The organism is Agrobacterium rosae, assembly GCF_002915175.1.
GTDB lineage: Bacteria > Pseudomonadota > Alphaproteobacteria > Rhizobiales > Rhizobiaceae > Agrobacterium > Agrobacterium rosae.
This window is the reverse complement of record NZ_NXEJ01000004.1, coordinates 115,344-173,014: the sequence shown is the minus strand read 5'-3', so window position 1 is coordinate 173,014 and position 57,671 is coordinate 115,344. Positions and strand designations below refer to the sequence as shown.

Below are 57,671 nucleotides of genomic sequence, written 5' to 3'. Positions count from 1 at the left end.
GGCACCAGCGTCACCTGCTCCGGCTGCGTTTCCTCGCACAGCAGCAGAAAGTCTTCGGTCGGGTAACCCTCCATATTGAACTCGGCCTGCGGGAACTCGTCATCGATGAGGGCGCGCAACACCGGCAAGTCGGAAAAGCGGATATGGCGCTGATCCGGACGCGGATGCACGGTCAATCCGCTGGCTCCCGCGCGCAGCGCAATGCGGCCAAATTGCTCGACGTCAGGCCACGGCAGATCGCGGCGGTTACGCAACATGGCAATGGCATTGAGATTAACGGAGAGCTTGGTTGGCATGGGGGATCATCGCTTGTTTTCAACATTGGAAGGCTTTGTTTCCCCCACTCTAGCCTATCTCGCAAGCACCACTCGAAAAATAATGAAAAAGTTTTGGAACCAAAACCCGGCATTCGAATTCTACAACCCATTAGGGTTAGGGGACTCATTATGGCTAGTGATTATTTTTACGCGGAAACAAACTTGAAGCTAAACCCGAATTTCGATCTGGCTATCGATGGGGGAACTGACGACCTCTTGAAAGATGAACTCCCTGTGCGACGGTCCATACCCGGAAGAGCGCGCAATGAAGCCCGGTGGAGGGCCAAACCGATGCGCGATACGGAAGAACCGAAGACATCGCTGCATCAGGATGCCTCGACTGCAAAACGCAAAGGTTTTCTTCCAGATATCCCCCAACCATCTCATATGCCACCAGAGCCGGTCGGCATTGCCGACATGGCCAACATGTTTGGCGTAACGCACCGCACTCTGCACTTCTATGAAGAGAAAGAAATCATATCCTCACGTCGTGCCGGATTGATGCGCATATATTCGCATCAGGACGTGCGGCGCATGGCAGTGGTGAATTTCTGTCGCGAGATCGGCATACCCGTCGCGACCATTCAGGACATCATGCAGAAACTGGCCGACGCGCCGACGCAGGCTGAGGCGGACGCCATATTCCAGAACGTTCTGAACGCACGCAAAAGCGAACTGGCTGGAGAGATCTCCACCGTCCGCCGACAGATTCAGCAGATCAGTGACGTTCTCCTAACCGAGGATGTTGCCTCGGATGCAGACGATGATGTTATCGATGCATCACACGTCGAGTTGGACACGCAAGAGCGCAAATGCCTGGAGTTGATGGCAGAAGGCTATGCGCCTATTCGGCTTGCACGAACACTCGGCATTTCTGGCGACGAACTCCAGAAGCTGGAAGCCAGCGTGATGGAAAAAGTCAGCGCCAATAACCGCTTTCAGGCTGTGGCCAAGGCGTTCATGCTGGGCGTCATCAGCCCTGACCGGGAAGCCGCATCACAAGACTGAAGCCTTTTCGCGATAAGAAACAAAAACGCCCGGTGCAGATGAAAAACTGCACCGGGCGTTTTTATTTCAACGCACGATCGTCAGTGTTTCGGCCGCACGGGTAATCGCGGTATAGAGCCACCGCTCGCGCGAATCGCGAAATGCAAAGCTCTCATCAAACAAGACGACATTGTTCCACTGCGAACCTTGGGCCTTATGCACGGTCAGCGCATAACCGTAATCGAACTCGTCATAACGCTTGCGCGTCGTCCACGGTATCTCGGTTTCCGTCTCCTCGAACGCCGCCTTCAACAATTTTATCTTCGCCGCACCGCGATCCATATCGTCGTCTTCGGGGCGGATCATCAGGTTGATGCCCGGCTTGACGGTTTCGCGTGACGAACTCATCACCTGCCAAAGCGAGCCGTTCAGCAATCCCTTGGCGGGGTCGTTGCGCAGGCACACCAGCTTATCACCAGATTGCGGATAGTCGGCCACAAAACCCTTCAACTCGCGAAGGCGCTGATTGTAGCGGCGGCGGGTTCTGTTGGTACCGACCAGCACCTGGTCCGCGTCCAGCACAAGCCCCTGGGTCACTTCGTTTTTGGAAATCACCTGCGCGGCACCGTAATCTCCGCGCATGATTTCCTTGCCCTCCCGCACATCCATGGCCAGCTGGATGATCGGGTTGTCTTTGGCCTGACGGTGAATTTCCGACAGCAGAAAATCCGGCTCCTGATCCGTGAAAAAGCCACCACCGGATACGGGCGGCAGCTGCCCCGGATCGCCCAGAACGAGGATCGGCGTGCTGAAACTCATCAAGTCCCTGCCCAGCGCTTCATCCACCATCGAGCACTCGTCGATGATGATGAGTGCCGCCTTGGCAAGCGGGCTCTGCCGGTTGATGGAAAACATCGGCGCGATGGATGTCTTGCCGGTTTCTTCGTTTTCCACCGCCTCTTCGCCGCGCGGGCGATAGATCAGCGAATGAATCGTGCGAGCATTGGTGGCCCCACGCGAGCGCAGAACCTGGGCAGCCTTGCCGGTAAAGGCCGCAAACAGCACCTCGCCATCGACATTTTCGGCAAAATGCTTGGCAAGCGTCGTCTTGCCCGTGCCGGCATAGCCGAACAGTCGGAAAACCTGCGTACGGCCTTCCTTCAGCCATCGCGAAACAGCCTTCAGGGCTTCGTCCTGTTGCGGTGAAAATTGCATGCGTTCTCTTCGCAGGATTCGAGCGTAAAGTGCAACTGAAAAAGAACGAAAGAAGAATAAAGGCGCAAGCCGAAGAGACGTTAAGACATCCGCCAAAACTTGAAAAACCTCGTTGCAGCGAAGCTGAGGCGCACAAACCCGTAAGTTTTGATGGATCGACCTGACCGCTCACTGGTTTAAGATGCACACAGCATGAGAAACCGGAGCAATGACATGTTCGATGATATCCCAACCGTTACCCTGCCCTCTGGTGTCAGCATTCCCGCATTGGGGATAGGAACTTGGAACATGGGCGAGGAACGCGCCGCCGAAATCAGCGAGATTTCCAGTATCCGCAAATCCGTCGAGCTGGGGATGACGGTTGTCGATACTGCGGAAATGTACGCGGATGGAAAATCGGAAGAGGTCGTTGGCAGGGCGATCGTTGATATACGCGAACAAGTTTTCCTCGTCAGCAAGGTCTACCCGTTCAATGCCAGCGCGCAAGGCACAATCGATGCCTGCGAACGCAGCCTCAAGCGCCTTGGAACGGACCACCTCGACCTTTACCTGCTGCACTGGCGCGGCTCGCATCCGTTGGAAGACACCGTCGGCGCGTTTGAAAAGCTGAAAGCGGACGGAAAGATCACCGATTGGGGCGTCTCCAACTTCGACACAGACGACATGGAAGAGCTGTTCTCCTTCACCGAAGGCAAGAACTGCGCGGTCAATCAGGTGCTTTACAATCTGTCCAGACGCGGCCCTGAATATGATCTTCTGCCGTGGTGCCAGAATCACGGCGTGCCTTTGATGGCCTACTCACCGATCCAACAGGGTCAACTGCTCAAAAACCACGAACTCATCCGCATCGCCAAAGCCTATCAGGCAACGCCCGCGCAGATCGCACTCGCCTTTCTGCTGGATCGTGACGGCGTGATGGCCATACCGAAAAGTGCAAACCCGGAGCGCGTCACAGAAAATCGCGGCGCGACCGGTCTGGATATCAGCGACGATGACTGGGCCGCACTCGACGCAGAATTCCCACCGCCAACGCAGAAGGTACCGTTGGATATGCTGTAAGGATTTTAACGGCTTGCCGTGTTTTCTGGATTCAAAAGAACAACAACCTGAATCAGTTTGGAGCAGACTTACCGAGTTTGGTAAAACGGCTTCAAGACGCAATAGACCGGAAACGAGATCACTATCAAAATCAAACTGGCCTCATGGGTGGACGCCGCGTCCGCCCATCTATCCACACGCGAAGGGCTGCCGAAAAGACCAATACCTGTGAGCGCCGCACCACTGAAAACCATCGCAACGACCATGCCAAGAACCCACCACCGCAAGACAACCAGATTGCCGTAAGCGAGATAGAGTGTGAATGCCGATCCGGCAAACATCAAAAGATCAACGGTAACGAGGTAGCTACGGCAATAGAGCGCCCACGTCTGTTGCGATTTTCGTTTCAAAGCATTCCCCTCTATATGCGAAAATGCCCGCAGCAAGAACTGCGGGCATTGTTCTTTAGGCAGAACAGCGCAGTTACATTCCCTGCGGACCACGGTTCATCGCCGCGATACCGGTGCGGCAAATCTCGATCAGGCCCAGCGGCTTGATGATCGAGATGAACTGGTCGATCTTTGAAGACTTGCCGGTGATTTCGAAGATGAAATGCTCAACCGTCGCGTCAACCACCTTGGCCTGAAAGGCATCGGCGAGGCGCAAGGCTTCGGCGCGGTCTTCGCCCGAACCGGCGACCTTGATCAGTGCGACCTCACGTTCGATCGGACGCTCCTGCCCCATGTCGCGGGCGCGGACTGTCAAATCGACAACCGTGTGAACCGGCACGATGCGTTCCAACTGCGCCTTGATCTGTTCCAAAACGCCGGGCGTACCGCGCGTGACGATGGTGATGCGCGACAGGTGCGCCTCGTGTTCCGTTTCCGAAACGGTCAAGCTTTCGATGTTGTAACCGCGACCAGAAAACAGGCCGATGACGCGGGCGAGAACGCCCGGCTCATTGGCAACGAGGACCGATAGCGTGTGGTTTTCAACGGTTTCCGTTTCCTTCTGAATGAAGTAGGCCGAACCGGTAGGCTGTAGATGTGCGTTCATATCCGTATTCCCTTCCAGATCAGACGAGCTGACGGCCCTTGGCGTCGATTGCATTGGCAACGGCTTCGTCGGTTGCTTCATCCGGCAACAGCATCTCGTTATGCGCCTTGCCCGACGGGATCATCGGGAAGCAGTTGGCGAGATTGGCGACGCGGCAATCGAAGATAACGGGCTTGTCGACCGCAATCATCTCAGCAATTTTGTCGTCCAATTCCTTCGGGTTGTCGCAATACATGCCGACACCGCCATAGGCTTCCGCCAGCTTGACGAAATCAGGCATGGCTTCCGTGTAGGAGTTGGACAGGCGGTTGCCATGCAGCAACTGCTGCCACTGGCGTACCATGCCCATATATTGGTTGTTCAGGATGAAGATCTTGACCGGCAGGCTGTACTGAATGGCGCAGGACATTTCCTGAATGCACATCTGGATCGAGGCATCGCCAGCGATATCGATGACCAGCGCTTCCGGATGCGCAACCTGAACGCCGATAGCTGCTGGCAGACCGTAACCCATGGTGCCCAGACCGCCTGAGGTCATCCAGTGGTTCGGCTCTTCGAAGCCGAAGAACTGCGCGGCCCACATCTGGTGCTGACCGACTTCCGTGGTGATGTAGGTGTCGCGGCCCTTCGACGCCTCATACAGACGCTGAATAGCGTATTGCGGCATGATGACATCTTTGGAATTCTTGTAGGCGAAGGAATTGCGTGCGCGCCAGCGGGTGATATCCGCATTCCAATCTTCCGTCTGCGCCTTCGCAGGCTTGGCTGGCAAGGCCCGCCACAAACGAACCATATCTTCCAGAACACGCCCGACATCGCCAACGATGGGAACATCAACGCGAACGTTCTTGTTGATCGAGGACGGATCGATATCGATGTGGATTTTCTTGGAGTTCGGCGCGAACGCATTCAGACGCCCGGTGATACGGTCATCGAAACGCGCGCCGACACAGACCATGACGTCGCAATCATGCATCGCCATGTTGGCCTCATAGGAACCGTGCATGCCCAGCATGCCCAGCCATCTTTCGCCCGAGGCCGGATAGCAACCCAGACCCATCAACGTCGAGGTGATCGGGAAGCCGGTCAATTCAACCAGTTCACGCAGCAAACGCGTTGCTTCCGGGCCGGAATTGATGACGCCACCGCCCGTATAGAGGATTGGACGCTTGGCCTTGGACATCAGTTCGATGGCCGCATGAATAGCGTTCAGATCGCCCTGAACCTTCGGCTTATAGCTTTTCTGCTGGATGGCAGCCGATGGCGGCGTGTAGGTGCCGGTGGCGAACTGAATGTCCTTGGGAACATCAACGACAACTGGGCCAGGACGACCGGTCTGGGCAATGCGGAAAGCCTCATGGATGATGCCAGCCAACTCGTTGACGTCCTTCACCAGCCAGTTGTGCTTGGTGCAGGGACGCGTGATACCGACGGTATCGCACTCCTGAAACGCATCGGAGCCGATCAGCGATGTCGGAACCTGGCCGGAAATGCACACCAGCGGGATCGAGTCCATCAACGCATCCTGCAACGGCGTAACGGCATTGGTGGCACCGGGACCGGAGGTGACCAGCATGACGCCGACCTTGCCGGTGGAACGGGCATAACCTTCAGCGGCGTGGCCTGCACCCTGCTCGTGGCGCACCAGAATGTGCTGGATATCGTCCTGCTGGAAAATCTCGTCGTAAATCGGAAGAACCGCACCGCCGGGATAGCCGAAAATATGCTCGACGCCATTATCCTTCAGCGCGCGCAGAACGATTTCCGCGCCCGTCATGGTGTTGCTGTTGTCCGTAGTGTCCTTATCCGTCATTGCCTGTTCCATCCCGATTTGGCTTTGGATATCGTCGGGCCATTTGGCCCGTGTGAAGACATAAAAAAAGGCCCCTTGAGGAGCCTCGTTTAGCGCATGGGTGCTTTCGCCGGATGGTTACACCATCCTGCCCATGCGCCGTCCCACCACGATAAGTACGTTAAGATTTTTCATGGGCCGGAGTGTTAGACACAAAACCGATATCCGTCAACGCATTCTGCGGAAAAAAATCCACATTTATTCCATTTATTGCGAACGGACGGCATTTGACGAAATAAAAATACGCTCCGATTACACCAGTTGTTAAAAGCAATCTTATAGACTTCGCTGAATGACCGGGACCAACCCGCACAGGGCCGACTTCAAACAAGGCCGACAGACCTATGACAGGGGCGAGACGTGTTTAACGACGACCTTCGCAAATCGGCAAAAGCAGGCGAGCAGGACCGCCGCGACGAAGTGACGGCAGCAAACCGGCTGCTCGGCCACGTCATTTCCTGCAACGGCTCCCGTGCGACGATTTCCGCCACGACCGAACCCGGCAAGACTGACCTTGCCGAACTATGGTCGGTTGGTCGCCTGATCTCCATCGACCTTGGCGAAACCCGCGTCGCGGCCTTGAGTTACGCCATGAAAACCGGCCAGATCGAGTGGTCGGCCAGTCGCAGCAACACGCTGTTGATAGACGTCGAACTGCTGGGCGAGATTTATCGCGCGCCTGACGGTAGCGAGCGTTTTTCCACCGGCATTTCCCGCTACCCCTATCTGGGAGCCATTGCGCACCGCATTCGCTCGAGCGACCTGATGCGCATCTACGAAAATACAGGCGGCGGCACCTGTGTCGTCGGTCGCCTGACGCAGGATGACAGCATCGACGCGACGATCAGCATTCCGCAAATGCTATCCAAGCACTTCGCCGTTCTCGGCTCGACCGGCGTCGGCAAGTCGACCGCAGTCTCTCTGCTGCTGAACAAGGCAATCGAGAAGGACCCGAAGCTACGTGTGCTGATTCTCGATCCGCACAATGAATATGCCGCAGCCTTCCCGATGTCATCGGTGGTTATCGATACCGATACACTCGACCTGCCCTTCTGGCTGATGAAGCTGGAAGAGTTTACAGAGGTGCTCTACCGCGGACGCAAGGCCGTTTCCGAAGAGCTTGATATTCTGCGTGACCTGATACCGGAGGCGAAACGCGCCTTTCGCGGTTCGGACAACTCCGTCATGCGTCGCGCCTCGGAAAAGTCGTCCCTGACATCGGATACGCCTGTCCCTTACCGCATTGCCGACCTTCTGGCCCTGATCGATGAGCGCATTGGCCGGCTTGAGGGGCGTGATGAGAAACCAGTGCTGCGAAACCTCAAAATGCGCATCATGTCCGCCATCAATGATCCGCGTTATCACTTCATGTTCTCCAACAGCACGATCAGCGATACGATCATGGAAACGGTGGCGCATATCTTCCGTGTCCCCGGCGATGGAAAACCGATTTCAGTCTTCCAGCTCGCCGGCATTCCGTCGGAAGTGGTGAATTCCGTAGCCTCCGTTCTTTGCCGTATGGCGTTCGAACTGGCGCTGTGGAGCCAGGGTGCAATCCATACGCTGGTCGTCTGCGAAGAAGCGCACCGTTACGTTCCCGCCGATCCCGAACTCGGCTTTTTCCCGACGCGCCAGGCCATTGCCCGCATCGCCAAGGAAGGCCGCAAATACGGCGTATCACTCGGCATCATCACCCAGCGGCCGGGAGAACTGGACCAGACCATCCTGTCGCAATGCTCCACCGTGTTCGCCATGCGGCTATCCAACGAAAACGATCAGGAAATTATCCGGTCGGCCATTCCGAACTCATCCGTCTCCACCACCAGCTTCCTCTCCTCCATCGGCAATGGCGAAGCCATCGCCTTCGGTGAGGCCATCAACGTTCCCATGCGCATCCGCTTCGACCGCGTAGCCGACCATAACCTTCCCAAGGCCAATGGCGTCATGCCCCACATTGCCGAAGATACGCCGGATACGGTCGATCTTCGCTCCATCGTCAAACGCATGCGCGCCGTCACCGGCCCCGATATTTCCGGCTTCCGCCAGAGCTACGACGCCAAAATCGCCCAGGATGCGAATGATGAGGAATTCGATAGCTGGAAGCGCGAGTTCAACGAAGAAAGCAACAGCAGCGAACCTTACCGGCCGGAAATGCTGCCGAGGAGTTCGGTGTTTTCCGCAAAGGCGCAGATGTCCGCAAGTGTTGCACCAGTTCGCGAAAATGTTCCGGACTTAGCGCCGCGGTCTTTTATCGCCGAAGAGCCAAGATCATCCCTGCGAGATAGCCTGATGAAGAAGCCACTTGGTAGTCTTTACCGGAAAGATTGAGTTGGCTCGGGCCGTCCCTATACCTCCCTCATTCCTGTGCTTGTCACAGGAATCCAGCCAGCCCAAGTCCTTGGGCTGAAAGAGCCTCTACCGCCGCGCAGACGCGCGTCGATTGGATTCCTGTCACAAGGACAGGAATGAGGGAAGAGAGGTCGCTCAAGGCACCACCCTCTCCCAATCCTCCCCCATCTGATTGCGAAACCACGTCATTTGCCGCTTGGAATATTGACGCGTGGCCGCAGCGGCCTTCTCGATGACCTCGGACTCGCTCATGCCCCCCGCCAGCATCTCCGCAATCTGCGAAACGCCAATTGCCTTCATGGCTGTTGCATCCGGGGGAAGATCGAGCGCCAGAAGCGCCTGCACTTCCTCCACCGCGCCACTTTTCATCATGCCCGCAAAACGGCGGTTGATGCGGTCGTGCAGCACCGCACGCTCCGGCAGCACGACGATTTTTTGTGCCCGCGCCGGATCGATAATCATCGGGCCGCTGGCCTCCTGAAAGGTGCGGATGGATTTGCCGGTGGCTTCCAGCACTTCCAGTGCCCGCACGATGCGCTGGCCATCGGTGGCGCGAAGGCTGGACGCGATCTGCGGATCGCGGTTCGACAATTCTTCATGCAGCCCAGCCGGTCCGTCTTCGAGCAGCCGCGTTCTGTAGCTTCCGCGAATCTGCGACGGAATGGATGGCATATCCGAAAGGCCGCCCGTCAGCGCCTTGAAGTAGAGACCCGTGCCACCAACGATAACCGGGAAACGCCCCTCGCCGCGCAGTTTTTCCAGAAGCGTCGTTATCTCCCGCAGCCACTCCCCTGTGGAGTAAAGCGTCGAAGCAGGGACATGCCCATAAAGATGGTGCGGCACGTCCTCTATTTCTTCTGACGAAGGCCGCGCTGTCAAAACCCGCAGCGTGTCGTAAACCTGCATGCTATCGGCGTTGATAACGACACCATTTTTCTCCCGCGCCAGCCGAAGCGCAAGCGCGGACTTGCCGCTTGCCGTCGGGCCGGTTATCAGGATCGCATCAAATTCGTCAGCAAGGTTTTTCATCATGGCTCTGGTTGCCACGCTTATCGCCAATCCGTCAAATCCTGTTCTGAATTCCACGATCGCCGAAAGTGCCGCCAAGGCACTGGACGCTTCAGGCCTCTACTGGCTGGCAGATGGAGTTGCCTGCGATATGGTGCTGCGCGATGGTACCGATATTGCGGCGGCAGAACGTGTGCTGCGGATGGCTATCGTTGACCGACCCATCGATATCGCCATTCAGGACCAGGACAAGCGCCGCAAGAAAATCCTCATCGCTGACATGGATTCGACCATGATCGGCCAGGAATGCATCGATGAGCTGGCTGCCGAAGTCGGGCTAAAAGAGCAGGTCTCCACCATCACCGCCCGCGCCATGAATGGCGAAATCGCCTTCGAACCTGCCCTGCGAGAGCGCGTCGCACTGTTGAAAGGCCTGCCTATTTCCGTGGTGGACGAGGTCATTGAAAAGCGCATCACACTGACCCCAGGCGGTATGGAGCTGATCGCCACCATGAAAGCCAAGGGCCACTACACGGCGCTGGTTTCCGGTGGCTTCACAGTCTTTACCAGCCGAATCGCGGCAACCCTTGGCTTCGATGAAAATCGCGCCAATATTCTGGGCGAAAAAGACGGCCTTCTCGATGGCACCGTGGCTGAACCGATTCTGGGTAAACAGGCCAAAGTCGACGCGTTGAACGATATCGCTGCAAAACTTGGCATTACCCCTGAAGACGCGATTGCAGTCGGCGATGGTGCCAACGACCTCGGCATGCTGCATCTGGCCGGGTCAGGCGTTGCGATCCACGCCAAGCCTGCCGTAGCGGCGGAAGCGAAAATCCGCATCGACCACGGTGACTTGACGGCACTTCTTTATCTTCAGGGTTATCGCAAGGCTGATTTCGTTACCCCATGATCTTACGAGGAACACCAAGGCTGATCCTGCGGGAATGGCGAAAAACAGACCGCGACCTTTTCCGGGAGATCAACGCCGACCCGAAAGTGATGGAGTTTTTTCCCACCGCACGCAGTCACGCCGAATCCGATGCCGCACTGGAGCGCATCAACGACATGATCCGCGCTACTGGTTTTGGCTTCTACGCGCTGGAGCTGCGTGAAACTGCTGAACCGATAGGGTTCTGCGGCATAGCCCCCGCCAATCTCGAAGGCATATTCCCGCTCGGCACGATGGAAATCGGCTGGCGGCTGGCAACCCGTTTCTGGGGCCACGGCTATGTGACGGAAGCCGCAAAATCGATGTTAGCAATGGCATTCGATGAAAAGAAGAAGCCGGAGATCGTCTCCTTCGCAGTCCGCGATAACCAGCGCTCGGTCTCCGTTATGAAACGGATCGGCCTCATCCGCGATCCGTCCCGCGATTTCGACCATCCGCGTGTGCCGGAAAGCCACCCTCAATTGAAGCCGCATGTGACCTATGCGCTGACGTTAGAACGGTGGTTGGGAAAATGAGCGGCCTATGGTGCCCACCTCCGTCACCCCGGACTTGATCCGGGGTCCAGCAGACGCGCGTCTGCGCGGCGGAAGAGTCTACCAGCCCAAGGACTTGGGCTAACTGGATTCCGGCTCAAGGCCTGATTGACGGAAGATGGGTAGGGCTTTAAAAATAGTCAATGCAAACCGAACACCTGCAACAATTCCTCGCGCTGACGCACGAAGGCCGGTGAACTGCGGTCGCGCGGGCGTGGCAGGTCGATATCGATGATTCTCGGCTGTGCACCCTTTTCACGCGGAAGGATGAGGATGCGGTCGGCGAGATAGATCGCTTCTTCCAGATCATGGGTCACGAGAACGGTGGTCACATCCTCCTCACGCCAGATACGCGCCAGTTCCTGCTGCATGCTGATTTTCGTCATGGCATCGAGTGCGCCAAGCGGTTCATCGAGGAGCAGGATTTCAGGCTGTACGGCCAGTGCGCGGGCAATGCCGACGCGCTGCGCCATGCCGCCGGAAAGCTGCCGCGGATAGGCGGTTTCGAACTGCTGGAGACCGACGAGATTGATATAGCGCTGCGCTCTCGTTTTTGCCTCTGCTTTCGCAACACCCTGGGTTTCCAGCCCGAAGGACACGTTTTCAAGAACGGTTAGCCAAGGCAGCAAACGAGGCTCCTGGAAGATGACCGCCCGTTCCGATCCGACGCCATGTACGGCGTGTCCGTCGATCAGCACGTCGCCGCTATCGGCCTGTTCCAATCCTGCCAGAACGCGCAGCAGCGTTGTCTTGCCCGATCCGCTGGCACCGACGATAGCAAGGCTTTCGCCTGGCACGATCTTGAGATTGATGTCTTTCAGAACCTGAAGCGGCTTGCCGTTCAGGTGGTAGGACTTGGAGAGATGGCGGATCGCCACCTCTCCGCGAACGGCTTGCGTTTGCGTCATGCTGCGTCCTCAGTTGCTGGCCGTTTCAGGCGCGTAGAGAATGCTCTTGGCCGTGATCTGGCCTTCCTTGATCTTGCCTTCACGCGTCAGGATGTCGATCCAGAACTGCAAGTCACGATCCACGGCCTTGCCACCCGGGCGCACGCCGTAACCCCGGAAGTATTGCGCGATGTCAGGGTTTTCCCCACGCTCTTCGAGCGCCTTTGCGAAAATCTTCTTGGTTTCTTCCGGGTGCTCACGCGCGTAATCGAGAGCGCGCTGCGACTGCTCAACGAAGATTTTCGAGGCTTCAGGATGCTTTTTGGTAAAATCGCGGCGCAAAACGATGAAGCCACCAGCGATGTCACCAAGCACATCGGTATCGTCAAAGATCGGACGAATGCCGCCAGCGGCCTTGGCCTTGCCTTCAAACGTCGTCTGCCAGTAACCGAAAGCGGAAATGTCCACCTGCTTGGAGCGTAGGACCTGCTCGAGCTGCGGACCCGGCACGACGACGGGTTTTGCCGCATCCGTCGGCAGGTTCACCGAGTGCAGAGCTTCGCGGATGGTGTAGTCCAGATGTGCGCCAAGCGTATTGACCGCAATCGTCTTACCGGCGATGTCCTTGATACCCTTGATCGGGCTATCGTCCAGAACATAGAAAACCGACTGAACCTCATCATTGATACCGTTTGACGGGAAAGCGGCCACGAAATCATTGCCGCCGATGATGGAGTTCAACACGGCAGCAGTTGCGGCACTGCCGATTTCGACATCACCGGATGCCAGCGCAAACAGGGAAGCCGGACCACCTGTGGCATAGCCGACATTTTCCAAAGTGACACCGGTGCCTTTGAAATAGCCGAGCTCCTGAGCCAGTTCCTGGGCAGCAAGGCCGCCCTGGGTTGCGAGATAGCGGAATTTGACCTCTTCGGCGGCAGAGGCGGCGGTGGCGAAACCGAAAATCACGGCAGCCGAAAGCAGTAGCTTACGAGAATGAAAGCTCATGGATTTTTCCTTTGAGAAAGAGAATGTGTTTAGCTGATAGGCATCACTGAGACGGCTGCGACCAGCGACAAAGCTTGCGTTGCAGAAGAACCAGCACCGCATTGGCCGCCAGCCCCAAAAGCGCCAGAAGAAGAATGGCCGCAAACATCAGCGGGATCTGGAAATTGTACTGCGCATTCATGACCTGAAAGCCGATACCCTTGTTGGCACCGATCATTTCAGCAGCGATCAGAAGCAGCAGGGCAGTGGTCGCGGACAGTCGCAGGCCGACAAAAATCGCAGGGACGGAGGCAGGAAGAACGACGCGGCGAAAAATCGTCAGCGGACCGGCACCGTAGGTTCGCGCCATCTCGATCAGCTTGCCATCCACTTCCTTGACGCCACCAATGGTGGACAGAAGGATGGGAAACAGCGTTGCCCAGAAGATCACAAAAACCTTCGACGCCTCGCCAAGCCCCAGCAGCAGAATGAAAACCGGATACAGCGCAAGCGCCGATGTCTGCCGGAAAAACTGCAACAGCGGATCGAGCGCCCGCTCCACAGCCGCCACCTGCCCCATGAACAGACCCAGTGGAATGCCGATGATGACAGCCGCAGCGAAGGCGATACCTGCACGTTGCAGACTGATGCCGATATCATCGATCAAAGCACCGCTGGAAATGCCCTTCCAAAGCGCACCGATGATAGCATCAAGCGGAGGGAAAACCGCCGGGTTGATCCAGCCGAAGACGCTGGATATCTGCCATGCCGCCAGAAAGCTGATCACCAGGCCATAACGGGAGAGGAACGGGCCAATCACGCCACGCACGATCTGCCCCATCGCCGGCGCACGGTTTTCCGTCTGCCGGTATTCGGGTGATCTTGGGAGAATGGCTTTCGCATCTTCAAATGACATCGTCGCGTCTCACTCGGCTGCCTGAACGACCGAGCGTGCGGCAGTCCAGCGGTTGACGGGAAATGGCAGGCCCAGATTTTCGCGAAGCGTGGTGCCTTCATATTCGGTTCTGAACAGGCCGCGTCTCTGAAGCTCCGGGATGACGAGATCGACGAAATCATCGAGCGCCGTCGGAAGCCATGGCGGCAGAATGTTGAAGCCATCCGCGGCCTCGTTCTCGAACCATTCCTGCAACGTATCCACGATCGTCTCTGGCGTACCGACGATGGTGAAGTGACCACGCGCAGACGCAACCCACTGATACAGCTGACGGATGGTGAAATTGTTCTCGTCGGCGATCTTGCGAATGAGAGCCTGACGGCTCTTCATGCCTTCGGTCGGTGGTGCTATCGGAAGCGGCCCGTCGAGATCATATCCGGTCAGATCAAGCGTTCCGCCCGTCAAACCGTTGAGCAGGCCAACCCCATCTTCTTCCAGAATAAGCGATGTCAGTTGCTCGTATTTTTCCTGCGCTTCCGCAAGGGTGCGGCCAACGAAGGGCGAAACGCCGGGCATGACGAGAATGTGGTTGGGATCACGGCCAAAGCCCCGCGCCCGTGCCTTGATGTCGCGGTAAAACTCCTGAGCGGTATCGATGTGCTGATGCGCGGTGAAAATAACCTCGGCAGTCTGTGCCGCGAGCCCACGCCCATCATCCGATTGCCCCGCCTGCACGATGACGGGATGCCCCTGCGGGGAGCGCGACACGTTAAGCGGCCCACGAACCTGAAAATGCTCACCGCGATAATTCGCTTCATGCAGTTTGGAAGGCTCGTAAAAAACGCCGCTCTCCACGTCGCGCGTAAATGCATCATCCTCGAAACTGTCCCAGAGCGCTTTGACGACATCCACGTGCTCGGCTGCACGGCGATAGCGGTCGGCATGCGGCAGCTGAGTCTGCCGATTGAAATTCTGTGCCGTCGGATCACCCGTGGTGGTCACCACATTCCAGCCTGCCCGGCCACCGGAGATCAGATCGAGCGACGCGAATTTGCGAGCGGTCGTATAGGGCTCTTCATATGTCGTGGATGATGTGGCGATAAAGCCGAGGTTTTTGGTAAAAGGGGCAAGCGCCGAGAATAAGGTCGTTGGCTCAAAACCCGCCACACGGGCATTGCCACCCTCTCGCGCGCCGCCATAACCAATTGCCAGATTGTCAGCGAGAAAATAGGCATCGAAAAGGCCACGTTCGGCAGTCAGCGCCAATTGCTTGTGAAACTCGAGGCTGAGCGCGCCATCGGTGGGTTGATCCGGATGTCGCCACGCCGCGATGTGCTGTCCGCCACCCGGCAAAAAAGCCCCCAGCCTGATTTTTCGCGCCATGTGCTTCTCCCATATGGTCTTGCAAGCAATTGAAAGGAAACCGTTTTCCAGCGGATTGCCGAGACGCGCTCAGCAGAAACGGAGCCTGCTTGGTATGAGAGAATCCTACATTGTCTATTATTTTAGTATAGAAAATAGATTGCGTTCTAGCGCCGTCAGCGGAATGATATTTGCGCATTTCGCTGTAAACGGAAAATAATTGCAGGGAGGTGTAGTTTGGAGGTGAAGGTCCTTCCAGCGAAAATGATATTAGCGCGCACCTACAAGACAGCGCTCACCTGTAGCAGCAGCGATTTCAGTGTTTGAGCTGTACAGAAGGCGACCACGTATTCCGTCATGCTCGGGCTTGTCCCGAGTATCTAACGAACCCCGACAATCAACGTGGTTAAATCCTCGGGGCAAGCCCGAGGATGACGTAGAGGTCCTGATTGGGAAACGTCAAGCGTCGTCCCCCTCGCCCTTATCCAGCTTGCCCTGGTCCAACTCGCGAGCAGCCTTGTCGTTCAAAGCGGAGGTGAGGTTCTTTTCGGCCTTGGTTCGCCCGAAGGTCAGGCGGTTTTGCTCCGCCTGCTTTTCCTTCTCATCGCGGGCCTTCTGCTTGCGAAACTGACGCAGATTTACGACATCGCCGGTCATGGCCATCTCCCGTCTGCGCCAATGCGTTTGGCAATCACTTGTTCTTGCGGAAAGCGTCCAGAGAAACGACCGAACCGGCCTTCTTCTCTTCATCAGGCTTGTCGTCGGTCGAAGCGACCTTGTTTTCGGCAGGTGCTGGATATGCGGTGATTTCCGCTTCCACGACTTCCTCTTCTTCCGCCAGTGGAACATCGAATTCGAGCTCGAAGTTCACCGAAGGGTCGTAGAAGCCTCTGATAGCATTGAAAGGAACAACCAGCTTTTCAGGCGTGTCGGAAAATGACAGGCCGATTTCGAACTGCGTTTCCGTGACCTTCATGTCCCAGAACTGGTGCTGAATGACGATCGTCATCTGCTCTGCATATTTGGCCTTGAGGTGCTGCGAGATGCGCACGCCCGGAGCGCCGGTCAAAAAGGTGATGAAGAAGTGGTGGTCGCCGGGCAGCCGCGCGGTGGCTGCGACTTCGCTCAATACCTTGCGAATAACGCCGCGAAGGGCATCCTGTGCGAGAATGTCGTAACGGATATGATCCTGCCCCATGCGGTCCTGTCTTTCCTTATTCGAACGTCTTTTAACAAAGTATACGCAATGTCTTACATCGCAGCAACGGAAAAGCCCCACGTCGCCCGAGTCATTTCATCTTTATAGCCAATTCAGGCGAAATGGAGAAGGTGGAGGTTTCTGTTGCCAGGTACCTCCGAACCCCGCCTTACGGGGCTAACCGTAAGGACTTAAGTCGGAATTCCCACACCGCCATTAGGCAGCGAGAGCGTATTCCTTAGCGTTGTTGTCATTTGCAACTACACTTGTGACCCGATAACGGCGGTATCATGCCGAGCAAAAGTTCGATCTTTACACCCTTGTCGATCCTATTTCGCCCCCATCAAAAGCAGGCCCTTCCAAAGAAGCCGCCGGTTTTTGGTGGAGGCGCCGGGTACCGCCCCCGGGTCCAATAGGCTTATTACATCGACCGTTTATCGCCATAGCCGGATTTGCATCCGGCAAGGGTCATATAAGCGTTTAATGTCGCAGAGAAAAGGGGTGGGATGACAATTCCATGAAAGGTTGCGCGCAATTCTTGACGGAGCAACGCGGTTGGCACATTCTGCTTATCAAGCGGCACCTTAACAAGCGCCGTATAACGCGGAGAGGAGAGGACATGACGGACTATCTTGCAGACGTGAAAATATACGACGCTGACGCCGATGAGGCGGTGGTGAACAAAATCGTCAAGCATCTGGGCATCGCCCTGCGCAATCGCGATTCGTCGCTCGTGTCATCCTCAGACCCGGAAGAGCTTGAGCGGGTAAAGACGAACTGGATCGGCAAGAAGCTTGGCGTCACCGGTCCCGATGCCGACAAGGCCGTGGAAGAAACCGTCGCCGCGATGAAGGCGGATCGCACGAAATCACGCGTGACCTTCTATTATCTGGTGGCCAAACACCTCGATAAGCTCGAAACCCTCTGATTCCTGTGGGCGAGCCCACTCCCGACACTGGTTCCGCCGCCGCAAAAGCCTATAATAAGCGCTTACAAAGAATCGGCGGCGGACTGATATGAAGCAATATCTCGACCTTCTTGCGCATGTGATGGAAAACGGCACCAACCGTGGCGACCGCACCGGCACGGGGACACGCTCCGTTTTCGGCTACCAGATGCGTTTCGACCTGTCGGAAGGCTTTCCGGTTCTCACCACAAAGAAGCTCCACCTGCGTTCCATCATTCACGAGCTGTTGTGGTTCCTGAAGGGCGAGACGAACATTGCCTATCTCAAGGAGAACGGCGTCTCCATTTGGGACGAATGGGCGGATGAGAACGGTGATCTCGGCCCGGTCTACGGCGCGCAATGGCGCTCCTGGCCAGCCCCGGATGGCAACCATATCGACCAGATCGCACTGTTGATCGAAGGGTTGAAAACCAATCCGAACTCCCGCCGCCATATCGTATCTGCCTGGAACCCGGCGCTGGTGGATGACATGGCGTTGCCACCCTGCCATTGCCTGTTCCAGTTTTACGTCGCGGACGGCAAGCTGTCCTGCCAGCTCTACCAGCGTTCGGCCGATATCTTCCTCGGCGTACCCTTCAACATTGCGTCCTATGCGCTTCTGACGCTGATGGTGGCGCAGGTCACCGGCCTGAAGCCCGGCGACTTCGTCCACACACTGGGTGATGCCCATATCTATTCGAACCATTTCGAGCAGGCCGAGCTGCAAATGAAGCGCACACCAAAAGCGCTGCCGACCATGCGGCTCAACCCTGATGTCACCAGCATCTTCGATTTCAAGTTCGAGGACTTCACGCTGGAGAATTACGAGGCCGATGCCTCCATCAAGGCACCGATTGCCGTATGACGCAGCCGCGCATCACGCTCATCGCCGCAGTCTCCGAAAACGGCGTTATCGGTCGCGATCTCGACATGCCGTGGAAACTGTCGACGGATCTCAAGCGTTTCAAGGCGCTGACCATGGGCAAACCGATGATCATGGGGCGCAAGACATTTCTGTCGGTTGGCGAACGTCCCCTGCCTGGTCGCCCGCACATCATCATCAGCCGCAATCCGGATTATCATCCAGCGGGCGTGGATGTCGTTTCCTCTCTGGAAGATGCACTTTCGCTCGCCAAGGAAAAAGCACAAGCACTTGGTGTCGATGAGATTTTCGTGGCCGGTGGCGGCGAAATCTACCGGCAGGCCTTGCCCTTTGCCGATCAACTTTCCGTCACCCATGTCAAGGTTTCGCTGGAAGGTGATACTTTCTTTCCGGCCATCGACCCGGCTCTGTTTGAGAAAATTGATGAAACGCCCGCCCCCGCAGGGGATAAGGACAATTATCCGATGCGATTTGCGACTTACCGCAGGTATCACGCGGTTCAGTGAACTATTTACCGTGATTGGGTATTAAGTTACCGCCTCTGCGTTGAAACAGACAGCTCTCCTACTTATAACTGACCTATATTCCCGCCTGACATGCGAAAGCCTGTTTGAGAGGAAGCGGGAGAGTTTTTAGCATAAGAGGTATGGATGCCCTGGAGCAATCAGAATGGTGGCGGCGGTGGCGGCGGTGGCCCTTGGGGCGGCGGCGGCAACAACGGCGGCGGTGGGGGAAATAACCAAGGTGGACCTTGGGGCCAGGGACCGAACCGTCCACGTGGTGGTGGCGGCGGCGGCAATGGTGGCCCGCCCGATCTTGAAGAAATCATCCGTCGCAGTCAGGACCGTTTCAGAAACGTGCTTCCGGGCGGCGTCAATGGTGGCGTTATCGCCATTCTGGTTCTCGTCGTTCTGGCCTTTGTCGGCATTCAGTCAGTCTACACCGTGCAGCCGGATGAACGTGGCGTAGAGCTGCGCTTCGGCAAGCCGAAAGACGTCGTGTCAGGTCAGGGTCTTCACTTCCTGCTGTGGCCGATCGAAACCGTCGAGATCGTCAAGATCAGAGAACAGCAGCTGAACATCGGCGCGCGGCCAACCGGCTCGACCACGAATGCTGCGTCGACGGGTGTGATGCTGACGGGTGACCAGAACATCGTGAATGTTCAGTTCTCCGTTCTCTATTCCATCACAGACGCCAAGTCCTACCTGTTCAACGTGGAAGCGCCGAGCGAAACCCTGCAACAGGTTTCCGAAAGCGCGATGCGTGAAATCGTCGGACGTCGTCCAGCCCAGGATATTTTCCGCGACAACCGTCAGCAGATCGCTGCCGATGTGCGGACCATTATCCAGAACACCATGGATGGCTACGGCGCTGGCATTTCCGTCAATGCAGTCGCGATCGAAGACGCGGCACCGCCGCGTGAAGTTGCCGACGCCTTTGACGAGGTACAGCGTGCCGAGCAGGACGAAGACCGTTTCGTCCAGGAATCCAACCAGTACGCCAACCAGAAGCTTGGTGCGGCGCGTGGTCAGGCAGCGCAGATCGTCGAAGAGGCAAACGGTTACAAGAGCCGTGTCGTCAACGAGGCACAGGGTGAAGCCCAGCGCTTTATCTCGATCTACGATCAGTATAGCAGCGCGCCGGAAGTGACCCGTCAGCGCATGTTCATCGAAACGATGGAGCAGGTTCTCAAGGGATCCAACAAGATCATCATCGATGAAAAGCAGGGCGTGATGCCGTATTTGCCTCTCAATGAGCTGATGCGTAACAACCCCAATGCGGCACCGCGGGGAGGCAACTGATATGAGCAATCGTCTTACATCCGTCCTCATCGGCTTTGCCGTGCTTCTGTTCCTCGGTTACTTTTCGACCTTCGTCGTGAATGAACGCCAGCAGGCCGTTGTTCTGCGGTTCAACGAGATTCACTCGGTGAAAAGTGAACCCGGTATCTACTTCAAGTTGCCCTTCCCCTTCATGCAGGCGGACCGGGTGCAATATATCGAAAAGCGGGCTCTCCGGCTCGATTACGATAACATCCGTGCGCAGGTCTCAGGCGGCAAGTTCTACGAAGTCGATGCATTCCTCGTCTATCGCATTACCGATGCGCGCCGCTTCCTGATGAATGCGGGTGACCAGGAATCTGCTGAGCTTCGTCTGCGGACCCGTCTCGATGCCTCGTTGCGTCGTGTCTACGGTCTGCGTGGTTTCGAATCCGCACTGTCCGACGCACGCGCCTCGATGATGCAGGAAGTCCGTGACGATCTGCGTCCAGACGCGGAATCTCTCGGCCTCAGCATCGTTGACGTTCGCATTCGTCGCACCGATCTGACGCAGGAAGTGTCGCTCGACACGTTCAAGCGGATGCGTTCCGAAAGACTGGCAGAGGCGGAACTGATCCGCGCCCGTGGTAACGAAGAAGCACAGCGTCGTCGTGCTATCGCCGACCGTCAGGTTGTCGAGCTTGAATCCGACGCGAGCCGTCAGTCCGAAGTCCTTCGGGGTGAAGGCGACGCGGAACGCAACCGGATCTTCGGTGAAGCCTTCCAGCGTGATCCAAGCTTCTTCGAGTTCTACCGCTCGATGAGCGCCTATGCCAGCGCCCTGACCGGCACCGGCACGACGCTGGTTCTGTCTCCGGACTCGCCGTTCTTCCGTTATTTCAACGATATTAACGGCGCATCTCCGCGGTCAACACCGCCAGCAGCACCCGCTGCTCCGGCGAACTAAGGTCGATAATTTTGAACAAAAAGGGCCGGTGGAAACACCGGCCCTTTTGCTATTTTGCGCTAGCAAATCGAATGGATCGTGCCGCATATGAAAATCGATTTTTTAAAGTTACGGAGAGAGTGTTGAACATCAGCGAGATACCATTTGGCACCACGGACTGGTCGGAGGTCGAGCCGACGCGCCATGCGGGCGAAACCGGAAGCGCCACATGGCGCACACGCCATTTCGGCAATATCCGTGTCCGCATGGTGGAATATACGCCGGGATATCTTGCCGATCACTGGTGCACCAAAGGCCATATTCTGCTGTGTATGGAAGGCGAATTAAACACCGAATTGAAAGACGGTCGCAACTTCGTACTCAAAGCTGGCATGAGCTATCACGTGGCCGACAATGCCGAGCCGCACCGCTCTTCGACCGCATCGGGAGCCAGACTTTTCATCGTTGATTGAAGCAGTAAGCTCTTTGTGAAGCATCGCCACGCTTTAGTCGTGGATGAACAACGGGATTTGTGCCTCAATCACAAAAAGGTATTTCTACGCTTCATCATTCCGCCTTATGCTTGGCTATTAAACTTAAAGCCAAGTTTGCAAGATACGAGGACGCCGTATGCCCGTCACCACTCTTTCGCCTCTCCGCAGCAGCATCGCCGCCATGGCGGGACTTGCGATCATCGCAGGCGGGCTCGCTGTTCCGGTCGGCGCAAGAGCGCAGAGCAACGGCCCTGCATCGGTTGCCGATCTCGCCGCCCCCCTCATGGATGCGGTGGTGAATATCTCGACGTCGCAAAGCGTGAAGGCTGAAGGTAAAGGCCCTACCCCGCCTAAGATTCCCGAAGGCTCTCCCTTTCAGGAATTTTTCAAGGATTATTTCGACAATCAGAAACCCGACAATGGCGGCAAGGTCAGTTCGCTCGGCTCCGGTTTCGTCATCGATCCCGCTGGTTACGTCGTCACCAACAACCACGTCATCGAAGGCGCTGATGATATCGAAGTGATCTTCCCCAATGGCAACAAGCTGAAAGCAAAGCTTGTCGGCACCGACACCAAGACCGACCTTTCGGTTCTGAAGGTTGAGCCGAAAGCGCCGTTGAAAGCCGTCAAGTTCGGCGATTCCCGTGCCATGCGCATCGGTGACTGGGTCATGGCCGTGGGCAACCCGTTCGGTCTCGGCGGCTCGCTCAGCGTCGGCGTCGTTTCGGCGCGCGGCCGTAACATCAATGCCGGCCCCTACGACAACTTCATCCAGACCGATGCCGCCATCAACAAGGGCAATTCCGGGGGCCCTCTGTTCAACATGAAGGGCGAGGTCATCGGCATCAACACGGCCATCATCTCACCAAGCGGCGGCTCCATCGGCATCGGCTTTTCCGTACCGACGGAGCTTGCGCAGAACATCGTCCAGCAACTGATCGAATTCGGTGAGACACGGCGCGGCTGGTTGGGTGTTCGCGTTCAGCCCGTCACCGACGACATTGCCGCAAGCCTTGGCATGGATGCGGCCCGCGGCGCACTGATTTCAGGCGTCGTGAAAGGCGGTCCGGTCGAAAACGGACCGATCCAGCCGGGTGACGTGGTGCTGACCTTCGATGGCAAGGACATCCACGAAATGCGCGACCTGCCCCGCGTCGTCGCGGAAAGCCCCGTAGGCAAGGAAGTCGACGTCGTGGTTCTGCGCGATGGCAAAGAGCAGACCGTGAAGGTCAAGCTCGGCCAATTGCAGGATAGCGCCGAAGAACAGCAGCCCGGTGCCGGTAGTGACGATGCGATGCCGGAAGACGGCGAGATGGCTGATCCCAATGAAAACGGCAAGGACCAACCGGAACAGCAGCAACCATCGGAAGAGCGCGAAGCTCCCCAGACAGTTTTGGGCATGAACCTCGTCGCACTGACCGCTGAATTGCGCACGGAAAAAGGCATTGCAGAAAGCGTCGAAGGTGTCTTCGTGGCCAATGTCGAGCCGGGCTCGGTTGCCGAGCAGAAGGGTGTCAAGCCAGGCGATGTGATTGTCGAAGTCGGACAGGATTTCATGGAAGTTCCCGGCGACGTGCTGGTGCGCGTCAACGGCCTGAAATCCGCCGGCCGCAAGAACGCCCACATGATGGTCGCGGACGCTCAGGGCAACCTGCGCTTCGTCGCGGTTCCACTCGAATAGTTTCAGTTGTCGTTGCAAAATGAGGCGGGAAATTCCCGCCTCGCCTTTACCGGGAGATGTGCCGACGGCGGAACCTACCCGGGAGGGAGGGCGTTACTGAACGCTAGCAGAGTGAAGCAGATTCAAAATCATACGCTTAGGTACGAACCCTGAATCAAACTGACAGCACGTTGAATCAGTTTGGAAAGCCACAGAGTTGATCCGCAAGCACTCCACCACCCTCCACGGCCACCGCACCAGCATCTCTCTTGAAGATGCCTTCTGGGACGAGTTGCGCATCATCGCCGAAAAGCGAAAAATCAGCTTCGCAGCCTTGCTTGCCGAAATAGACGACAAGCGCCCGGAAGGCAGCAATCTCTCTTCATCGTTACGTGTTTATGTGCTCAATTGGCTGAAGAGCCAGTCATAGGACATTTGGCAACGACGCGACCATAAGCGTCTTTCCGGGTGGCGAGCATAATTTCTTTTTGAAACCTGACACGCCCCTGGCAAGACACGCGTACGAAGACGCTATCGATTTTATGCGCTCAAAGCTGGCCGGGAAATAACCCCGCAGCCCCGACCATCTTCAACCGTGACCGTCTTCAACCAATCAAGGTGACGGTGAACCAGATGGCGGAGAGGGCTGGCGGAAGAGATCGCCGGTTGGCGGGACGGTCAGCACCGGGTCGGGTTGCGGTTTGGGCTGTGCTTCCTGCTGACGCTTCAATCGTTCCTGAGATGCTTTTTCGGCCTCGAGTCGTTCTTGCGCCATTGCGCGCAAACGTTCTTCTTCCTGCTTGCGCGTCTGCTCCGCAGCCGCCGCACGTTCAAGTGCAGCCTGCCGTTCGGTTGCCTGGAAGCGGTAGAGTGCTACTTCGCGGCGCAGGCGTTGCTTTTCCATAATGCTGGCCTGCAATGCCTCGACGCGGCGGCGTTCGCGCTCGAAGGACCGCATGGAAAGATACGCCGTCAAACCCGAGACATCGGTTGTCAGCGCGGGCTTAGCCAACGGGCCTGTGTAGTTCAGCCGGATCGAGGGTTCAGCACCTGCCAGTTCTTCCGTACCGGGATTGAACAGCAGATCTATGCCGCCTGTCATCGTGTCTCCTGCGAGATCGAGATCAAGATCGCCATTGAAAGACAGCTGCGGTGTCGTGGCCGAGACGCTCTGCATACGCAGACTTCCATCGCCCAGTGTAAACGGCATTGCGACTTCACCCAGCGGGATTTCGCCCTTCCAGAGTTCAGCGTCGACCAGAGGGCGAACCTTCGCGGCATCGATCGGGCCTTGAATGTCGTTTGCCGCCTTGAGCCACGGCTGGAACGCAGCCTGGTTCAACCCGCGCAGAACCAGCCCGCTAGTGCGGATTTCACCTGAACCGCCTGCCGAAGACAGAAGCTCGCTCATGCTCTTGCCTGTCGCTTCCGCTGTCAGATCCAAAGCGAAACGGCCGCCTGCGACAGGTGTCTCGCCGCTCTTCCACATGACGGATTCAGGGTTGGCGGCGGAAACGGCAATCTTGGTGCGGAAGATGCCAGCACCCTCGCCCGTCGCCATGGACAGGCGACCGGAAACTTTGCCGCCCATCCAGTCGCCCGCCATATTATCAAGCGATAGCATCCCGTTTGCATGGTTGAACGCAAAGGACAGACCGGTGGCAGTACCAAAAGAACCCGTGTCGAAATTGGCGGCTTTGACGTTCACTGAAGCGTCGAGCTTAGGAAAGGCCGGGAGCGAAACCGGCTTAGCGCTGAGCGCGCCGGTTTCCGGGTCGATGACAGGCCCGTAAATCGTATCACCCAGCCAGGCAAGATCGATGTTATTCAGCGACAGATCGCCCGTCACCTTGTAGGGAGCGGCCTTCAGGACGGACATATTGCCGGAAAAAGCGTTTCCGCCCGCCTGCCCCGAAAGATTGGCGAAAGTGGCTTTGGCTTTGTCTACGGAAAGCTTGGCATTGGCCTTGGTCGACATGCCACCACCCAGTTGCGGCAGACCGACCGCGTTCATGATGAGATAAGGCTCGATATCGGCGCTTTCCAGCGCGACGTCCGCGTTACCTTCGGCGAAATTCGCGGCCTTCAGAGAGAAACTTCCATTCGCGGAAAAATGCGTGCGCTCCGTCGAGAACCGGAAATCGGTCTGCACCGGCGAGCCCAGCGAACCGTTGAGCTTCAGCGACAACAGCCCCTCGCCGTCTGCATCGAATGGCAATGGATCAAGTCCGGCCTGTCCGAAGAGAATGGCTGTCGACTGGTTCTTCAACACCGCTTCCAGCGTCAGCGCCGTATCATCATTGTCAGAGAGAACGTCGGGCAGCTTGGCCACGGCGGAAACACGGCTACCGTTGATGGTGCCGGATACGGCCGCGTTAGCCCCGCCCGCATTGCTATCGACCGAGAGGTCCACCGCGATATCGGAATTCGCGTACCAGGGCGCGCTTCTGACGAGACGATCCAGGGCCGGATGGGATGGCAACTTCTGGCGCAGCAAATCGAAAACCGGCTGCATGTCCGTCGCGTGAAGATTGACGGTGCCCTTGCCCGCAAACTCCTTGAGGGAGCCTTTCAACTGGCCTTTGGCGCGCACTTCCGCACCAGCAATGTCCCCTGCCGTCATCGTGTCTAGAGATAGCACGCCGCCTGCCATGGTGAAGGCGGTTTCCACGCGGTTGGCGGTCACACCCGCCATATTGAAACGGTCGGCCTTGAACTTTGCCGCAATGCGGTGGTCCATGATCGAGCTACCGACCTGATCGCCAAGCACGAGACCGCCGAGCGCCCGCAAGGCATCGATATCGATCTCGTCACCGGCAAGATCGATATCGATACTTGCACCCTTGTCGATTGACTGGCGCTCCAAACGCCCGTGGAGTGTCGCCTGCCCGATGGCAAGCTCCAGATTTTCGAACCGCTGCGCCTGCGTCGTCAACGACACCGTGGACGAAAAGCCGGCGGCGTTCAGTTGCCGGATCGCCGGATCGACCGTGCCGGAAAGCCAGTTGGCAAGACCGGATGGTTGATTGGACGCAACCAGCAGATCGCCATTGAACGCCGGACCACCGGTCAGCGTCAGAGAACCCTTTGCCTCGAGCTGTGTGCGACCGGGCAGCACGGCAACCGCATTTTCAACCTGCCAGCCTGCACCATTGGGTCGAACATCCAGTCGGATATCGCGGATTGTCGTGTCATCCGAGACAAGCGCTGGAAGCCGAATGCTGGCCTTGCCGGGAACCTGCGGCACCGGAATGCGGGCAATCAGGCTTGCAAAGGCCTCGATGCGCTGACGCACGGGAACCGTCGGCACGCGTGACGTCTTGCCCGTCTGTACGGGTGCTGGCGCAAAACGGTTGAAATCGATCTGCTGGCCATCGGCCGTCAACAGAAACTCAGGCGCGGTACCCGTGTCGAGCGTTGCTTCACCGGTGATGACGTAAGGGTTTTCAGTGCCGCCCAACTCCATACGATAGCTTGGCACGCGTACACGGCCATTGGTCAGCTCGAAGCTGCCGCGGGTGCGCGGCGCTGAAACCATCGGCTGGGCATTCTGCTGCTTCTGCTTGTCGTCCTGGCGAAAATTGAAAGTGAACGAGCCGCTATAGACCGGACGGCCTTCCGTTGCGGCGATGGCACCATCGAGATCGATCTCGACAGGATGCTCATCCGGCAACATGCGAAGGCGAAGTCCCATGCGCCCGGCGGCAGAATCCGGCTCGCTGCTGGAAAGAGAAAACGAACCGGCATGGCCATCGACTGCCGCCCGGCCATCCGCCCGCCATGGACCGGCGAGAGACTTTGCCGACATATCGGCCGTTAGCCCCGTAACGGTACGGTTGCGGCCGGATTGCTCGTCGATGAATTCGATCTGCCCGCCTTCGATGCTGACATTTTCCAGAACGACGGTTTTTGCAGGAATGACCGCACGGCTTCCGCGGGTCCAATCCAGCGTGCCGTCCTTCAAAAGCCTGATCTTGGCCTTCGGCTCTTCGATGCGCATGTCGAAGATGCGCGCTTCGCCCGACAGGAAAGGCGCAAGCTCCGCATCCATGGAGAAACGAGCAACCTGAATTTGCGGCGAACCATCGGCATCCATACCGGCGCGCACGTCATGCATGGTCACGGAAGGGAACGGCAGCAAACGCGCCTCGACACGCCCGTGGACGACGACCTTCTTGCCGATGATACGGCTCGCCTGATCTTCGAAGTTACGTCGAAAATCCGTCCAGTCGATGAAATAGGGTATAAGCAGCGCTGCAAACAGCGCTACGACCAACAGTCCGCCCAGAATAACCAATATGCGTCCGAGCACGACTTCGCGTCTCCCTTAACCGACGATGAAAACTATCTTTTTTCCCTGACAGAGCAAGCGCCATTTCAGGTTTCACGTCACATTCCTAAGCATTATCGACGCGAAAAAGCTTGCCCGGATTAAAGATGTTATCCGGATCAAGTGACCGCTTGATGGCAACCATCGTATCCAGCGCATTTCCGACCTCCTCTGCCAGAAAGCTCATCTTGCCCTGCCCTATGCCGTGTTCGCCGGTACATGTGCCATCCATGCTGATCGCGCGCCGGTTCAGCCGCGCCACGAAAGCTTCGGTGTTGGCAACACTTGCAGCATCCTTGCCATCGAACAGCACAAGAACGTGGAAGTTCCCGTCGCCCGCATGACCGACGATCGGCGCGAGCATGCTGTTATCGATGATATCCTGCTGCGTCTGCGTTACGCATTCCGCAAAGCGGGAAATCGGCACACAGACATCTGTCGACAGGACATCGAGATGTGGTGCCAGCGCCTTGGATGCCCAGTAAGCATCATGGCGGGCTTTCCACAGCTTGGCGCGCTCCTGCGCGTCGCTCGTCCAGCGAAATTCGCTGCCGCCGCATTCCTCCACGATGTCGGAAAACTGCTGAGATTGCAGCGCTGTCGTTTCTTCCGTACCGTGAAATTCCAGAAACAGCGTCGGCTTTTCTTCATAGGAAAGCCCCGAATAGGCATTGCAGGCGCGAATCTGCACCGCATCGAGAAGCTCTATCCGCGCAACTGGAATGCCCATCTGCACGGTCATAATAACCGCATCGCAGGCAGACTTGACCGTATCGAAGGTGCAGACACCTCCAGCAATCTTTTCGGGAATGCCTTGCAGGCGCAGTGTCACTGACGTGATAAGCCCAAGCGTGCCTTCCGCGCCGACGAAAAGCCGGGTCAGATCATAACCGGCAGAGGATTTGCGCGCGCGCCGACCGGTGCGGATCTCCTCGCCATTGGCCGTAACCACCGTCAAGGCCAGCACGTTGTCCTTCATCGTGCCATAGCGCACGGCATTGGTGCCGGAAGCGCGGGTGGAGGCCATGCCACCGATGGAGGCATTGGCACCGGGATCAATGGGGAAGAACAGGCCTGTATCACGCAGATAGGTGTTGAGCTGCTCTCGTGTCACGCCGGGCTCGACGGTGACGTCCAGATCTTCGGCATTGACGGCGATGATGCGGTTCATGCGGGTGAAATCGACCGAAATGCCGCCTCTGGGTGCGTTGACCTGCCCCTCAAGCGAGGAACCGACGCCAAAGGCAATCACGGGAACCTTGTGCTGTGCACAGGCTTTGACCACGGCTTTCACATCATCGGTGGTCTCGGCAAAGACCACGCCGTCTGGCAATTGCGTGGTCAGATATGTCGTCGTGTGGGCATGCTGCTCGCGAAAGGACTGGCCGGTTTGAAGCTTGTCGCCCAATTGTTGTTTCAGAACTTCGAGAACGGCGGCAATACCCGCCTCGTTTCTCGTTCCAGAGACGACATCCTTCAAAGCCATGATTTTCTCCAACACAATGCAAAACCGGACTCACCATTGAAGGTAAGCCCGGTTGGTATGTGACACGACCTTGTGTTTGTCCAGCACTGCCGTTTCGAGAATGGAGTGCTTAGGAGCACATCATTCTGCGGCCAGCAGCGGTTTGTCTTCCTCGATCGCCCTGCGGCGAATGGCCGTCTCCAGCTCGCGGTGCAGACGGATTTCCGCATCCGCCTGTGGCTTGGCAAAACGTGCCAGTAGAAGGTAGGACACCGGCGTGATGTAAAGCGTGACCAATGTCGCAAAACCCAGACCACCGACGATGACCCAGCCAAGCGCGATACGCGCTTCGGCACCGGCACCTTGCGCAAGAACCAAGGGAACACCGCCCAGAATGGTGGCGATCATGGTCATCATGACAGGGCGTAGACGAATGCTGCAAGCCTTGTCGATCGCCTCGCGAACCGTCGCCCCCTGGTCGCGCAGATGGTTGGCGAATTCCACGATCAGAATACCGTTCTTCGCCATGACGCCGACCAGAAGCACAAGGCCGATCTGGCTGTAAACATTGAGGCTGGAGCCGGTGAACAGCAAGGCGATGACCGCGCAGGCCAGTCCGAGCGGAACCGTCGACATGATGATGACGGAACTCAAAACGCTCTCGAACTGCGCCGCCAGCACAAGGAAGATGATGGCAATGGCAAAGCCGAAGGTCAGCAGCATGCCGCTGGAGTTTTCCTGCAATGTCGCCGCTTCACCCAGAGGCAAGAGACGCGCGCCTGCTGGCATGATGGAGCCCGCCAGTTCGTTGACCTTGGCAACGGCATCGCCCAGCGACACACCTTCCTTAAGGTTTGCGGTAAAGCCGACGGATGGTAGCTGCTGCTCGCGGTTGAGCTGCGGCGAAACGGCTGTTTCCTTCAGGGACGCGATCACCGACATCGGCACCATCCGCCCGTCTTTGGCTTTGAGGAAGATGTTTTCGAGATCGGTCGGATCGTTGATGGGGCGCGTGGACGACAGCAGTCGCACGGGGATCGCATCGCCATCCACGAAGACATCAACGATGGAACGACCTTCGAGCAGCGATTGCATGGCGTGCGAAAGTCCGGTGATATCAATGCCGAGATCGGAAGCCCGCTCGCGATCGATGGAGACGGACAATTGCGCCTGGTTCGGCTCATTGTCGAAACGTGGTGTGTCGAACAGGCCGCTTTCTTCCATCGCAAGAAGAAGCTTCTGAGTGGATTCGGTCAGCGCCTGATAGTTGGTGCCGATCATCGCCATGCTGAGACCGTTGCCCGCACCACGAATGCGCAGGCTGTTGGGCTGAGACGCTGAGGCGCGAAGGCCCGGCACAGTCTGCGCGGCGGCATTCACGTCCTGGGCAATCTGGTTCTGGGTCCGCTCGCGGTCCGCCCATGGAGCCAGGGTTAACACCACGAAGCCGGTATTGGCGGAACCGTTCATGCCAGTGATCGAATAAATATTGCGGATTTCACCATTGTCACGCAGCGGCTGCAGGTTTTCTTCGATGCGCTGTAGCTGATCGCGCGTGTATTCAAGGCTGACGCCCTGTGGGGCGGTAACGCGCAACACCACCGAAGAGCGGTCTTCGCGCGGCGTCAATTCGTTCTGCACCATGCCGAACGCAATCCAAGACACGCCCGCAAAAGCGAGTGCGACGATGACGACGATCAATGGATTGTTGAGGCAGGCAGACAGCGTGCTCTTATAGGTCGAAGCAAACAGTTTTCCGAACCAGGCCAGCGGCCCTGTCTGTTCCTGAACGCCGTTTTTCAGCATGCGCGATGCCAGCATCGGGCACAGCGTGAGCGCAACGATAGAGGAGAGGCCAACCGCAAAAGCCAGCACGAAGCCGAATTCACGAAACAGGCCACCCAATTGACCGGGCAGGAAAGACAGCGGAATGAACACGGCGGCGAGCGTTGCCGTCGTGGCGATGACCGCAAAGAAAACCTCCTGGGTGCCGAGAACGGCGGCCGCGCGTGGCCCCATGCCTTCGGCCCGGCGGCGCACAATGTTTTCCAACACGACGATCGCGTCGTCCACCACCAGACCCGTGGCTAGAACGATGGCGAGAAGCGTCAGAATATTGATCGAGAAACCGACCATGTAGATCGCGACAATCGTACCGATCAAGGCAACCGGCATGGTGATGGCCGGAATGAGCGTGGCGCGCCAGTCGCGGAAGAAAAGATACAGAACCACAACGACGATGAGAGCGGAAAGACCAAGCGCAAGCTGCACCTCGTGCAATGCGCCTTCGATGAACACCGCGTCATCGCTGGTAATGACGATGCGGGTGTTTTCCGGCAGGTTGGGTGCCATCGCTGCAACGGCGGCTTTTACCCCAGTCGAAATGTTCAGCGTGTTCGATTGCGCCTGACGAATGACACCGAGACCGACGCCCTGCACTCCGTTTGAGCGGAGCGAGGTGGTTTCATCATCCGCACCCAGCATGACGCTGGCCACATCCCGAAGGCGCACGCGGTCCTTGACGATGAGATTTTCGAATTCGGCAGGTGTCGTCAGGCTGGCGGTCGCACGGACCACGATATCCTGTGTCGAGCTTTTGAGAGAGCCCGCCGGAACGTCCAGTGCAGCGGTGCCCAGCGCATTGGAAACATCCGTCACGGTCAGCCCGCGGCTGGCAAGCGCGCCCTGATCGAGATCGATACGGAAAACCTTTTCCTGGTCGCCGGAAAGCTCCACGTCGGCGACGCCATCCACGGCGGCCAGACGGTCGATGATCTCGTCATCGACAAGCTTGGTCAGGTCTTCCATGCTGAGGCTGGAGGAGGTGACGGCCAGACGCATGATGGGCTGGCTATCGGAATCGGCCTTGATGATCTGCGGCTCGTCGGCATCATCAGGCATCTGGTTGGTGATGCGACCTATGGCATCGCGCACATCGTTGGAGGCGACGGCAATATCGACATTGTCGTTGAATTCCATCGTCACGCGGCTGGTGCCGAACTGCGATGCAGAGGAGATGGATTTCACACCACTGACGCGTGCCACAGCACCTTCGATGGTCTGCGTTACTTCCTGGTCGATGGTCTGCGGCGATGCGCCGTCATAGGTCGTGCGCACGGTGATGACGGGACGGTCCACGTCCGGCAACTCGCGCACATCGACGCCCACAAGAGCAGCAAGACCGGCAACCACCAGAAGCGTATTGATGACCGCAGCAAGAATGGGACGCCGGACGAAGAGCGCCGTAAAAGCGAGTTTGGAGTCATTTCCACCGGGAGGCGTCTGCGCTGTCATCGGCTGGCGACCTCCGGTGCTTTCTTCTGGCCAGCAGTGCGAACCGCCCCACCCTCACGCACACGCTGCAAGCCTTCTATGACAATGGGATCATCCTGGGCCAGTTCCGCTTTCACCAGCACGGAATCCGGGTTGCGCTGGACCACCTGAACACGCACCTTATGCGACTTGTCATCCTTGACGCGCCAGACATAAGAGCCTTCGGCATCCCACTGCACGGCCAGTGGATCGACAGACGGGAAGTTTTCACCGGTAAAGCCCATGGTCACGGCAAAGGACATGCCCGCGCGCAGGGTATCATTGGCGTTATCGAACACGGCGCGCACACGAATCGTACGGCTTGCCTCATCGACGCGGTTGTCTATGGCTTCGACCTGACCCTTGAACGTCTCGCCGGGACGCGAAATCGAGGTCGCCTCCACCGGCATGCCGACCTTGATGGCCGTGGTGAAACGCTCCGGTGCCCAGAAATTGACGAGGATTTTGGTGCGATCATCAATGCTGACGATGCTGGTCTGTGTCGTTGCGTTGTCACCGATGTTGATGGCGACAATACCGGCAATGCCATCGATGGGCGCAACGATATTGCGACGCTTGAAATTCAGCTCAGCCGTGCTGACCGCCAGCTTTGCAGCTTCTTCGGCAATCTGCGCATCCAGCACGTCCAGCCGTGCCACGGAACGCAGGTTGCGGTAGGAGGTCGATTTTTCGACCGCACTTCTCAAGGCGACCTGTGCTTTTTCACGCTCGATAAGCTGTTCGTCATCATCCAGCCGCGCCAGCACCTCGCCCTTTTTGACGCTCTGGCCGGAGGAAACGAGAATTTCGGAAATCAGGCCGGACGCCTGCGGCGTGACAACCACGGACTGGATGGCCTCGCCATTGCCGATAGCGTTCATGCGGTCATTGACCGTCCCTGTCTTGACCGGCGCAAGTGAGACCAGCGTGGCGCTGTTGCCTCTGCCACCACCCTGCCCGCGTGGCGCGCCGCCAGCAGGTGCCGAACCGGCAGACTGGGCAGCAGGTGTTTCAGCGCTGACAAGGCCCGCTTTGGCAAGCACGCTTCTGCCGTCCGTGGACGTGAACGCCCATAGACAGACACCAGCGCCCAACACAGCCAGACTGACACCAACCTGCTTCCAAACCCGCATACACTTCTCCGAATTGATACCCGTCACCGCTGCATTTCACGAATTGCGGCCGCTTCTAGATTGCACGGCACTATGTTTGCTGGCCATAAACAACGCAACGCACAAATCCGTTTCTTACATAATTGTAATTTGCGACGCTTTTCTAAAACAGAACCTGAACGCGCCGTTAATAACAATATAACCTGTACATTGGTTGCCAGGGCCAAGCAAAGTTCAACCCGGCTCATTCTCATATTGGAGGAGGTTAAAGATGAGTACCGTTTCGAAATCCCAGAATCCGGAAGCCGACCCGCGCGTCAAAGCCGTGTTCGATGATATCCGCACGACGCGAAAATCCGATTTCATCAACAATATGTGGCTCTATCTCGCCTTCGATCCCGACCTTCTGGAAAAGACCTGGGGCGAGGTCAAAGCGGTGATGGCCACGCCCTCGGCGCTCGATCCTGTCGTCAAAGAAATGCTCTACATCGCAGTATCCGTTACCAACGGCTGCTCCTATTGCGCCCATTCCCATACGGCCGCAGCAAAAGCAAAGGGTATGACGAAGGAACAGCACGCCGACCTGATGCGTGTCATCGCGCTTGCCGGCAAGACCAACCAGCTCGCGGTCGCGTTGCAACTTCCAGTCGATGCCGCATTCGATGCGGACGCAGCACCAAGGTGAAAATGCCTTGGAATAGGCGTTTTGCCGGTTGATACCGGAATAAAAGCAGAACACGGTTCTGGCCTTTCCGCCCCGAATCACTACATTGGGCCCCATGAGTAACAGTTTCGACGATATGCCGTTCTTCGATGAGGAACCTTCCGAGCCACGCCGCCAGCCTGCTGCACCTCCTGCTGCTGGTGGTTTGGGCATTGCCGCGCAGGCCATGGCAGCGCGTGATAAAGGGCGTGCTACGTCCGATTATCTGGCAGGCCTTAACCCGGAACAGCGTGAAGCCGTCGAAACTCTGGAAGGCCCTGTTCTGGTTCTGGCCGGTGCTGGCACCGGCAAGACGCGGGTGCTGACCACCCGCATCGCCCATATTCTCGCAACTGGCCGCGTCTATCCCAGCCAGATTCTCGCCGTGACCTTTACCAACAAGGCCGCACGCGAGATGAAGGAACGTATCGGCGTTCTCGTCGGTGGTGCCGTCGAGGGCATGCCATGGCTCGGCACCTTCCACTCCATTGGCGTCAAACTGCTGCGTCGCCACGCGGAGCTAATGGGCCTCAAATCCGATTTCACCATTCTCGACACCGATGATGTGGTTCGGCTTTTGAAGCAGCTCATTCAGGCCGAAGGTCTGGATGACAAGCGCTGGCCCGCAAAGCAGTTTGCCGGCATGATCGATGGCTGGAAGAACAAGGGGCTGACGCCGCCCGAAATTCCGGAAGGTGACAGCCGTGCCTTTGCCAATGGCAAGGGCCGCGAACTCTACGCCGCCTATCAGGCCCGGCTGAAGACGCTGAATGCCTGCGATTTCGGCGATCTGCTGCTGCACCCGATCACGATTTTCCGTAACCACCCGGACATTCTGAAAGAATATCATCAGAAGTTCCGCTACATTCTGGTGGACGAGTACCAGGACACCAACACCTGCCAGTACATGTGGCTTCGGCTTTTGGCGCAGCGCCCCAAGGGCCAGCCACAGAACGTCTGCTGCGTGGGTGACGACGACCAGTCCATCTATGGCTGGCGCGGTGCAGAGGTCGACAATATCCTTCGCTTCGACAAGGATTTTCCCGGCGCAAAGGTCATCAAGCTGGAGCGCAACTACCGCTCCACCGAGCATATTCTCGGCGCGGCCGGTCATCTGATTGCCCACAATGAAGGCCGTCTCGGCAAGACCCTGTTTACGGATCGCAGCGAACCGGATGACGAAAAAGTCGTCGTCCATGCAGCCTGGGATTCCGAAGAGGAAGCCCGTGCTGTCGGCGAAGAGATCGAACAGCTTCAGCGCACCAAGCATCCGCTGAACAACATGGCCATCCTCGTGCGCGCCTCGTTCCAGATGCGTGAGTTCGAAGACCGATTCGTCACGCTGGGCCTCAACTACCGCGTCATCGGCGGTCCGCGCTTCTATGAACGTCTCGAAATCCGCGATGCCCTCGCCTATTTCCGCCTCGTTTGCCAATCCGCCGACGATCTGGCGTTTGAGCGCATCATCAACACACCCAAGCGCGGCCTTGGCGACACGACCGTGCGCAACCTGCATGATTATGCCCGCGCCCGCGACATACCGATGCTCGCTGCCGCAGCCGACATCATCGAAACCGATGAGTTGAAACCCAAGGCGCGCAAGGCGCTGTTCGATGTCGTGCAGGATTTCCGCCGCTGGCAGACCCTGCTTGAGAACACCGAACACACGGTGCTGGCAGAGCAAATTCTGGATGAAAGCGGTTACACCGCCATGTGGCAGGCGGATAAGACCGCAGAAGGCCCCGGCAGGCTTGAAAACCTGAAAGAACTCATCCGCTCCATGGAAGCCTATGAGAGCATGCGCAGCTTTCTCGAGCATGTCGCGCTGGTCATGGACACCGAAAAGAACGCAGAGCTCGATGCTGTCTCGATCATGACGTTGCACTCCGCCAAGGGGCTGGAGTTTGAAACGGTCTTCCTGCCCGGCTGGGAAGAAGGCCTGTTTCCGCACCAGCGCTCGCTGGATGAAGGTGGCCGCTCCGGTCTGGAAGAAGAACGACGGCTGGCCTATGTCGGCATCACACGCGCCAAACGTCGTTGCCACATCTGGTTCGTTTCCAACCGCCGCATCCACGGGCTGTGGCAGGCAACGATCCCATCACGCTTTCTCGAAGAACTGCCGCCCAACCACGTCGAGGTTTCGGCTTCAGACAACAATTACGGTGGTTACGGCGGACGTGGTGGCTACGGCCAGTCGCGTTTCGACGCTGCAGACCCGTTCACCAACAATTACTCGACACCCGGCTGGAAACGCGCACAGGCCAACAAGTCAGACGCCACGCGTGACAATTGGGGCAGTCGCTCAGGCCATGCGGTGGAGCGGATCGGTTACGGCGAAAGCGGCCCGAAAAGCCGCACCATCGACGGTGAACTGGTGGCGAAATCGGTGGCCGACACTCCATCGAAGTTCTTCGTCGGCGACCGCGTCTTCCACATCAAATTCGGAAACGGCAATGTCGCCAGCATCGAGGGCAACAAGCTGACCATCGACTTCGACCGAGCAGGCCAGAAGCGCGTGCTGGACGGCTTTGTGGAACGGGTGTAGGCGGCGGCATTTCTACCACATGGAGTAGCAATTGCTGTGGGTCTACAAAACCGGATATTCACTTTAAAAAAGTTCCGTGCAATACATCCCCCAACAAACAACCAGCTTGGGTTCGGGGGAATCTGTGCATCTACTACCCAATTCGAGACGCAGACTTGATGTCTACCTCATAAACTTGGCTGGCGCTGAAAAACGGCGCAACGCTATGCTTTCAAAAATTTCGGCTCTTGGCTTGCCGGTTCAGCGGATAGAAGCCACAGACGGCAGAAAGCTGACCTTCCCCATCCCGGAATTTTGCGAGCTTTCCTACAAGCTCCTGCACGGAAGACGCACGTCTCCGCCGGAGGTTGGCTGTTATCTGAGCCATGTCGAGTGCGCCCGCACGTTTCTGCAAGGCGATTCCGATTTTGCGCTCATTCTCGAAGACGATGTCAGCTTCGAAGAAGACTTCGTCAAAACAATCGATGATGCCATATCTCATGCAACGGATTGGGATATTCTTCGGCTCTCAACCGTCAGCAATGGTCGGAAATTTCCGTTCAAGCGCATTACGGACGGTCGATCCCTCGCCATTACCATGACCCGGGAAAAAGGGTCAGGTGCCTACATCATCAACCGTCGGGCCGCCGAGTGGATCGCGTCACGGCTTGTGCCTATGCGACTGGCCTACGATATCGCATACGACCTCGAATATCTTGCTGGCCTGAGATCGGCCTTCGTCTATCCGCTCTGCGCCACACAAGACGCGGATTCCGAGAGCCAGATTCAACGAGGCCTTCGCGCTTTGCGTCTGCCGAAATGGAGATACGTCTCCGTGTTGCCGTACAGAACCTACCTTGAGGTGACACGCTTCTTGTTCAGGGGTTCTCGGTTGGCTTATTGCAAGATTGTAAGTTCCATTACGTCTCAAATGAAGCCACGAGCCCTACGCGTTGGTAGCGCTGAGGCTAACGGGGCCACTCTTCAAGCCGAGCCTTACGTCTCACCCGGTGTGAACCCGATCAAATAAATTGCGGCGACGATGATTGCCAGAATGAAAATGGATATGACGAAAAGGGTCATGCGGTTCAGAGGTTTGCGGGTCGTTTTTTTCATGACCAGATAACAGCCGACGCCGTTTTTGGTTCCGATAAAATGCCGTCACTGTCCAATCATTGGTCCACAGTTCAGCGAAATTCAATTTCGCTTCAAGGACATATCGGCTAAAGCTGAATCACCCTCTCAAGCTTTGGCCTGTCATGAACGAAAACACCCACACGCGCCTCAACCCACTTCATTTAGCCGCAGCCTTTGCCAGCGGCTGCCTTTTGACGCTGATGGTGCATTTCAACGGAATGCTCGCCCATTTCGGCAATGCGCTCTTCTCCTCATGGACGGCTCACGGCACCGGAACGGTGGCGGCTCTGATATACCTTGCCATTCTCTACCGGAAGCCGAAGGGGGAACAGCCGCGCAAACCCAAAGCGCCGCTTTGGGCCTATTTCGGCGGCGTCGTGGGTGCCGCCATCGTCATGCTGACATCAAGTGCGGTCAATTCGCCCCTCGCCCTCTCCGGCACCATCGCGCTTGGGCTTGGCGGTCAGGTCATTTTCAGCTTGCTGGCGGATCTCTGGGGTCTGTTCGGCATGCCGAAACGCCGTCCCGATGCGCGTGATCTTTGCGCCGTCGCGCTGATCCTCGGCGGCAGCGCCCTCATCATCCTCGTCGGGAGAGCCGCATGATCGTCTGGATTGCCATGGCTTTTACCGGCGGCGTATTCGTCGCGCTCAGCCGTCAGGTCAACGGTCGCCTCAGCCTGTCGAACTCCCCGCTGATTGCGTCCTTCTGGAACCACATCGTCGGCTTCATCGTGTTGACGGCGTTGGGCCTTATTATCGGCGGTCTGTTGCCAGCCGGCGCTGCGGAAGCGCCCTGGTACGCTTTCATCGGCGGACCGATCGGGGTGATTTTCATTGCTTCGGGAAGCTGGCTCGTTCCGCGTATCGGTGCGGTCAACACGGCACTTCTGGTCATCAGTGGTCAGATGGTGTCGGGGGTGATGCTCGATCTATTCAGCGATCAACCACCGAAAGCCTGGGCCAGCGCGCTGGGCGTGCTGCTCATCCTCGCGGGCATGGTGCTGACGCAGCGCAAGAAATAACGAGAGCGTTTCCTTGTTAAATGAGAACGCTTCAGCGTCAGGAATCCGTACCGCGACCCGTCATCATGCTGAACAGAGTTTTGCCGCTGCCCTTCGTTGCGCCTGAAGCCGTCATCGACGAACGTCCAGAAAGCTTCGGCACGACCACGATCCGCTTGACTTCACCGCGCTTGAACGCGGCCAGGAAGCGTGTGTAGTCCTTGAAGACAACGCAACCGTTGGACTCGCCACGTCGGGCCAGCATGTAGGTGTGGGCCAGAAGGCCGTTACGGCCATGCGGGTTGACGCCGCTTTCCGGTGTCAGACGAATAGCCTCGACGCCGTGAAACAGCGACTCACGCATCGTCAAGCGATAGCTTGAAGGCGGGGTAGCGCCGCGCATCTTCACATGCACGAAATCGGGATTGTCCCGCATCTTGCCGATGCCGGAATGCGCTTCCAGCTTTTCGCCGCTCGGCAGGTGAACGACACCTGCGGAAATATCGTAGATGGCAGTGCCATTGCCGCGATCCGGCCACGGTACGGCGTCCATCTTGGTTTCACGCATCGGGTTATCAGGCCGTGCGAAAGCCACCATGTTGGTCGCCGGTCTTTGTTGAACAGGCGCAGGTACGGGTGCTGAAGCAGGTGCCGCCGCCAGTTGCTTTTCCGCTACAGATGGTGCGGCTGGGCGTGGTGTTGGTTCTACGTCGACCGCTCTGGCGATTTCCGGGCGGAAACTCGGCAGCGGAACAGTCTCGGGCAGCAGATCGATTTCATCGTCGGTCGTTGTCTGAGGCTTGCCAAGAGCTACTTCGAATGCCGGATGCTCCTTGGCCTGCGTTTCCAGCATGGCCAGTTCAGGGTTTTCACTCGTCCGGCCCAGCGCCGAATCAACGATTGCCGATGGGCGAAGTGCTGCCAGTGCCTGAATGCTTGCCTGCGCATGCGCGTTTACAGCGACGGCTCCACCATAGCGGTCGGCAAAGGCCTTGGCACCGATGTGGTGTTCGGCAGCAAGGCGCACCGCTTTCTGACTACCGTGGCCATTTTCGGAAAGGCGGGAGAATTTGCGGATATGAACATTGCGCTCTCCCGCGTCGAGCGGCGCGCGCTCCAGACCCGAAACGAGCATCTTGTCGAAGCGCTGCACCCCGTGGGAGGCCTGCGCCATGCCATGCAGGGAGGCAAAGGCCGTAACCGCACAGACGCTGGCCAGCACGCCGCCGCCCAACATAGCGGACAACTTGCTCAAGCCGCCAGGCTTGCGTTTTTTGGTGAAAGCGCTGCCAAGGCGCGCATCGTTACAGGCCACGGGTAATGACGCCATGATACATTTTACTCAAACCGGTTACGCAAGACCGGACAACACCGGTCATCGAGTTCACATCGCGAAAGCCGGGCGCGTCTTGCGCTGGCGTCGCTGCTAACAGGTCTTGAGCATGCCGAATTATGGTAACCAAAGTCTTTACAAGTCCCCTGAAAACTCAGTTCTTTGAAGCTTGCATGCGTTTCTCTGGGTGTCGCTTACCAAGTTACCACACGTGATGGAGTGTCATGACGTGATCGACTCGATAAAGCGAATGCCGGAGATTTCCTATGGACGGTAACTGATTCTTCCCACCGATATCGCTCGGTTATATGCTGATTTGGCTATAATTGCGGCAACGTCGCGGCAGGCGTTAACGAAGCCCGTTTTTGCCGTTGCGTTTTGGCTTGATCCCGACCCGTTCGCTTGGCATCTTCAACGCCATCCAGGAGGAGAGAATATGAAGGCCTTGCTTTTGATCGATATCCAGAATGGGTTTTGCCCAGGCGGAAACCTCGCAGTGACGGATGGCGACACAATCGTGCCCATTGCCAATGCGCTGATAGACAATGGCGGATATGATCTCATCGTCGCTTCGCAGGATTGGCATCCCGCAAACCACGGCTCTTTCGCGTCCCAGCATCCGGGCAAGCAGCCTTTCGAAATGGGCGAGCTTTCCGGCAAGCCCCAGGTCATGTGGCCGGATCATTGCGTTCAAGACACAGCAGACGCTGAATTCCACCCGGATTTGAACGCGCAGGCGTTCGACTACGTCCAGCAGAAGGGGGAAAACCCGGCGGTGGACAGCTACTCCGCCTTCCGCGACAACGACCAGTTCGCCACGACAGGCCTTGCGGATTATCTGGAACGACAGGGTGTGACGGTGCTGGACCTGTGCGGATTGGCGACGGATTACTGCGTCAGTTTTTCCGCTCTCGACGCTGTCGACATGTTGCCTGGCGTTAAGGTGCGCTTCATCGAAGACGCCAGTCGCGGCATTGACGCGGAGGGCATCAAAACCGCAATTGCTGCGATGAGAGCCAAGGGTGTGACTGTGGTCAACAGCAGCGATATTTTGAACGCCTGAGCGTTTCCTTGTTAAATGGAAACGCTCTAGCCTGCCGCCCCGTCATCGACGGCGCGGCACATGCTTCTCCAGAACATCGATATCTGCGGCAGCGTCTTCCATACGGCGCAGCATCGCAGCATGCGCGTCCTGAAGGCCTTGATTATAATAGACGGGGCCAAGAATTTCACCAAGCTTGTCGACCAGCATTTCAGCCTGAAGCGCGCCTATGTCGAGGTCGAATTCCTCGGCAAGATGCGCACGGGTGGCTGAAACCATATCGGCTTTCTGCTGCTTCTCAAGAACCACATCTTTCATTCACATCTCCCTCAATGGCCTGACCGTACGGCAAGCTTCAATGAAATCAATCAACCTATTCTTTAAATTCGTTTGTATTGAAAAACATGGCGATGTAGGAGCGGCGACCATAGAATTTCATTCCGGCACAGGACCGGTTTACCCCATGACACATGTTACATTTAAGTCCGGCATGCGCTTTGGACTGCCCGTCGCCCTTGCCGTAGCACCTTTCGGCGCGCTCTTCGGTGCCATTGCCATCGATAATGGCTTGACGCTGTTTGAAGCCATCTTGATGAGCGGCTTCATTTATGCCGGGGCAAGCCAGCTGGTCGGCATCGAGCTGTTCAATCAAAACCTGCCGGCATGGCTCGTCGTCCTGTCGATCTTTGCCGTCAATTTTCGCCATATCCTTTATTCGGCGGCCATGGTGCGCGTGGTGCCGGAATGGTCATTCGCGAGAAAGGCATTCGGTTTCTTTTTTCTGGTGGATCCGCAATTCGCAGAATCCGTCCGCCAGAAAGAAATAAACGGAAGCGTGAGCTTTTCCTATTATATGGGCTATGCGCTCATCGTCTACGTCATGTGGATGATCTCGACAGTCCTGGGCGCATCGCTCGGTAACCTGATTGGTGATCCGAAGGCAGCCGGTTTCGATGTGCTGCTGCCCATCTACTTCATGGGCATGGTGCTCGGCTTCCGCACCCGCGCCAACTTCTACCCCGTCATGCTGGCCAGTGCAGTGGGCGCTATTGCAGCCTACCACTTCGTCGGCTCGCCATGGCATGTCAGCATCGGTGCGCTAACCGGCATTCTGATTGCCGTCATTCTTCCGCCAACAGCAACGCAAACAGTGGTCGATGAAGTGGAGACGGTGTGATGGAAGGCTTGTTTCAGGTTCAGACGCTGATCATCATCTTCGCAGGTGCCGCCGCGACATATCTCACCCGCGTTGGTGGTTATGTGCTGATGACGCGCATGAAGACCATCCCACCCCGTGCCGAAGCCGGTCTCAATGCCGTGCCGGTGGCGGTTCTGACAACACTCGTCGCACCCGCCTTTTTCGAAGGCGGATACGAGGTAAAGCTCGGCATTATCTTCGCATTGATCGTCGGCCTGCGCTTTCCCGGCCTGACGATGTTGATTGCAGGCTGGGTGCTTGTCGTGGCGATGCGTTACTTTTCTATCGCGTAAGCGGCTCGGTGGCGGCTGTCAGCCACTGTTGCACATCAGCGTCTGAAATGAGCGGCGTCAGCTTTTCCCGCACCGTGGCGTGGTATGCGTTCAGCCACTCCAGCTCCTCATCCGTCAGAAGCGAAACGACGACGAGACGCCGATCGACGGGGCACCATGTCAGCGTCTCGAAAGACAACATCGGCATATCGCCGCCGTCAACGGCTTCCGCCTCACGAACATAGACCAGGTTTTCGATGCGAATGCCGAATGCGCCGGGACGGTAATAGCCCGGTTCGTTCGACAGGATCATGCCGGGTAGAAGCTCCTGCTGCGACACGCGGGAAATCCGCTGCGGACCTTCATGCACGGAAAGGTAGGAGCCAACGCCATGGCCGGTGCCATGCGCATAATCCGCCCCGGCCTTCCAAAGCGCGATGCGTGCCAGCGGATCGAGGTCGCAACCGCGCGTGCCGATGGGAAAGCGCGCAACGCTGATGGCGATGAAACCCTTGAGAACCAGCGTGAAGAAACGCTTCTGCTCTTCCGGCACAGTGCCGATTGCGACCGTGCGCGTGATATCAGTCGTACCGTTGATATATTGCGCACCGGAATCAACCAGAAACATCTCGCCGTCATTCAATGGGCGGTCACTATCCGTCGTCACCCGGTAATGCATGATGGCCGCATTCTCGCCAGCGCCAGAAATCGTATCGAAGGAGATATCCTTGAGCGGGTTTTGCGCAGACTGCCCTACCCTTGCCCGAACCGCCTCCAGCGCCGTCACAGCCTTGATCTCGGTCAGGGTGCCGGGCTGCTGTTGATCCAGCCAGGCCAGAAACTCCACCATCGCCGCCCCGTCCTGCACATGAGCGGCGGCAGAACCAGCAAGTTCCGCAGCGTTCTTGCGGGCGCGTGGCAGCTTCACCGGATCAACCGCTTCCACGACCTCCCCGCCGGCTTCGGTAATGGACAACGTCAGCGCCACGGGTGTCACATCCACATCGGCAAGAATACGGCCCGAGGCACTGGAAATCGCATGCAGACGCGCTGAAATCTCGCCCGGCGGCAGAAGCGTTGCCAGTGGTGCAAGATAGGCTTTCATCTCCTCGCCAATCTTGCGTTCGTCCACGAACAGATCAGCGCTGCCATCGGCGTAGATGATGGCACGCGCCAGGGGATGCGGCGTGTGCGGCACGTCATTGCCGCGAATGTTGAATGTCCAGGCAATGGAAGACGGATCGGTCATCAACACCGCATTCGCCTTGCGCGCCGATACGATCTCGCCAATGGTGCCGACCTTCAAGTGCGCCGGAATGCCCGTCACGTTATCCGGCTGGATCGTGACCGGCTCCAACGGCTCGGCAGGCCGCCCTTCCCACAAGGGATCGAGCGGATTGGCGTCCAACAGAACGACCGAGCCGCCCTTTTCGGACAACGCCTTTTCAAACCGCTTCAGCTCCGCACCCGTATGCAGCCACGGGTCGATACCGAGGCGGAAGCCGTCGGGTGCATTATCGGAAAGCCATTTTGCCGGCGGTGCGCCCACCAGATCGCCACCGCGAAATACAGAGGGATCAACCTGCGTGGTCAGTTGCGTCGTATAGCGTCCATCGACAAACACGATCGCTTCAAAACGCGTTACCAGAACGACACCGGCAGAACCGGTAAAGCCGGTCAGCCACGCCAGTCGCTCGGCCGACTCAGGCACATATTCGCCCTGATACTCATCAGCCCGCGGCACCAGAAATCCATCGATGCCGAGCGCGTCGAAGGTTGCGCGCAGAGCCTCGACGCGCGCCTTGCCAAATTGCGGAGTGGATTTGTTTTCGAATGACTGGAACATGAACTGCTTTCCGAATGCCTGATTTCGGAGCAACCTTATCCCGTGATCATCGCCAAGGTCCAGACGAAAGGCGTGTCTTTACAACACTCAGTCCTTGCGCAGATGGATCGTCACCCAACCGTTGCGCCACAATGTGCGCACGTGGCTGAGATGCATGCCATTATAGGCGGAGAGCACCTTCCAGCGCTGCGATGCCAGAATGCCTGATAGAATGACGGTGCCACCGGGAGCCAGATGCGTCACCAGCTGCGGTGCCATCTTGATCAGCGGGCGGGCGAGAATATTGGCGATGATGAGGTCAAAAGGCCCATGCTTGCGGAACGAATCCGAATGGAAACCGGGCGCGGTTTCCAGCGACATGCCGGATACGATGCCGTTCAGCCGCGCGTTCTCCTTGGCAACCTTGATGGCGATGGGGTCGATATCCGTTGCCAGAACTGGCACCGGCCGCATCTTTGCCACTGCGATCGCAAGAACCCCGCTACCCGTGCCGAGATCCAGCGCATTGCGGATTGTCCGCGCCCGCAAAACCTGCTCGATCATCTCAAGGCAACCCGCCGTCGTGCCATGATGGCCGGTACCGAAGGCCTGCCCGGCTTCGATTTCAATGGCGAGATCGTTGATGCGCACCTTGTCACGGTCATGCGAACCGTGGACGAGGAAGCGCCCTGCCCGCACCGGCGTCAGACCCTCCAGCGATTTGGCGATCCAGTCGACATCAGGAATGATTTCGCGGTCGACGGTAAGATGCGGAAATGCCGATTTCAGCGCTTCGCTGACACGCTCACGAACGTCGTCTTCGTCATTTGCATAGAGATAAACGGAGGTTTCCCAGATGTCGCGCTTCTCATCCACCTCGGTATTTGCGATGGCGATGTCTTCTTCACCGAATACCTCCGACAGTAAATCCAGAACTTCGCCCGATTGAACTTCGGTGGTGGACACATAAAGGCGGATTTCGCTCACGGCTGAGACTTTCTATGCAGATGCTTCAACCGTCAGCCTTTGCCATAAAAGCGCGCATAGTCCAATGGATATGCGGTGAATTTGTTGATCCGAAATTAGCTCTTGGTCAGATTTTCCAGCTTTTGCACGGCAACATCGGGGTTCTCGCCGTAGGCGATCGTTCCCGAAAACCGGCCCTTTGCATCCAGAAGAATAACGGAGGCGGTGTGATCCATGGTGTAATCGCCGTGCGGATCCTTCTCATCCACCGGCACCTTCTTGGCGTAGATGCGGTAGCCCTTCAGCGTTTCGGCGATCTTGTCCGGCGCGCCGGTGATGCCGGTGATCCGCTTGGAGACGTTGGAAACATACTGGTTGAGGATTTCCGGCGTATCGCGCTCAGGATCGACAGAGACGAAATAGGCCTGCATCTTGGTCGCATCAGGATCGACCTTTTCCATCCAGCCATTCAGCTCGAACAGCGTGGTGGGGCAGACTTCCGGGCAATGGGTGAAGCCGAAGAACAGTGCGGTCGGCTTGCCCTGGAAAGCTTTTTCCGTAATCGGCTGGCCGTTCTGCGCAACAAGCTGGAAAGGCGTGCCATAGACCTCTTCCACCATCTGCTCACGGCTCTTGGTCAGCTCCATCGTCAGCCAAGCCATAACACCCAGCAACACGACGACAGCACCCCAAAGCGCAAGACGAATATTCTTCATGCCATTCCCCGATCAGCATTGAGCCAGCCTCTGGAACAGCTTCTAGCCCGAGGCGCATCATTTCGGCAATTCAAGAAAAGCTTTGCAGCAGCAACCGCGCTGATTTGTCTCAAACGGCAAGCACGAGCCGGAAGTCTAGAGGCACCAGGCAATACCGCCCTGCACGGCCGAGAGAAAGATATCCGTTCCGTGGCGCATCCATCCGTCGAATGTCAGAAGAACAACAAACAACGCGGCACCCGTTGCGAGGGCAGCGGCAAGCAATTTCATCGGACCCGTCAGTAAAACTCTCATGGCGCAAATATATCGCAAAACAGGAAGGGGCGAAACAGCGAAAATGGCGCGTTTCAAGGCTGTTTATGATGGCACGTTAGGGAAAGTTTAAATTGTTTTTGGGCATTATGATCGTCAGCGGTCGCTCACGCGCACGACATGATGTCATCCGGAAGTTTTCCGACGCCGCATATCTCCCAGAATCGAAACGGCCAGCCAGAGAGCCGTCAGGAAAAGTTCAAACCATGACAAACGCCATCAAGCAATCCGGCGCATATCTTGAAATCGTTTCCTTCCATCTCGGCGATCAGGAATTCTGCATAGACATCATGGCGATCCGCGAAATTCGCGGCTGGGCTCCGGTTACGCCGATGCCGCACACACCGCCTTATGTTCTCGGCCTCATCAACCTTCGCGGCGCGGTTATTCCCGTCATCGACATGGCATGCCGTCTGGGCATGAAGATGACCGAACCATCCGAGCGCTCCGCCATCATCGTCACCGACATCGGCGGCAAGCTGGTCGGCCTTCTGGTCGAACAGGTCTCCGACATGATGACCATCCGCTCCGAAGACCTCCAGCCAGCCCCGGAAATCATTCCCGAAGAGCAGCGCAATTTCTGCCGCGGCATCGTGGCGCTGGAAAAAAGCATGGTCTGCTTCCTCAACCTCGACACCGTTATCGCAGACGAGCTTTCGCGCGAAGCCGCTTGAGGCGAACTTAGACCACAGACGCAAACGGCGAGCCTCTGGCTCGCCGTTTTTGTTTTACGTGGGAGCAAAACGTGCGCGCCACTCTCGACGTCATCCTCGGGCTTGTCCCGAGGATCTAACGAATCCCGACGTCAAACGTGGTTAGATCCTCGGGACAAGCCCGAGAATGACGGCATAATGTTTGGCACCCTCAAGGCTTGCCGTTCTTCCACGTCACCGTCTGCCCATAAAGCGGCACCGTGGAAATCGCCATCTTGGCCGAACCATCGGTCAGTTCGCGCGTGTGCACGAGGTAGATCAGCGTATCATTCGCCTTATCGTAGATGCGGTTGACGACCATCTTCTTCCAGACCAGCGACATGCCCTGACGGAAGACTTCCTCGCCCTTCTTGTCCAGATCGATATCACCCACTTCCACAGGCCCTGTCTGGCTGCATGAAATGGCGTTGTTGGAAGGGTCTTCGAACCAGTTGCCGTTCTTCAACCGGTCAATCACACCACGGTCGAAATAGGTGACGTGGCAGGTCACACCTTTGACCTGCGGGTCGGCAATGGCTTCGACAACGATGTCGTTGCCGGTCCAGTCAACACCGACTTTGCCCACCACCTGAGCGAAAGCGGCAATCGGCAACAGGGCAAGGCCCGCAACAACAAGAGAACGTAACACTTTAGCCATAACCCAAACCCTCACATGAACTGCCATAGAGATAGGTCTGCGCAGGCGGACAACAAGGCGTGATGTCAGCGTTTTCTCATGGTGCAAGGCGCATAGCCGGTGGCGTGCAATCGCCCGGCCACCATGCCGATCTTTTCCGGTATGTGGTGGATGTGCTCGACGGCGAGCGCTTTGGCCACAGCAATCGAAGCCGCCGCACAGACCACCGCATCTTCGGCGGCATTGTGGTGCACGAAACGCAGTTGCAGATGGTGGGCGATGATATTGAGCTTGTGGGATGGCAAAGCCGGCCAGACGCGCTGCGACATCTTCACGCTGCACAGATAGGAAAGCTGCGGATAGCTCTGTCGATACTTGTCGAAACTCGCCCGCATGACACTGAAATCGAACGCCGCATTGTGCGCGATCATCGTTGCATCCCTGAAGTCATCAATGAACTCATCCATCACTTCAGGAAATTCCGGCGCGTCTTCCACATCTCGTGACTTGATGCCGTGGATCGCCACATTGAAGGGCGAAAACCGCATATCCCGAGGGCGGATCAACCGCTCTTCCACGCGCACGATCTGGCCGTTTTCGATCCACGCGAGACCGACAGAACAGGCACTGCCCCGCTCCTCATTGGCGGTTTCGAAATCGATGGCGATGGTCTTCAATGGCTGATTCTCGGTTGCTCTTCGCACGGCATAAAGCAAAGCGCGGCTAAAATGAACCGCTCACAGGAATCGGGTGGTCAAGCGCCACAGCCGGGATTACACAAAAGCCGGGACAGATATGGCGAGGGGACATCAAGCGTGGCCGTGCATAAACAGATGAATGCGACCGAATGGACACTGCTCGTCGCCCTGTCGATCCTGTGGGGTGGATCGTTCTTCTTCGTCGGCATCGCCGTCAAGGAACTGCCGCCCGTTACAATTGTGACGTTGCGCGTTTCGATCGCCGCACTGGCCCTGCTCACCGTCTGCCGCATCATGGGCTATCGCATGCCGAAAGCGCCAAATGCGCTGCGCGCCTTCTTCGGCATGGGCCTGCTCAACAACATCATTCCCTTCTGCCTCATCGTCTGGGGCCAAACCCATATCGCCAGCGGCGTCGCCTCCATTCTCAACGCCACTACGCCGCTCTTCACCGTTATCGTCGCGCATCTGCTGACGACAGATGAGAAACTGACCATCAACAAGCTCGCAGGCATCATCATCGGCTTTGCCGGGGTCGCCACCATGATAGGCCCGGCGGCACTGACTGGCGGAAGCTCCAGCCTCTGGGGTCAACTCGCCATTCTCGGCGCGGCCATTTCCTACGCCTTCGCCGGAATTTTCGGCCGCCGTTTCAAAACCATGGGCGTTCCGCCACTCGTCACCGCCACCGGCCAGATTTCCGCATCCACCATCATGCTCACCCCTCTCGCCCTCATTATCGACCAGCCATGGACGCTCGCCATGCCAAGCGGCGAAGTCTGGGCGGCACTGCTCGGCATCGCGCTTCTGTCCACCGCGCTCGCCTACCTCATCTTCTTCCGCATCCTCTCCTCAGCCGGTGCCACCAACCTTGCCCTCGTCACCTTCCTCATCCCCGTCAGCGCCATTCTGCTGGGCTCTCTGGTGCTGGGCGAACAGTTGGAAGCAAAACATTTCATCGGCATGGCGATGATTGCTGGTGGGTTGGTGGCGATTGACGGGCGGGTGTTTCGACGAAGGCTCGTTTAACCGGCCTCAACATGGTCGGAAAAGACTTCGCGAATGGTTCTGCGGGACCATTCGGAAAGGTGTGTCGTGTCGGGGCGTTGAGCCGCGAGCGTGATCAATGCCTTCCATAACGCCCATCCACGTGCGCGCTGCCACGTTTGCGGATTGAACGGAAGGAGATCGCGGAAGACACGTCTGCTGTCTTTATCCAACACGGTCCATGCGAGGATGAGATCGGTGGAAGGGTCGCCAACGGCTGAGCTGCCGAAATCGATGACTGCGGCAAGACGACCATTTTCCATCAGCAGATTGCCTTCGGCGATATCGCCGTGAACCCAGACCGGCGCACCCTGCCATTCACTGGCGATCGCTTTTGCCCAAATGTCGCGGGCCACATCCACATCGATTTCGTCAGACAAGGCGATAATCGCGGCTTCCGTCTCGTCGCTATAGACGCTCAACGAACCACCACGATGGAAGTTGTGATATCCCGCAGCGGGAGCATCGGAGACATCTATCGCTTGCAGCGCCGTAAGGAACCCTGCGACATCACCCGCAAGCAAATTGAGGTCCTTGTCGCGAAGCGTCAAAGCAAGGGGTTTGCCGTCCAGCCAGCGATAAATTGACCATTGCCATGGAAAGCCCTGCCCGGGTTGCCCTAGCGCAAGCGGTTCAGGAATTGGCGAAGGAAGATGCGCGGCAAGATAAGGTAACCAACGTTGCTCTTTTTCAACCTGCACAACATAGCGCGCTGCGCTCGGCAAGCGAACGGTCATCGTCTCGCCCAGTCGGAAGCTGCGATTATCCCAGCCACTATGTTCGACCCGTTTAACGGGCAAATGCGACCATTGTGGAAACTGCTCGGCAACCAGCGCGGCAACCGTCTCTGCTGAAACCTCTAAGCGATCATCCATGACATCAGTCCTCTTGGCCGCATGTCACTTACATCCAAAGCGCGAAACCAATATGACGAAGCTACCCGGCAATCAGCGCCAGCCACTCATCCTCATCCATAGTCTGCACGCCAAGCTCGCGCGCCTTGTCCAGCTTCGACCCCGCGCCCGGCCCCGCCACCACGTAGTCGGTCTTCTTGGACACGGAGCCAGCAACCTTGGCACCGAGGCTCTCGGCGCGGGCCTTTGCTTCATCGCGGGTGAATTTCTCCAGGGATCCGGTAAAGACCACAGTCTTGCCCGCCACGGGGCTCCCCTCCGTTGTCGGCTTTTCGGCTTCCTTCGGGCGCAGTTCTTTCATCAGCCGGTCGATGACGTCGAGATTGCGTGGTTCCTTGTAGAATTCCACGATAGCGCGGGCCACGACTTCGCCAATGCCGTCGATGCTGTTAAGTTCGGCCCACGCATCACCCGTCAGGTCGGCGGCGGCTTTCATGGCTTCTTCGAAATGCTCATAGGTGCCGTAGGTGCGCGCCAGAAGCTTTCCCGTTGTCTCTCCCACATGGCGAATGCCGAGCGCGAAGATCAGGCGGTGAAGATCGATCTCGCGGCGGGCATCTATCGCGTCGAACAGCTTTTTCACGCTGGTTTTGCCGAATCCATCGATGTTTTCCAGCTTGGTGAGATGCGACTGTTCCTGCCGCGCTTTCAGCGTGAAAATATCGGGTGCCGTCTTGATAGACAGCGCCGGGTCTTCGCTTTCGAAGAAGAAATCGATCTGCTTGGTGCCGAGCCCCTCGATATCGAAGGCATTGCGCGAGACGAAGTGCTTGAGGTGCTCTTTTGCCTGTGCAGAGCAGGCAAAGCCGCCCGTGCAACGGGTCACGGAATCGAGCTTTCCGGTTTTTTCGTTGCGCTCACGCACTGCATGACTGCCGCAAACCGGGCATTGCTTTGGAAAATCGTAAGGCTTCGAACCGGCATCACGCTTTTCGAGCAGCACATCCAGAACCTGCGGAATAACGTCCCCCGCCCGCTGCACGATAACGGTATCACCCACGCGAATATCATGCCCCTCGGGGCGAATTCGTTCGCCATTGTTGCCGATGCCTTCGATGTAATCGGCATTGTGCAGCGTCGCGTTGGTCACGACCACGCCGCCCACCGTGATCGGGGTCAGCCGCGCAACCGGCGTCAAGGCACCGGTGCGGCCAACCTGTATCTCGATCTTTTCAACAGTCGTGAAAGCCTGTTCCGCCGGGAACTTATGCGCGGTCGCCCAGCGCGGACTGCGGGAGCGGAAGCCGAGGCGCTCCTGCAAATCCAGACGGTCCACCTTATAGACGACACCGTCAATATCATAGTCGAGATCAGGTCGCGCGATGCCGATTTCCTGATAATGTTCAATCAGTTGCTGGCCGGACGTGAATCGCTTCATGAACGGGTTGACCGGAAAGCCCCATTCCCTGAACTTTTCCACGATGCCGAATTGCGTATCTGCAATACGCACCGCCTGACCGCCATTGGAAACCTCACCCAACGCATAGGCAAAGAAGCGCAGCTTGCGCTTGGCGGTTACATTTGCATCCAACTGCCGCAGCGAGCCGGAAGCAGTATTGCGTGGATTGACATAGGTCTGCTTGCCATCGGCTTCCATCTGCGTGTTCAGCGCCAGAAAATCGCTCTTGGCCATATAGACCTCGCCGCGCACCTCCACCACGTCAGGCGCGTCCTTTGGCAAGTCGTTGGGAATTTCCTTGATGGTTAGAATATTGGCGGTCACATTCTCGCCGGTGGTGCCATCGCCACGGGTTGCCGCCGTTTTCAGCTTGCCACCTTCATAACGGATCGACATCGAAAGACCGTCAATCTTCGGCTCAGCCGTAAAGGCAATCGAATTGTCCGGCATGTTGCCGAGGAAGCGATAGACGGACGCCACGAAATCGCGCACGTCATCATCGGAGAAAGCATTGTCCAGAGACAGCATGGGCCGGGCGTGGACGATGGGCGCGAATGTCGCCAGCGGTGCAAAGCCGACTTTCTTGGATGGGCTGTCGGCCCTGACAAGATCGGGAAACGCAGCCTCGATAGCATCGTTGCGGCGCTTCAACGCATCGTATTCGGCGTCCGAAACCTCCGGCGCGTCCTTGCCGTGATACAGCGCATCATGCCGCGCAAGCTCGGCAGCCAGAAAGGCCAGCTCGGCAGACGCCTCAAGCTCGGACAGTTTTTCCACCTGGGTTTGATCTTGGGACATTGGGCAGGCCTCGCGCATAAACAGAATTTGTTTTTAACGAAGGCGGGCCACTTTTCAACGTCCGGCATTGCGGTAATCTGAAAATCGGGAGTGAATCACACGGGGATCATACGCATGGACTTCATGACGCTTATCGCCTTCGCCGCCGCATTTTTTGTTTTCGCAGCAAGCCCCGGCCCCGATAATATGACCATCGTCGCCCGCACCATCACCCACGGCGCTGCATCCGGCCTCGCCTATGGCGCAGGCACCGTCGCGGGCATTCTGATTTTCCTGACGCTGGCCGCCTTCGGCCTGTCCATTCTTGCCGCCGAAATGGGAACATTGATGACCGTCCTGCGCTACGCAGGTGCCGCCTATCTGATCTGGATGGGCTTCAAATTATGGACGGCAGAACCCGTTGTGCCTGATCTTCAATCTGTCAAAGCGCGCGGCAGCTTGTTGTCAATCTTCGCGACCGGCATGGCGCTCAATCTCGGCAATCCCAAAATGCCACTGTTTTATGTCGCGCTGCTGCCGAACGTGGTTGGCGCATCGCTGACGGTTGATCATCTAGCCGTGTTGGCTGGCGTCATTCTCTGCGTGGAAGCCATCGTCATCGGTGCCCATGTGGCGTTGGCCGTGCGTGCTCGCAGCTTACTGCGCTCGCCTAAAATCGTGCGCCGGGTCAATCGCACAGCGGGTGGGGTCATGATCGGTTCAGGGGTGGCTGTCGCCGTCAGCCGCTAGTCCTTGGCCGCCAGCAGACGTGCCGCCGCTGCCCTCGCCTCATCGGTTACAGAGGCACCGGCCAGCATGCGGGCGATTTCTTCGGTGCGGTGTTCGGGCTGCATGGTGGTGACACGGGTGGCGATGCGCTCGGTGCCGTCGCCCGATGGCCCCTTGGAGATCAACAGATGCGTGGCGGCGCGGGCTGCGACCTGCGGGGCGTGGGTAACCGACAGAACCTGCACGGTTTTCGACAGACGTCTCAGCCGCTGGCCGATAGCATCTGCCACGGCCCCGCCGACGCCAGTGTCGATTTCATCGAAGACCAGCGTGGGTGCGGACCCACGATCCGCAAGCGCAACCTTCAGCGCCAGCAGGAAGCGCGAAAGCTCGCCGCCCGAGGCCACTTTCATGATTGGGCCGGGGCGCGTGCCGGGGTTGGTCTGAACATGGAATTCCACGACATCGATGCCGTCAGCCGTACCCAAAGCCGCATCGCTGCTGACTTCCACGGTGAAGCGCGCGCGCTCCAGCTTCAAGGCCGGAAGCTCGGCCATAACAGCCTCGGAAAGAGCCGAGGCCGCATTGTGGCGTTTTTCTGAGAGCGACTGCGCTGCTCTGTCGAAATCCGTTTTCACGACACCCAGATGCTTTTCCAGTTGCGCGAGTTTTTCCTCACCCGCGTCCAGATCGGCAAGATCGGCGACCATGCGTTCGGCCAAGGCAGGAAGTTCGGTGACGGGAACGGAATATTTGCGGGCAGCGGCGCGCAGACCAAACAAGCGCTCCTCAACGCGTTCCAACTCACGCGGATCGAACTCGGTGCGCCGCAGCGCCGCCTCGACTTCCATCTGCGCGTTGGACAGGTTGTCGAGTGCTGCATCCAGCAACTGCACAGTTTCTTCCAGCAGGCCCGGCGCCTCGTGGCTCTTGCGCTCAAGTCGGCGCATCATGGACGCGATGACGGGTACGGGCGAAGCATTGCCGTTCAGGAAGTCGCTTGCCTCAGCGATGTCACCGGCGATGCGCTCGGATTTCTGCATCACGGCGCGGCGCTCGGCCAACTCGTCCTCTTCGCCATCCATCGGAGCCAAAATCTCAAGCTCTTCGACGGAGGAGCGCAGATAATCCGCCTCACGCGCCGCCGCCTCCACCTTGGCGCGGTGAACCTTCAGGCCGCGTTCGGCATCTTTCCAGGTGCGGTAGAGCGACTGAACGGACACGACCTCGTCCGTCAAACCGGCAAAGGCATCCAGAAGGGTGCGGTGGGCATTGGTATCGACAAGGGCACGGTCGTCATGCTGGCCATGAATTTCGACCATATGCTGGCCAAGCTGGCGCATCAATTGAACGGAAACGGCCTGATCGTTGACATAGGCCTTGGTGCGGCCATCGGCGGATTGAACGCGACGGAAAATCAGATCGCCATCGTCATCCAAGCCATTGTCGCGCAGCAAAAGGCGCGCTGGGTGCTGCATATCGACTTCGAAGGTGGCCGTGACCTGCCCCTTGTCTTCGCCGTGGCGCACAAGGCCGCCATCGCCACGCCCACCAAGGGCCAGCGACAGACTATCGAGAAGAATGGATTTGCCCGCGCCCGTTTCGCCGGTCAGCACAGAAAGGCCGGCCTCGAACCCTAGGTCGAGCCGTTCGATCAGAACGATGTCGCGGATCGATAGCTGGACCAACATGTCTTATGCTCTGTTCTCAGGCACCCACGAGCTTCTTGCCAGCGCGGGAAATCCAGGATTCCTTATTTTCTCGTGGCTCAAGCCCCTGCCCCTTCAACAGCTTGTACGAATCACCGTACCACTGGCTGTCAGGATAGTTGTTGCCGAGAACCGCGGCCGCCGTTTGTGCCTCGTCCACCAGACCCATCGCGTAATAGGCCTCGGTCAGACGCGCCAAGGCCTCTTCGATCTGGTTGGTGTTCTGGTACTGCTCAACGACGATGCGGAAGCGCGATACGGCAGCAAGATATTCCTTGCGCTCGAGATAATAACGGCCAACCTGCATTTCACGGCCTGCGAGCTGGTCACGCGCGAAGCGGATTTTCGCCTGCGCATCCGGCACGTATTCCGAGGTCGGATAATCGGTAACGACCTTGTTCATCGCTTCGATCGTGCGCTGTGCAGCGCGCTGATCCTGCGTCACGTCGGCAATCTGCTTGGAATAGGCAAGGCCGATCATGTACTGAACGTAGGCGGCATCTTTCGCGCGTGGATATTGCTTGAGGAAGCGCGCACCGGACGCGATCGCTACTTCGTTCTTGTTCTGGCGCGTTGCAATGAAGGTGTTCATGACAAGAGCCTTCTGGCCCCATTCCGTAAACGGATATTGCTTGTCGATGGCGGAGAACTTGCGACCGGCTTCGGTCATGTTGCCGGCATTCATGTTGGCAAGGCCCTGCTTGTAAAGCACGTCCGGTGGGTCTGTCTCGACGCCAAGCTTGGTAATGTCGATGTCAGGGTCAGACTGGCAAGACGTTACCAGCGTTCCGGCGCCAATCAGCATCAGCGATACGAGTGCTCCCCGTACCGTTCCATTCATTGCACCAGACACTACACGCTTCATTCGTCAGTTCCCACTTCCTGCGTAAATACAGAACATCGGCTTTTACAAAGGCGTTTCTAGCCATAAAAGCGTCCGCAGGGCAACGCAATGATGACGCAATAACGCATTTTTATGGCGCGGCACCCTGTAGTCGATGATTATATTCGGCCCACATACGAAAAAGCCGCCCCAGTGGACGGCTCTTACTTCGATAAACTCTCGATCATGCAGACCAGGGAGCAAACTCAAGCTGCTGGACGGGCACGAATTCACGCGCGCGAACAACCGGGCTGCGCACGGCCGGTGCCTCGACGATTTCATAGGCAGAGGGGTCGCTCAACAGTGCCTTCAACGCATTGGCATTGACCTTGTGACCACCGCGATAGGAGCGGTAGCAACCGATGAACTGAGCGCCGGCAAGAGCCAGATCGCCAACGGCATCCAGCGTCTTGTGACGGACGAACTCATCCTTCGCGTAACGCAGGCCTTCCATGTTGATGACCGTGTTGTCGTCAGAAATAACGACAGAGTTTTCCAGCGAAGAACCCAACGCATAACCGGCAGCCCAAAGGCGCTCGACGTCACGCATGAAGCCGAATGTCCGGGCGCGCGAAAGCTCGTTCTTGAATGTTTCAGGCGTCAGATCACCCTTCCAAATCTGGCGACCGATCAGCGGCGTGTCGAAATCGATCTCGACTTCAAAGCGCGTACCGTCATAGGGGCGGAACTCGGCCCAAGATGCGGAAGCTTCGACACGAACGGGCTTCACAACGCGAATGTAACGGCGCTTCACGCCAAGATTTGTGATGCCGACTGATTCGATGGCTTCGATGAAAGGCATCGAGCTGCCGTCCATAATCGGAACTTCAGGACCATCGACCTCAACGATGAGGTTGTCGATTCCCATGGCGTAGATACCGGCCATGACGTGTTCGACAGTCGAGATGGACTGTGGCAGCGAACGACCGAGAACCGTGCAGAGATCCGTATTGCCGACATTGGCCGAAACGGCCTTCAGCTCGGTGGTGTTGCCATTCTCATGCTGACGGCTGAAAACGATACCTGTGCCCGCTTCCGCAGGCTGAAACGTCATGGATACCGGGTTGCCGGAGTGAACGCCAATGCCCTTGAGCTGAACGGAGTTGGCGATCGTTGTCTGGAAACCGAGCAGTCCGATGGTCATGCGAGTAAAGCCTTTTCATGTGGACCTGCCCGATATACCGGCGTGATCCAAATTTCAACCGAGGGGGAGAAACAGCGGCTGTCCCGCGTTACGTCCTCGTCTCATGGTCATACATACGCACAGTCCGGCGCTATCTCAAATCACTGTTGATTTCGTTTTGTAACAGACTCAAAGCTTTGAAAAAGCTAATTTAAAGGCTGCCGATGAAGGTCTTTTAAGACAGCAATACCCGGGCCTTTCGGACCCGGGTATCGCCTTGATCGAGAATCGGAAGATCAGTTGGACTGACGGCGCAGGAAGGCCGGAATTTCAAGCTGATCGTCTTCGTGCTGGCTGGCAGACGACGGTGTCTGACGGCCGTGATCGTCCAGATTGCCACGACGCGGTGCGTACATGCTGGCTTCCTGAGACAGCGGGCGACGCTGCTGCGGAGACATGCTTGGTGCATCCATCATGTCGGAAGGAAC

54 protein-coding genes and 1 other RNA gene (2 of these 55 cut by a window edge) are annotated in these 57,671 nt (G+C 57.5%); 24 read left to right on the top strand and 31 right to left on the bottom strand.

All coding sequences use genetic code 11. From position 1 onward, the window contains the following. A protein-coding gene (locus CPJ18_RS08105; protein ID WP_103657679.1) for a pyridoxine 5'-phosphate synthase crosses the window boundary here: on the bottom strand, positions 1-296 show its start. The gene continues 460 nt to the left of window position 1, outside the view; the window shows 296 of its 756 coding nt (coding positions 1-296); it begins with the start codon at positions 294-296; its stop codon lies off the left edge, out of view. Positions 297-608: 312 nt separating this feature from the next. Between CPJ18_RS08105 and CPJ18_RS08100 the strand changes: the two genes are divergently transcribed. Then, positions 609-1,325, top strand: a complete 717-nt coding sequence (locus tag CPJ18_RS08100; protein ID WP_077117312.1) for a MerR family transcriptional regulator — start codon at positions 609-611, stop codon at positions 1,323-1,325. Between the two features lie 66 nt (positions 1,326-1,391). Here CPJ18_RS08100 and CPJ18_RS08095 read toward each other — a convergent pair whose 3' ends face one another. Beyond that, complete coding sequence (locus CPJ18_RS08095; protein WP_077107437.1) at positions 1,392-2,519, bottom strand: ATP-dependent DNA helicase; 1,128 nt, start codon at positions 2,517-2,519, stop codon at positions 1,392-1,394. Between the two features lie 213 nt (positions 2,520-2,732). On the opposite strand from CPJ18_RS08095, the gene CPJ18_RS08090 reads away from it, so the two are divergent. Beyond that, positions 2,733-3,578, top strand: coding sequence for an aldo/keto reductase (locus CPJ18_RS08090; protein WP_103657678.1), 846 nt, complete (start codon positions 2,733-2,735; stop codon positions 3,576-3,578). Positions 3,579-3,646: 68 nt separating this feature from the next. On the opposite strand, the gene CPJ18_RS08085 is transcribed toward CPJ18_RS08090, so the two are convergent. From CPJ18_RS08085 to CPJ18_RS08075, 3 genes are all read right to left on the bottom strand, one after another. Further along, positions 3,647-3,967: a hypothetical protein gene (locus CPJ18_RS08085; protein ID WP_146258665.1), complete on the bottom strand. Its 321-nt coding sequence runs from the start codon at positions 3,965-3,967 to the stop codon at positions 3,647-3,649. A gap of 73 nt (positions 3,968-4,040) precedes the next feature. Continuing rightward, on the bottom strand, positions 4,041-4,613 hold the full coding sequence (gene ilvN / locus CPJ18_RS08080) for an acetolactate synthase small subunit (protein ID WP_067645387.1): 573 nt from the start codon (positions 4,611-4,613) through the stop codon (positions 4,041-4,043). A gap of 19 nt (positions 4,614-4,632) precedes the next feature. Next, complete coding sequence (locus CPJ18_RS08075; RefSeq protein ID WP_103657902.1) at positions 4,633-6,426, bottom strand: acetolactate synthase 3 large subunit; 1,794 nt, start codon at positions 6,424-6,426, stop codon at positions 4,633-4,635. A gap of 399 nt (positions 6,427-6,825) precedes the next feature. Here CPJ18_RS08075 and CPJ18_RS08070 point away from each other — a divergent pair, with 399 nt between their 5' ends. Beyond that, positions 6,826-8,793 carry an ATP-binding protein gene (locus tag CPJ18_RS08070; protein WP_103657676.1) on the top strand — a complete coding sequence of 656 codons (1,968 nt, stop codon included), beginning with the start codon at positions 6,826-6,828 and terminating at the stop codon, positions 8,791-8,793. 156 nt (positions 8,794-8,949) lie between these two features. Here CPJ18_RS08070 and miaA read toward each other — a convergent pair whose 3' ends face one another. Beyond that, positions 8,950-9,846: a tRNA (adenosine(37)-N6)-dimethylallyltransferase MiaA gene (gene miaA / locus CPJ18_RS08060; RefSeq protein ID WP_103657675.1), complete on the bottom strand. Its 897-nt coding sequence runs from the start codon at positions 9,844-9,846 to the stop codon at positions 8,950-8,952. Between miaA and serB the strand changes: the two genes are divergently transcribed. Further along, on the top strand, positions 9,845-10,735 hold the full coding sequence (gene serB, locus CPJ18_RS08055) for a phosphoserine phosphatase SerB (protein WP_103657674.1): 891 nt from the start codon (positions 9,845-9,847) through the stop codon (positions 10,733-10,735). The two genes, miaA and serB, sit on opposite strands and share 2 nt — an antisense overlap. Then, complete coding sequence (locus tag CPJ18_RS08050; RefSeq protein WP_103657673.1) at positions 10,732-11,289, top strand: GNAT family N-acetyltransferase; 558 nt, start codon at positions 10,732-10,734, stop codon at positions 11,287-11,289. Before serB ends, CPJ18_RS08050 begins: the two co-directional genes overlap by 4 nt. Before the next feature lie 158 nt (positions 11,290-11,447). Here CPJ18_RS08050 and CPJ18_RS08045 read toward each other — a convergent pair whose 3' ends face one another. The 7 genes from CPJ18_RS08045 to ssrA form a co-directional block, all read right to left on the bottom strand. Further along, entirely contained in the window at positions 11,448-12,215 is a 768-nt protein-coding gene (locus CPJ18_RS08045; RefSeq protein WP_103657672.1) for an ABC transporter ATP-binding protein, read from the bottom strand. Between the two features lie 9 nt (positions 12,216-12,224). Beyond that, positions 12,225-13,202, bottom strand: a complete 978-nt coding sequence (locus tag CPJ18_RS08040) for an ABC transporter substrate-binding protein (RefSeq protein ID WP_103657671.1) — start codon at positions 13,200-13,202, stop codon at positions 12,225-12,227. Between the two features lie 43 nt (positions 13,203-13,245). Continuing rightward, a complete protein-coding gene (locus CPJ18_RS08035; protein WP_407026435.1) occupies positions 13,246-14,022 on the bottom strand; it encodes an ABC transporter permease in 777 nt (258 codons plus the stop codon). Between the two features lie 84 nt (positions 14,023-14,106). After that, the gene (locus CPJ18_RS08030; RefSeq protein WP_103657669.1) at positions 14,107-15,459 is read right to left on the bottom strand and encodes an LLM class flavin-dependent oxidoreductase; all 1,353 of its coding nucleotides are present in this window, start codon (positions 15,457-15,459) and stop codon (positions 14,107-14,109) included. Positions 15,460-15,897: 438 nt separating this feature from the next. Then, positions 15,898-16,095, bottom strand: a complete 198-nt coding sequence (locus CPJ18_RS08025; RefSeq protein ID WP_103657901.1) for a DUF4169 family protein — start codon at positions 16,093-16,095, stop codon at positions 15,898-15,900. 34 nt (positions 16,096-16,129) lie between these two features. After that, entirely contained in the window at positions 16,130-16,636 is a 507-nt protein-coding gene (locus CPJ18_RS08020; protein ID WP_077107272.1) for an SspB family protein, read from the bottom strand. Between the two features lie 130 nt (positions 16,637-16,766). Further along, positions 16,767-17,138: a transfer-messenger RNA gene (gene ssrA / locus CPJ18_RS08015) on the bottom strand. A 117-nt stretch (positions 17,139-17,255) separates the two neighbouring features. Here ssrA and CPJ18_RS08010 point away from each other — a divergent pair. From CPJ18_RS08010 to CPJ18_RS07975, 8 genes are all read left to right on the top strand, one after another. Beyond that, positions 17,256-17,564, top strand: coding sequence for a DUF2853 family protein (locus CPJ18_RS08010; RefSeq protein WP_103657900.1), 309 nt, complete (start codon positions 17,256-17,258; stop codon positions 17,562-17,564). A gap of 88 nt (positions 17,565-17,652) precedes the next feature. Continuing rightward, the gene (locus CPJ18_RS08005) at positions 17,653-18,447 is read left to right on the top strand and encodes a thymidylate synthase (RefSeq protein ID WP_077117335.1); all 795 of its coding nucleotides are present in this window, start codon (positions 17,653-17,655) and stop codon (positions 18,445-18,447) included. Beyond that, complete coding sequence (locus tag CPJ18_RS08000; RefSeq protein ID WP_103657668.1) at positions 18,444-18,971, top strand: dihydrofolate reductase; 528 nt, start codon at positions 18,444-18,446, stop codon at positions 18,969-18,971. Before CPJ18_RS08005 ends, CPJ18_RS08000 begins: the two co-directional genes overlap by 4 nt. Before the next feature lie 144 nt (positions 18,972-19,115). Further along, on the top strand, positions 19,116-20,267 hold the full coding sequence (gene hflK, locus CPJ18_RS07995; RefSeq protein WP_103657667.1) for an FtsH protease activity modulator HflK: 1,152 nt from the start codon (positions 19,116-19,118) through the stop codon (positions 20,265-20,267). Position 20,268: 1 nt separating this feature from the next. Beyond that, entirely contained in the window at positions 20,269-21,192 is a 924-nt protein-coding gene (hflC, locus tag CPJ18_RS07990; protein ID WP_103657666.1) for a protease modulator HflC, read from the top strand. A 122-nt stretch (positions 21,193-21,314) separates the two neighbouring features. After that, on the top strand, positions 21,315-21,644 hold the full coding sequence (locus CPJ18_RS07985) for a DHCW motif cupin fold protein (RefSeq protein ID WP_103657899.1): 330 nt from the start codon (positions 21,315-21,317) through the stop codon (positions 21,642-21,644). A 157-nt stretch (positions 21,645-21,801) separates the two neighbouring features. Then, positions 21,802-23,346, top strand: coding sequence for a Do family serine endopeptidase (locus tag CPJ18_RS07980; protein ID WP_103657665.1), 1,545 nt, complete (start codon positions 21,802-21,804; stop codon positions 23,344-23,346). Between the two features lie 196 nt (positions 23,347-23,542). Further along, complete coding sequence (locus CPJ18_RS07975) at positions 23,543-23,755, top strand: ribbon-helix-helix domain-containing protein (RefSeq protein WP_067645354.1); 213 nt, start codon at positions 23,543-23,545, stop codon at positions 23,753-23,755. Between the two features lie 183 nt (positions 23,756-23,938). Here the strand turns inward: CPJ18_RS07975 and CPJ18_RS07970 are convergent, their stop codons facing one another. The 4 genes from CPJ18_RS07970 to CPJ18_RS07955 form a co-directional block, all read right to left on the bottom strand. Further along, positions 23,939-27,637: an AsmA family protein gene (locus CPJ18_RS07970; RefSeq protein ID WP_103657664.1), complete on the bottom strand. Its 3,699-nt coding sequence runs from the start codon at positions 27,635-27,637 to the stop codon at positions 23,939-23,941. Between the two features lie 85 nt (positions 27,638-27,722). Next, on the bottom strand, positions 27,723-29,141 hold the full coding sequence (locus CPJ18_RS07965; RefSeq protein ID WP_103657663.1) for an FAD-binding oxidoreductase: 1,419 nt from the start codon (positions 29,139-29,141) through the stop codon (positions 27,723-27,725). A gap of 120 nt (positions 29,142-29,261) precedes the next feature. Then, a complete protein-coding gene (locus CPJ18_RS07960) occupies positions 29,262-32,414 on the bottom strand; it encodes an efflux RND transporter permease subunit (RefSeq protein WP_077117349.1) in 3,153 nt (1,050 codons plus the stop codon). After that, positions 32,411-33,565, bottom strand: a complete 1,155-nt coding sequence (locus CPJ18_RS07955; RefSeq protein ID WP_103657662.1) for an efflux RND transporter periplasmic adaptor subunit — start codon at positions 33,563-33,565, stop codon at positions 32,411-32,413. Before CPJ18_RS07955 ends, CPJ18_RS07960 begins: the two co-directional genes overlap by 4 nt. A gap of 250 nt (positions 33,566-33,815) precedes the next feature. Here CPJ18_RS07955 and CPJ18_RS07950 point away from each other — a divergent pair, with 250 nt between their 5' ends. The 5 genes from CPJ18_RS07950 to CPJ18_RS07930 all read left to right on the top strand — a co-directional run bounded on the left by CPJ18_RS07950 (position 33,816) and on the right by CPJ18_RS07930 (position 38,932). Beyond that, positions 33,816-34,229: a carboxymuconolactone decarboxylase family protein gene (locus tag CPJ18_RS07950; RefSeq protein ID WP_103657661.1), complete on the top strand. Its 414-nt coding sequence runs from the start codon at positions 33,816-33,818 to the stop codon at positions 34,227-34,229. Between the two features lie 94 nt (positions 34,230-34,323). Beyond that, positions 34,324-36,792 carry an ATP-dependent helicase gene (locus CPJ18_RS07945; RefSeq protein WP_103657660.1) on the top strand — a complete coding sequence of 823 codons (2,469 nt, stop codon included), beginning with the start codon at positions 34,324-34,326 and terminating at the stop codon, positions 36,790-36,792. Between the two features lie 124 nt (positions 36,793-36,916). Then, on the top strand, positions 36,917-37,801 hold the full coding sequence (locus CPJ18_RS07940; RefSeq protein ID WP_103657659.1) for a glycosyltransferase family 25 protein: 885 nt from the start codon (positions 36,917-36,919) through the stop codon (positions 37,799-37,801). Positions 37,802-38,030: 229 nt separating this feature from the next. Continuing rightward, on the top strand, positions 38,031-38,513 hold the full coding sequence (locus CPJ18_RS07935; protein ID WP_103657658.1) for a DMT family transporter: 483 nt from the start codon (positions 38,031-38,033) through the stop codon (positions 38,511-38,513). After that, the gene (locus CPJ18_RS07930) at positions 38,510-38,932 is read left to right on the top strand and encodes a DMT family transporter (RefSeq protein WP_103657657.1); all 423 of its coding nucleotides are present in this window, start codon (positions 38,510-38,512) and stop codon (positions 38,930-38,932) included. The genes CPJ18_RS07935 and CPJ18_RS07930 overlap by 4 nt, the downstream gene beginning before the upstream one ends. A gap of 37 nt (positions 38,933-38,969) precedes the next feature. On the opposite strand, the gene CPJ18_RS07925 is transcribed toward CPJ18_RS07930, so the two are convergent. Then, positions 38,970-40,241: a DUF2778 domain-containing protein gene (locus CPJ18_RS07925; RefSeq protein WP_103657656.1), complete on the bottom strand. Its 1,272-nt coding sequence runs from the start codon at positions 40,239-40,241 to the stop codon at positions 38,970-38,972. A gap of 439 nt (positions 40,242-40,680) precedes the next feature. Here CPJ18_RS07925 and pncA point away from each other — a divergent pair, with 439 nt between their 5' ends. After that, on the top strand, positions 40,681-41,307 hold the full coding sequence (gene pncA, locus CPJ18_RS07920) for a bifunctional nicotinamidase/pyrazinamidase (protein ID WP_103657655.1): 627 nt from the start codon (positions 40,681-40,683) through the stop codon (positions 41,305-41,307). 42 nt (positions 41,308-41,349) lie between these two features. On the opposite strand, the gene CPJ18_RS07915 is transcribed toward pncA, so the two are convergent. Beyond that, on the bottom strand, positions 41,350-41,604 hold the full coding sequence (locus CPJ18_RS07915) for a DUF2164 domain-containing protein (protein WP_077117363.1): 255 nt from the start codon (positions 41,602-41,604) through the stop codon (positions 41,350-41,352). Positions 41,605-41,749: 145 nt separating this feature from the next. On the opposite strand from CPJ18_RS07915, the gene CPJ18_RS07910 reads away from it, so the two are divergent. Further along, positions 41,750-42,463 carry an AzlC family ABC transporter permease gene (locus CPJ18_RS07910; RefSeq protein ID WP_077107278.1) on the top strand — a complete coding sequence of 238 codons (714 nt, stop codon included), beginning with the start codon at positions 41,750-41,752 and terminating at the stop codon, positions 42,461-42,463. Then, positions 42,463-42,777, top strand: coding sequence for an AzlD family protein (locus CPJ18_RS07905; protein WP_103657654.1), 315 nt, complete (start codon positions 42,463-42,465; stop codon positions 42,775-42,777). Before CPJ18_RS07910 ends, CPJ18_RS07905 begins: the two co-directional genes overlap by 1 nt. Here the strand turns inward: CPJ18_RS07905 and CPJ18_RS07900 are convergent. From CPJ18_RS07900 to CPJ18_RS27435, 4 genes are all read right to left on the bottom strand, one after another. After that, on the bottom strand, positions 42,767-44,602 hold the full coding sequence (locus CPJ18_RS07900) for an aminopeptidase P family protein (protein ID WP_103657898.1): 1,836 nt from the start codon (positions 44,600-44,602) through the stop codon (positions 42,767-42,769). The genes CPJ18_RS07905 and CPJ18_RS07900 overlap by 11 nt on opposite strands. Before the next feature lie 87 nt (positions 44,603-44,689). Then, entirely contained in the window at positions 44,690-45,568 is an 879-nt protein-coding gene (locus CPJ18_RS07895; RefSeq protein WP_103657653.1) for a 50S ribosomal protein L11 methyltransferase, read from the bottom strand. A gap of 95 nt (positions 45,569-45,663) precedes the next feature. Further along, positions 45,664-46,263 (bottom strand): SCO family protein, encoded by a 600-nt coding sequence (locus tag CPJ18_RS07890; RefSeq protein ID WP_103657652.1) that lies wholly within the window; start codon positions 46,261-46,263, stop codon positions 45,664-45,666. A gap of 135 nt (positions 46,264-46,398) precedes the next feature. After that, the gene (locus CPJ18_RS27435; protein ID WP_281063035.1) at positions 46,399-46,533 is read right to left on the bottom strand and encodes a hypothetical protein; all 135 of its coding nucleotides are present in this window, start codon (positions 46,531-46,533) and stop codon (positions 46,399-46,401) included. A 248-nt stretch (positions 46,534-46,781) separates the two neighbouring features. Here CPJ18_RS27435 and CPJ18_RS07880 point away from each other — a divergent pair, with 248 nt between their 5' ends. Then, entirely contained in the window at positions 46,782-47,249 is a 468-nt protein-coding gene (locus CPJ18_RS07880; protein WP_077118012.1) for a chemotaxis protein CheW, read from the top strand. A gap of 190 nt (positions 47,250-47,439) precedes the next feature. On the opposite strand, the gene CPJ18_RS07875 is transcribed toward CPJ18_RS07880, so the two are convergent. Continuing rightward, positions 47,440-47,925, bottom strand: a complete 486-nt coding sequence (locus tag CPJ18_RS07875) for a CreA family protein (RefSeq protein WP_103657650.1) — start codon at positions 47,923-47,925, stop codon at positions 47,440-47,442. A gap of 65 nt (positions 47,926-47,990) precedes the next feature. Continuing rightward, complete coding sequence (locus CPJ18_RS07870) at positions 47,991-48,581, bottom strand: 3'-5' exonuclease (RefSeq protein WP_103657897.1); 591 nt, start codon at positions 48,579-48,581, stop codon at positions 47,991-47,993. Between the two features lie 156 nt (positions 48,582-48,737). Between CPJ18_RS07870 and CPJ18_RS07865 the strand changes: the two genes are divergently transcribed. After that, a complete protein-coding gene (locus CPJ18_RS07865; protein WP_103657649.1) occupies positions 48,738-49,631 on the top strand; it encodes a DMT family transporter in 894 nt (297 codons plus the stop codon). Here the strand turns inward: CPJ18_RS07865 and CPJ18_RS07860 are convergent. Continuing rightward, on the bottom strand, positions 49,628-50,524 hold the full coding sequence (locus CPJ18_RS07860) for an aminoglycoside phosphotransferase family protein (RefSeq protein WP_103657648.1): 897 nt from the start codon (positions 50,522-50,524) through the stop codon (positions 49,628-49,630). The genes CPJ18_RS07865 and CPJ18_RS07860 overlap by 4 nt on opposite strands. Before the next feature lie 61 nt (positions 50,525-50,585). After that, positions 50,586-52,760, bottom strand: coding sequence for an NAD-dependent DNA ligase LigA (gene ligA, locus CPJ18_RS07855; protein WP_103657647.1), 2,175 nt, complete (start codon positions 52,758-52,760; stop codon positions 50,586-50,588). 114 nt (positions 52,761-52,874) lie between these two features. Between ligA and CPJ18_RS07850 the strand changes: the two genes are divergently transcribed. Further along, positions 52,875-53,489 carry a LysE family translocator gene (locus CPJ18_RS07850; RefSeq protein ID WP_103657646.1) on the top strand — a complete coding sequence of 205 codons (615 nt, stop codon included), beginning with the start codon at positions 52,875-52,877 and terminating at the stop codon, positions 53,487-53,489. Here the strand turns inward: CPJ18_RS07850 and recN are convergent. The 4 genes from recN to ftsZ form a co-directional block, all read right to left on the bottom strand. Next, positions 53,486-55,159: a DNA repair protein RecN gene (recN, locus tag CPJ18_RS07845; RefSeq protein WP_103657645.1), complete on the bottom strand. Its 1,674-nt coding sequence runs from the start codon at positions 55,157-55,159 to the stop codon at positions 53,486-53,488. The two genes, CPJ18_RS07850 and recN, sit on opposite strands and share 4 nt — an antisense overlap. A 16-nt stretch (positions 55,160-55,175) precedes the next feature. Beyond that, complete coding sequence (locus tag CPJ18_RS07840) at positions 55,176-56,042, bottom strand: outer membrane protein assembly factor BamD (protein ID WP_083716653.1); 867 nt, start codon at positions 56,040-56,042, stop codon at positions 55,176-55,178. Between the two features lie 202 nt (positions 56,043-56,244). Next, a complete protein-coding gene (lpxC, locus tag CPJ18_RS07835) occupies positions 56,245-57,204 on the bottom strand; it encodes a UDP-3-O-acyl-N-acetylglucosamine deacetylase (RefSeq protein WP_077117448.1) in 960 nt (319 codons plus the stop codon). 275 nt (positions 57,205-57,479) lie between these two features. After that, positions 57,480-57,671, bottom strand: partial view of a cell division protein FtsZ gene (gene ftsZ / locus CPJ18_RS07830; RefSeq protein WP_103657644.1) — the 3' end only. It continues 1,557 nt past the right edge of the window; the window shows 192 of its 1,749 coding nt (coding positions 1,558-1,749); the start codon falls outside the window, past its right edge — the gene reads right to left on this strand; it ends in the stop codon at positions 57,480-57,482.

Excerpts from the sequence above, each read along its gene's own strand:
- CPJ18_RS08100 (WP_077117312.1), top strand. The coding sequence starts at position 609 with ATGCGCGATACGGAAGAACCGAAGACATCGCTGCATCAGGATGCCTCG.
- CPJ18_RS08095 (WP_077107437.1), bottom strand. The coding sequence starts at position 2,519 with ATGCAATTTTCACCGCAACAGGACGAAGCCCTGAAGGCTGTTTCGCGA.
- CPJ18_RS08090 (WP_103657678.1), top strand. The coding sequence starts at position 2,733 with ATGTTCGATGATATCCCAACCGTTACCCTGCCCTCTGGTGTCAGCATT.
- ilvN (WP_067645387.1), bottom strand. The coding sequence starts at position 4,613 with ATGAACGCACATCTACAGCCTACCGGTTCGGCCTACTTCATTCAGAAG.
- CPJ18_RS08075 (WP_103657902.1), bottom strand. The coding sequence starts at position 6,426 with ATGACGGATAAGGACACTACGGACAACAGCAACACCATGACGGGCGCG.
- serB (WP_103657674.1), top strand. The coding sequence starts at position 9,845 with ATGGCTCTGGTTGCCACGCTTATCGCCAATCCGTCAAATCCTGTTCTG.
- miaA (WP_103657675.1), bottom strand. The coding sequence starts at position 9,846 with ATGATGAAAAACCTTGCTGACGAATTTGATGCGATCCTGATAACCGGC.
- CPJ18_RS08050 (WP_103657673.1), top strand. The coding sequence starts at position 10,732 with ATGATCTTACGAGGAACACCAAGGCTGATCCTGCGGGAATGGCGAAAA.
- CPJ18_RS08045 (WP_103657672.1), bottom strand. The coding sequence starts at position 12,215 with ATGACGCAAACGCAAGCCGTTCGCGGAGAGGTGGCGATCCGCCATCTC.
- CPJ18_RS08040 (WP_103657671.1), bottom strand. The coding sequence starts at position 13,202 with ATGAGCTTTCATTCTCGTAAGCTACTGCTTTCGGCTGCCGTGATTTTC.
- CPJ18_RS08035 (WP_407026435.1), bottom strand. The coding sequence starts at position 14,022 with ATGGGGCAGATCGTGCGTGGCGTGATTGGCCCGTTCCTCTCCCGTTAT.
- CPJ18_RS08030 (WP_103657669.1), bottom strand. The coding sequence starts at position 15,459 with ATGGCGCGAAAAATCAGGCTGGGGGCTTTTTTGCCGGGTGGCGGACAG.
- CPJ18_RS08025 (WP_103657901.1), bottom strand. The coding sequence starts at position 16,095 with ATGACCGGCGATGTCGTAAATCTGCGTCAGTTTCGCAAGCAGAAGGCC.
- CPJ18_RS08020 (WP_077107272.1), bottom strand. The coding sequence starts at position 16,636 with ATGGGGCAGGATCATATCCGTTACGACATTCTCGCACAGGATGCCCTT.
- CPJ18_RS08010 (WP_103657900.1), top strand. The coding sequence starts at position 17,256 with ATGACGGACTATCTTGCAGACGTGAAAATATACGACGCTGACGCCGAT.
- CPJ18_RS08005 (WP_077117335.1), top strand. The coding sequence starts at position 17,653 with ATGAAGCAATATCTCGACCTTCTTGCGCATGTGATGGAAAACGGCACC.
- CPJ18_RS08000 (WP_103657668.1), top strand. The coding sequence starts at position 18,444 with ATGACGCAGCCGCGCATCACGCTCATCGCCGCAGTCTCCGAAAACGGC.
- hflK (WP_103657667.1), top strand. The coding sequence starts at position 19,116 with ATGCCCTGGAGCAATCAGAATGGTGGCGGCGGTGGCGGCGGTGGCCCT.
- hflC (WP_103657666.1), top strand. The coding sequence starts at position 20,269 with ATGAGCAATCGTCTTACATCCGTCCTCATCGGCTTTGCCGTGCTTCTG.
- CPJ18_RS07980 (WP_103657665.1), top strand. The coding sequence starts at position 21,802 with ATGCCCGTCACCACTCTTTCGCCTCTCCGCAGCAGCATCGCCGCCATG.
- CPJ18_RS07965 (WP_103657663.1), bottom strand. The coding sequence starts at position 29,141 with ATGGCTTTGAAGGATGTCGTCTCTGGAACGAGAAACGAGGCGGGTATT.
- CPJ18_RS07960 (WP_077117349.1), bottom strand. The coding sequence starts at position 32,414 with ATGACAGCGCAGACGCCTCCCGGTGGAAATGACTCCAAACTCGCTTTT.
- CPJ18_RS07955 (WP_103657662.1), bottom strand. The coding sequence starts at position 33,565 with ATGCGGGTTTGGAAGCAGGTTGGTGTCAGTCTGGCTGTGTTGGGCGCT.
- CPJ18_RS07950 (WP_103657661.1), top strand. The coding sequence starts at position 33,816 with ATGAGTACCGTTTCGAAATCCCAGAATCCGGAAGCCGACCCGCGCGTC.
- CPJ18_RS07945 (WP_103657660.1), top strand. The coding sequence starts at position 34,324 with ATGAGTAACAGTTTCGACGATATGCCGTTCTTCGATGAGGAACCTTCC.
- CPJ18_RS07935 (WP_103657658.1), top strand. The coding sequence starts at position 38,031 with ATGAACGAAAACACCCACACGCGCCTCAACCCACTTCATTTAGCCGCA.
- CPJ18_RS07930 (WP_103657657.1), top strand. The coding sequence starts at position 38,510 with ATGATCGTCTGGATTGCCATGGCTTTTACCGGCGGCGTATTCGTCGCG.
- CPJ18_RS07925 (WP_103657656.1), bottom strand. The coding sequence starts at position 40,241 with ATGGCGTCATTACCCGTGGCCTGTAACGATGCGCGCCTTGGCAGCGCT.
- pncA (WP_103657655.1), top strand. The coding sequence starts at position 40,681 with ATGAAGGCCTTGCTTTTGATCGATATCCAGAATGGGTTTTGCCCAGGC.
- CPJ18_RS07915 (WP_077117363.1), bottom strand. The coding sequence starts at position 41,604 with ATGAAAGATGTGGTTCTTGAGAAGCAGCAGAAAGCCGATATGGTTTCA.
- CPJ18_RS07910 (WP_077107278.1), top strand. The coding sequence starts at position 41,750 with ATGACACATGTTACATTTAAGTCCGGCATGCGCTTTGGACTGCCCGTC.
- CPJ18_RS07905 (WP_103657654.1), top strand. The coding sequence starts at position 42,463 with ATGGAAGGCTTGTTTCAGGTTCAGACGCTGATCATCATCTTCGCAGGT.
- CPJ18_RS07900 (WP_103657898.1), bottom strand. The coding sequence starts at position 44,602 with ATGTTCCAGTCATTCGAAAACAAATCCACTCCGCAATTTGGCAAGGCG.
- CPJ18_RS07890 (WP_103657652.1), bottom strand. The coding sequence starts at position 46,263 with ATGAAGAATATTCGTCTTGCGCTTTGGGGTGCTGTCGTCGTGTTGCTG.
- CPJ18_RS27435 (WP_281063035.1), bottom strand. The coding sequence starts at position 46,533 with ATGAAATTGCTTGCCGCTGCCCTCGCAACGGGTGCCGCGTTGTTTGTT.
- CPJ18_RS07880 (WP_077118012.1), top strand. The coding sequence starts at position 46,782 with ATGACAAACGCCATCAAGCAATCCGGCGCATATCTTGAAATCGTTTCC.
- CPJ18_RS07875 (WP_103657650.1), bottom strand. The coding sequence starts at position 47,925 with ATGGCTAAAGTGTTACGTTCTCTTGTTGTTGCGGGCCTTGCCCTGTTG.
- CPJ18_RS07865 (WP_103657649.1), top strand. The coding sequence starts at position 48,738 with ATGAATGCGACCGAATGGACACTGCTCGTCGCCCTGTCGATCCTGTGG.
- CPJ18_RS07860 (WP_103657648.1), bottom strand. The coding sequence starts at position 50,524 with ATGGATGATCGCTTAGAGGTTTCAGCAGAGACGGTTGCCGCGCTGGTT.
- ligA (WP_103657647.1), bottom strand. The coding sequence starts at position 52,760 with ATGTCCCAAGATCAAACCCAGGTGGAAAAACTGTCCGAGCTTGAGGCG.
- CPJ18_RS07850 (WP_103657646.1), top strand. The coding sequence starts at position 52,875 with ATGGACTTCATGACGCTTATCGCCTTCGCCGCCGCATTTTTTGTTTTC.
- recN (WP_103657645.1), bottom strand. The coding sequence starts at position 55,159 with ATGTTGGTCCAGCTATCGATCCGCGACATCGTTCTGATCGAACGGCTC.
- CPJ18_RS07840 (WP_083716653.1), bottom strand. The coding sequence starts at position 56,042 with ATGAAGCGTGTAGTGTCTGGTGCAATGAATGGAACGGTACGGGGAGCA.
- lpxC (WP_077117448.1), bottom strand. The coding sequence starts at position 57,204 with ATGACCATCGGACTGCTCGGTTTCCAGACAACGATCGCCAACTCCGTT.